Origin of the sequence: Enterobacter sp. T1-1 (assembly GCF_000710795.1) — a bacterium.
GTDB classification, from domain to species: domain Bacteria; phylum Pseudomonadota; class Gammaproteobacteria; order Enterobacterales; family Enterobacteriaceae; genus Enterobacter; species Enterobacter cloacae.
In genome coordinates this window covers 1-55,431 of record NZ_JALW01000080.1, presented here as the reverse complement: position 1 = coordinate 55,431, position 55,431 = coordinate 1, and the positions used below count along the sequence as shown (strand labels likewise).

Here is a 55,431-nt window from a genome sequence, read left to right as displayed (position 1 = left end):
CCTTCAGACATATTGTAGTACTTGTTGGTGAATTCCTCGATTGGCGGCAATTTCCCCGGCGGGAAATTATTGCGAATAGACTGAAGCGCCTTCTCGAAGGAGAGCTGGTGCGCCGCCTCTCGCGTCATCAGAAACGCCAGTGCATCTTTCACCCCGGGATCGTCTGTCACGTTGATCAGACGCTCATAGATGATTTTTGCCCGCGCCTCTGCGGCCACGTTCGAGCGCAGATCCGCCGTGGGTTCACCAATGGTATCAACGTAGGCCGCCGTCCAGGGCACACCCGCGGAGTTGGTGAGCGGGGTACCGCCGCCGTAGAGCAGGGAGGTGATATGGCTGTCGTTGCCGTTTTCGGTCATGGACCGGTACAGCTCGGCTTCGTTCTCTACCCCTTCCGCCAGCGCGCCTTTGGCCCCTTTATTCAGCATGCCGACCAGCGTCCCGATGATTTCGAGGTGGCTCAACTCTTCGGTCGCGATATCCATCAGCATATCTTTACGGCCAGGATCGTCATCACTCAGGCCCTGGGTGAAGTAGCGGCAGGCGGCCGCCAGTTCACCCTGCGGCCCGCCAAATTGTTCCAGCAGAAGATTGGCGAGGCCGGGATTCGGTTCAGCAACGCGAACCGTGTATTGCAGCTGTTTGACGTGTCGAAACATACACTCTCCTGTGGTTTATTTTTTCGCTTCGACACCTGATGCATCAGAACGCAGCAGGAACTGTTCCGTCGTTTGCGGAATATGACGAATTAGCCAGTCGGCCATCTCGCGCTCTTCGGCGAGAATGGTTTCAATGGCGGGTACAGAGGCGGTGTCGCCCGCTTTTTTGGCCGCGGCCAGAAGGGAGGTGTAGCAGGCAATTTCGAACTGTTCGAAAACATAGCCGCTGATGGAGCCTTTAACAATCTCATCGGACGGGAACATGCCGCCGATGGACTGGCCGAGCGCAGCCATTTTGCTCATCGAGTCTTTTAAAACCGAACGAGAAATATCATTACGATCGAGGATTTCCTCCAGCAATGTGATTTGCCGTTTTGTCTCATTAAGGTGCTGCTCAATACGGGCGCGAACATCAGGATAATTTTCAATACGGCTGGCCATCGATTCCAGCATTGATTCGGCTTGCTTTTCCATTGCATGGGCATCGCGTAGCCAGTCATGGTAGTGTTCTACGTGATTCATATTTCGTTCCTCATTATAGGTTCGCTTATTTGGTCTCACTTTCAGCAGCCTGATCGGCACGTGCGGCACTGTAGCCAGATAAATGGCCGACAATATTGGCGTAAATACTGATGATAATGACCCATAGTACGCTATTCTTCCACCATATTACGGAAGGGATAGCAAGAATGAACCATATTATAGCTGCCGTTAAATGGCACCGTTTAATTGTCCTGGGACTGATGCTCATTATATTTAACCTTTGTTATAGCGTCATTTTTGCGCTTTTTGGTTAATATTTCCTACGGCCAGGTCGGTGAGTTTAAGATCGGTTTCTTTTTCTTCTTCCAGTGTTTCGGCAAGAAGTTTAACGGCTTTTTTATAGCCAAGTTGTTCTGCTAATGTGGCAAGGGTACCGTAACTGGCAATTTCGTAATGTTCCACTTTTTGCGCTGCAGCAATTAATGCAGCATCACGGACTTCATTCTTTTCTGTGCTTTCGATGACCTCATTGGCCTCTTCAATTAAGCCTTCCATTGCCACACATTTCATTCGCTTAAGCTTAATACCGTCTTCCTGTTCGATAATCTGATCGATACGCTCAATCTGACCCTGCGTCTCCTCAAGGTGGGCTGTGAAGGCCGCGCTGAGCTTTTCACTGGAGGCGGCACGGGCGAGTTTGCTCAGGGCTCGGGTAAGCTGTTTTTCCGCGCTGTAGGTATCGGACAGTAGATGAATAAAAACATCCTCGATACTTTTCATATTCATATATTTTGCTCCGGTTAAAACGTTAAGGGAACTGCGAGCCTTTCGGCCCGCAGCATGCTCTCTGGTATTACTGAGACAGCTTAATAAAATCAGGAGTTATCAGATTTACGGCCTCCGCCGTGACTATTCTGACCCCCTTTCTTACCTGCTTCAGATGCGCGTTGCGGATCGTTTTTGAAATTACCGCCGCTGTGCTGGCCGCCTTTACGCCCAGCTTCTGATGCTTTTTCACGGTCTTCAGCGAAATTACCGGAACCACCACGATGCTCTGCCATATTAAACCTCATAGTCATATATTGGTTATGTCAGTACGATACAGAAATATTCCGTATCACTCGTCGTTCGAGTAATAACTTTAGACGCTGTGCGGCATGCGTCAAATGCGTTTCGCCATTCACGGTTGCGTTATTTAAAAATATTGGTGGGTTTACGCTTCGTTTGGCGAAAAAATATGGATGAGTGGGAAGGACTTGTAAAAAAATGCTCGGATTAATCCTAAGTTGCCGCTAAAAACCTGAAAGGTGAGGATAAAAATTGTAGCGCCACAATTTCGTTCAATTTTTAGCCGGGATGGCCTCCAAAATTACTCCTTTATAGCTAGAAAACAGAATAATCATTAATTATAAGGAAACTCCTGGACGACGGGCCGGGGGGAAAGGAAGGGGGCCTGGTACGGCCGCGACAGGTTCGGGCAGCACACGGTTTGACCACTGTCGTCGTAAGATCACAAATCGTAAATTCTTCCCCCCGGAAGGAACGGGTTTCTCTACACTCCAGGTAATATTCACTGGAGGCATGACACCATGGCGAACACCATCACGGCTGATGATATTCGGGAACATTTTTCGCAGGCTATGTCGGCGATGTACCAGCAGGAAGTTCCGCAGTACGGCACCTTGCTTGAGCTGGTCGCGGATGTAAACCTGGCGGTTCTGGAAAACAATCCACTCTTACATGAACAACTGGCGAATGCAGATGAGCTGGCGCGCCTGAATGTGGAGCGTCACGGGGCTATCCGCGTTGGCACCGCAAAAGAGCTTTCTACCCTGCGTCGTATGTTTGCCATCATGGGCATGTACCCGGTCAGCTACTATGATCTCTCTCAGGCGGGCGTTCCGGTTCACTCGACGGCATTTCGCCCGGTGGATGATGCGGCGCTGTGCCGTAACCCGTTTCGTATCTTTACCTCACTGCTGCGCCTTGAGTTGATTGAGAACGTTGCCCTGCGCGAGCGGGCGGCGGAGATCCTCTCTCACCGCAACATCTTTACGCCGCGCTGCCTGGCGCTCATCGAACTGCATGAAAAAGAAGGGGCGTTCACCGAGGCGCAGGCGCGGGAGTTTGTTCAGGAAGCGTTAGAAACCTTCCGCTGGCACCGTCATGCGACGGTCGATCAGGAGACCTATCTGGCGCTGCATAATGAGCATCGCCTGATTGCGGATGTGGTCTGTTTCCCGGGATGCCACATCAACCACCTTACGCCACGCACGCTGGATATTGACCGGGTGCAGGAACTGATGCCGAAGTACGGCATTGAACCCAAAATTCTGATTGAAGGGCCGCCGCGCCGCGAGGTGCCGGTGTTATTGCGTCAGACCAGCTTCAAGGCGTTGGAAGAGCCGGTGCTGTTTGCCGGGGAACATAAAGGCACCCATACCGCGCGCTTTGGTGAAATTGAACAGCGCGGGGTAGCGTTGACGCCGAAAGGTCGCGAGCTTTATGACAGTTTGCTCGCCGAGTCCGGCACCGGTAAAGACAACCTGACCCATCAGCTTCATCTGCGTGAAGTGTTCAGCGCCTTCCCGGACAGCGAGCTGATGATGCGCCGACAGGAGCTGGCGTATTTCCGCTATCGCCTGACGCCAGCGGGTGAAGCGCATCGTCATGCGTTTCGTCCGGGCGACGATCCGCAGCCGTTAATTGAACGCGGGTGGGTGGTTGCCCAGCCGATCACCTATGAAGATTTCCTGCCGGTCAGCGCCGCAGGGATTTTCCAGTCCAATCTCGGGAATGAAACCCAGGCGCGCAGCCACGGTAACGCCAGCCGGGATGCCTTCGAAGCGGCGCTGGGCTGCCCGGTCTATGACGAGTTCGCACTGTACGAGGAGGCGGAAACCCGCAGCAAACAGCGTTGCGGTTTGCTCTGAAATCGTTACTCTTCAGGGGTGTGATGGAAAAAGAAGGTAGTTATGCAATATCCCTCCGCCCCTGTGGTTGAAACGCGCTACGGCGCACTGGCTGGTTTTACGGATAATACTGTTCAGGCGTGGTACGGCATTCCCTACGCCGCACCGCCCGTTGGCAACTGGCGCTGGCGCTCACCGCGACCGCCCGAACGCTGGGATGGGGTTCGCATGGCAACGGCGTTTTCCGCCTCAAGCTGGCAAAGCAGCGAATATTGCCAGGAGCTGGGCGGCGGGGATCCCGGACAGTTTTCAGAGGATTGTCTTTATCTTAACGTGTGGTCGCCTGTTGACCGCGTTGAGCCGCTGCCGGTGATGGTCTGGCTGCACGGTGGTGGGTTCACGCTCGGCGCGGGTGGGTTACCGCCCTATAACGGCAGGGCGCTGGCGGAACGCGGCGTGGTGGTGGTCACCCTCAATTACCGTCTTGGTCATCTCGGCTTTTTCGCCCATCCTGCGCTGGAGGGGGAAGAAGATCGCGTGGTGCATAATTTTGCCCTGCTGGATCAGATCGCCGCTCTCGAATGGGTGCGGGACAATATCGCCGCCTTTGGCGGCAATCCCGAAAACGTCACGCTGTTTGGTGAATCAGCTGGCGCACGCAGCGTGTTGTCGCTGCTGGCCTCGCCGCTGGCGAAAGGGTTATTTCATAAAGCGATTGTGCAAAGTGGCTATACCTTGCCGGATACCCCGCGCGAGCAGGCCCTGCGAAAAGGGGAAGCGCTGGCCGCGCATTTTGGGCTGGAGAACGCGACAGCGGAGCAGTTGCGTGCTATTCCACCTGAGTCGTTCTGGCCGTTAACGGCACCGCTGAATATCGCCCCGGCCCCTGTTGCCGGAGATTGTGTGCTGCCGGAGCCGATGCTGGACGTCTTCTTTGCCGCCCGTCAGCAGCCTGTCCCCATCATGATTGGCTCCAACAGCGACGAGGCGAGCGTAATGGCGGTGTTTGGCATCGATCTCGCCGGACAAATTCAGAAGCTCCGCCGGGAGCGGCGCTTTGGTCTGGGGCTGATCAAGCTGCTCTATCCAGGCGTGAAAGGCGATGAAGAGCTGGGAAGGCAGGTGTGCCGGGATATGGCGTTCACCACAATGGGCTATGTGGTGATGCAGGCCCAGCAGCGCGTCGGCGCGCCGTGCTGGCGCTACTGGTTTGACTATGTGGCCGAAGCGGAGCACGCCACCTATATCAACGGTGCCTGGCACGGCAACGAGGTGCCGTATGTGTTTGATACGCTCGGAGAAGTGGAACCTTCACGGCAGTATGTGAACGCGCGTGATTTACAGTTCGCCGCCCACGTGGCCGACTACTGGGTGAGTTTTGCCCGCGATGCCGGGCATCGTGACAGCCTGCCTGGGCCGACGCACTGGCCAGCCTGCCGTAAAGGGCGTGACGTCCTGTTACGCATTGGTGTGAATAAGCATGCAGGTTTTAAGCTTGAATACCGCTTTATGCGCGCCCGTATGAGCCTCTTTAAACGGGTGATGAAGCACCACGTTAACCTCGATTAAGCAAACAGGCACGAAACGCGGCCAGGCCTTTTTCCGTACCTGGCGCTTCGCGCAGCACCAGCCGGTAGCTCGCACCGGTTTTGATGCTGGTCGCAAAAGGCCGCACCAGCCTTCCTGCGCGGATGTCCTCTTCCACCAGCGTTTCATCAGCGATGGCGACGCCCAGCCCCTGAATGGCCGCCGTAATGGCGAGATCCATCGTGTCGAAGTGTTGATTTTTGTGCATAACAACGCCCGGCTCATCCTGTTTCGCCAGCCACAGTGACCAGTCGGTTTTATCCCGTGTCGGGTGAAGAAAGGTTAATGAACCCAGTCCGGTCCCCGCCCGCAGCGGGCTGAGCACCGGAGTTAACGCCTCTTCGAACAGCAGATCGCCCGCGCTCATGTGCGTGCCAAACACGATGGCGGCGTCGTAGGATTCGGTTTTAAAGTTGACGTTATGATCGGTGGTGGTGGTCAACGCGATTTGCAGATCGGGCTGCTCGCGCTCTACCTCCAGCAGGCGCGGCACCAGCCAGCGCATGGCGCAGGTAGGCGCTTTCAGCCGGATCACCGTATGCTGGGTGCGGGCCCGATCGGCCACGTTCAGCATCTGTTCGAAAGCGGATTGTAGCTCCGGCAGCAGGGCGCTACCCTGGGAAGAGAGGCGCAACCCGCGCGCGTGGCGCTCAAACAGCGGAAAGCCAAACCACGCTTCCAGAGCGGCGATTTTACGGCTCACGGCCCCCTGAGTCAGACAAAGCTCTCTGGCGGCATGGGTGAGATTCAGGTGACGCGCGGTCACCAGGAAGGCGTCGATGGCATTGAGCGGGAGCGAACGGCGCGACATAAAATCACCTCAGCTATGCATTTTTCTCATGGCTATTATGACAACAATTCGATTGTCCCGGCAACGGCGTTGTTGTTTGAATAGTTATGCAATCCCCATGAGAAGGATAAATGATGACCCTGAAGACCGCGGTACAAACCCGTTCCAAATTACCGGATGTGGGTACCACCATTTTTACCGTAATCGGCCAGCTTTCTGCTCAGCACAACGCCATCAATCTTTCTCAGGGCGCACCGAATTTTTCCTGCGACCCGAAACTGATTGCGGGCGTAACCCGCGCAATGGAGGCAGGGCATAACCAGTATGCCGCGATGACCGGCCTGCAGCCTTTGAAAGAGCGTATCGCGGAGAAAATTGCCACCCTTTACGGCACCACGTATGACCCGGGGCGCGAGGTGCTGGTTACCGCCAGTGCCAGCCAGGGGCTCTATTCCGCCATCAGCGGGCTGGTGCATCCGGGCGATGAGGTGATCTACTTCGAACCGTCATTTGATAGCTACGCGCCGATTGTTCGCCTTCAGGGCGCCACCCCGGTCGCCATCAAACTCACGGTGCCGGATTTTGCCGTGAACTGGGATGAGGTCCGCGCGGCCATCACCCCCAAAACGCGCATGATCATCATCAATACGCCACATAATCCAAGCGGGCAGGTGTTCTCCGCGAATGACCTGCAGCAGCTGGTGGCCGTGACGCGTAATACCGATATCATTATTTTGTCTGACGAAGTGTACGAGCACGTCGTTTTTGACGATGAGCCGCACCACGGTATGGCCACACACCCTCAGTTGGCGGAGCGTAGCGTCATTATCTCTTCCTTCGGAAAAACCTATCACGTTACCGGATGGCGCGTGGGGTACTGTGTTGCACCGGCGGCACTGATGGAAGAGATTTGTAAAGTGCATCAATTTTTGATGTTTTCTGCCGATACGCCAATGCAGCATGCGTTTGCCGAACATATGACCGATCCGCAAACCTGGCTGTCGCTGGCGACGTTTTATCAGCGCAAGCGCGATCTGCTGCAAACTTTGCTGGCTGAGTCGCCGTTTAAAATGCTGCCGAGCGCGGGCTCGTTCTTCCTGCTGGCGGATTACAGCCCGTTCAGCGACGAGCCCGACAGCGAGATGGTGAAACGGCTGATCGTTGAGTGCGGTGTCGCGACCATTCCGCTGTCCGCTTTCTATACGGATGGTACGGACAATAAATTGATTCGTCTCTCTTTTGCCAAAGATGAGGCGACGTTACGGGCAGGTGCCCAGGCCCTGTGTCGGGTTAAACCACGCTAAGGAGTTTGAGATGAAATTACGCGCGTTAGTTGTCGGCATGGGACTGCTGTGTACGTTTTCGTCATTCGCGGCCACCGAACTGCGGTACGGACTGGAAGCGGAATATCCACCGTTTGAGAGCCGCAATGCCTCCGGCGAGCTGGAAGGGTTTGACGTTGAATTGGGGAATGCCATTTGCAAAGCCGCAGCGCTGAAATGCACCTGGGTGGAAACATCCTTTGATGCGTTGATTCCGGGGCTGGTGGCCAAGAAATTTGATGCCATCAACTCGGCGATGAACATCACCGAACAGCGGCGCAAAAGTATTGATTTTACCCAACCTATCTACCGCATCCCCTCGCAGTTAGTGGGCAAGGCCGGAACCGCAGTAGAGGCGACACCTGAAGGGCTGAAGGGCAAAACCATTGGCGTGTTGCAGGGTTCCATTCAGGAAACCTATGCCAAAGAGCACTGGGAAAAGCAGGGTGTCACGGTAGTGTCGTATAAAGATCAGAATATGGCGTGGGGCGATTTGCTGAATGGCCGCATCGACGCCTCGCTGGTGATGTCCGCGGCCGGGCAGGCAGGGTTCCTGAGCAAGCCGCAGGGGAAAGGGTTTGGCTTTATCGGCAAACCGGTGTCTGACGACACCATCCTCGGCAGCGGGATCGGCTTTGGGCTGCGCAAAGGGGATGAGGCCACCAAAAAGCAGCTTGATGCCGCGATTGATAAAGTTCGTGCCGACGGCACGATCGCAAAACTCGCTGATAAGTACTTCCCGGGTATCGATGTCAGCGTAAAATAACCACCTCATTTCGCCCCGGTTGTCGATGTCGCACCGGGGCATTTTTCTTCACACTTTCCAGGCTTTCTTTACACCACTTTCGGGCCGTTCTGGTCGACAGAAAATATTTCTCACTTTGCTCATATAATCACCGGCCAACAATTGGATTCTTAACCGTTTTTGTTTAGGCTGTGCGTTCTTTCTTGCCGTCATTTCGCCGAGCGCGAAACACATTCACACGACCATAAGGACGTTTTTCCAGGCATGAATCGCAGACGTTTTTTACAAGGTTCGCTGGCAATGGCAGCCCTGAGCGGCACTTCTGGCCTTGCTTCACTGTTCTCCAGAGCGGCCTATGCCGCTGACTCTGACATCGCCGATGGCCAGAGCCGTCGTTTTGACTTCTCCGTACTGCAATCCATGGCCCATGACCTGGCGAAAACCCCGTGGGGTGGTGCGCCGCGTCCGCTGCCGGAAACGCTGGCAACCATGACGCCGCAGGCCTATAACGCCATCCGGTACGATGAAAAGCAGTCCCTGTGGAACAACATTGAAGGCCGTCAGCTTGACGTGCAGTTCTTCCACATGGGGATGGGCTTCCGCCGCCGCGTGCGGATGTTCTCCCTGGACCAGTCGACCTCCCAGGCGCGTGAGATCCACTTCCGCCCGGAGCTGTTCAGCTACGGGGATACCGGGGTAGATACCAAACAGCTGGAAGGGCAGAGCGACCTCGGTTTTGCTGGCTTCCGCGCCTTCAAAGCACCTGAGCTGGCGCGTCGCGATATTGTCTCTTTCCTCGGCGCGAGCTATTTCCGTGCGGTGGATGACACTTACCAGTACGGCCTGTCGGCGCGTGGTCTGGCGGTGGACACCTTTACCGACACGCCGGAAGAGTTTCCTGATTTTACGGCCTTCTGGTTTGAAACCGTCAAACCGGGCGACACCACCTTTACCGTCTATACGCTGCTGGACAGCCCAAGCATTACCGGTGCCTATAAGTTCGTGATCCACTGCGAGAAGAGCCAGGTGATCATGGAGGTGGAAAACCATCTCTATGCGCGTAAAGACATCAAACAGCTCGGTATCGCGCCGATGACCAGTATGTTCAGCTGCGGCAATAACGAGCGCCGTATGTGCGACACCATTCATCCGCAGATCCATGACTCTGACCGTCTTGCCATGTGGCGCGGTAACGGCGAGTGGATCTGCCGTCCGCTGAACAACCCGCAGAAATTGCAGTTCAATGCCTTTGTCGATAAAAACCCGAAAGGGTTTGGTTTGCTGCAGCTTGACCGGGATTTCTCCCACTATCAGGACGTGATGGGCTGGTATAACAAACGCCCAAGCCTGTGGGTGGAGCCGCGTAACGACTGGGGTAAAGGTGCGGTTGGCCTGATGGAGATCCCAACCACGGGTGAAACGCTGGATAACGTGGTTTGCTTCTGGCAGCCGGAAAAAGCGGTCAAAGCGGGCGATGAGCTGGACTTCAAATATCGCCTGTACTGGAGTGCCATGCCGCCGGTACGTTCCCCGCTGGCCAACGTCTTCGCGACGCGTACCGGTATGGGTGGCTTCCCGGAAGGCTGGGCGCCAGGTGAACACTACCCGAAAGTGTGGGCCCGCCGCTTCGCCATCGACTTTGTCGGCGGCGATCTGAAAGCGGCCGCGCCGAAGGGGATTGAGCCGGTGATTACGCTCTCCAGCGGTGAAGCGAAGCAGGTGGAAATCCTCTACGTTGAGCCGTTTGACGGATACCGCATTCTGTTTGACTGGTACCCAACGTCCGATTCGACGGAGCCGGTGGATATGCGCCTGTTCCTGCGCTGTCAGGGCGATGCCATCAGTGAAACCTGGCTGTATCAGTATTTCCCGCCAGCGCCGGACAAACGTAATTACGTTGACGACCGGGTAATGCGTTAACGATCGATTCCCTCTCCCTGTGGGCTGAGGGATCCCCACAAATAATGCCTGCACAGACGGCCACCTCTCCCTTTGGGAGAGGGCTGGGGTGAGGGGCAATGACCGCAGCAAAATCCGAAATTATCCCGGTATCTTCCCCCTATAGCGCGCCCAGCAGGGGCGTGCGGGTGATTCGACTCTCGCCGTTAACTACTTTTTCGCCGCGCAGATGAATGCTGTCGCCATCGAAAGCCTCAATGACGGCATCGTCGGTGATTTCAACGTGGTGCTCAATCAGTACGTCGCCGCTTATCCGCGCCCGTCCCTGAATCACGACCTTATCATCAATCATGATCGGCCCCCCGCGTAGCCACGCCTGACCGCCAATCAGCACGTGGTGCTTAATCACGCAGTTGCCTTCCACCACCGCATTCTCAGCCACCTGAGAGCTGTAGCGCACGGTAGGGATGGCATCGTCGTCGAATCCGGCAATCAGGCGCGCGTTGCCGTACACTTTTGCGCAGTCGCAGACCCAGACGTTATTGATATCGTTCCCTTCAAGAATCGCCTTGTCGAACACCTCGGCACGGTGCTCGATAAACGCATAATTGACGATGGCCTCGCCGTAGATTTGCGCCTGATGCACCACGCGCGACTGGCTGACGGTCGCGTTGTCGTAGATTTTAAGGATCTGCTCCTGGTCTGGGGTTAAGCCTTTGGCGGCGATAATCATGCTGTTATGCAGCACCCGGGCATCACCAAAAATATGGCATTCCCCCCGTACGGTGGAGTTCTGAATGGTGACGTTGTCACTTATTCGCGCCCCATGGCTCACGTTTGCCCCGTCCAGCCAGCTGTTGCCGCTAATATGGGCATGGTCGCTGACGACGCACGGCAGGGTCAGACGGGCATTACCGGAGACGGTCGCACCGGCGAAGACCACGCTGTTTTCGTCGTAGATCCAGCAGTTCCCCTCCTGAGACAAGGCGCGTTCTTCTTCAATCCAGCCGCCTTTCGTCCCGGCGGCGACGTCATTAAAATCTGTCGTGGCGATAATCTGCTTTAACGTAGCCGAGTGGGGCGTTTCGCCGTTTTTCCAGTGCCAGAGCCGGGTTTCATCGCTGAGCCGATACTTTTTCATCGTGTTATCCCTGGTGAGCGTCTTCACTAAACGTAGCAAACTTTCAGCTTTGCGTTGTGCTGGCATCCGAGGCGGAAACACCTTAAAATGGCATTTCAAATACATTTTAAAATTTAAAATTAATGAATAAAAATGACGAAACCAGGCAGGTACTTAACCTGCCCGCAGGTTATTTTGGCATGGTCCTTGGCATCATCGGCATGGGGTTCGCCTGGCGATACGCCAGCACCCTCTGGCCAGTTACGCGCTGGCCGGGTGAGGGGTTGGTTGCCCTTGCGGTGGTATGTTGGTTTTTACTGACGGTGGCGTTTATTACGCGCGCGGTGCGTTTCCCGCGTAGCGTGCTGGCGGAAATGCGACACCCGGTGATGAGCAGCTTTGTCAGCCTTTTTCCGGCCACCACGATGCTGGTTGCCATTGGGTTTGTCCCCTGGTACCGCCCGGTTTCGCTGGTGTTATTTGCCGTGGGCGTGGTGGTGCAGCTTGCCTATTCCGCCTGGCAAAGCGCCGGGCTATGGCGCGGTAACCATCCTCAGGAGGCGACAACGCCGGGGTTATATCTGCCTACGGTGGCAAACAATTTTATCAGCGCGATGGCGTGTGGTGCGCTGGGGTTTAACGATGCAGGGTTAGTCTTCCTCGGCGCAGGCGTCTTTTCCTGGCTCAGCCTGGAACCGGTTATTCTCCAGCGCCTTCGCAGCGCGGGTGAACTGCCCACCGCACTGCGTACGTCGCTGGGTATTCAACTGGCCCCGGCGCTGGTTGCCTGTAGCGCCTGGATTAGCGTCAACGGTGGGGAAGCCGATACCTTTGCCAAAATGCTGTTCGGTTATGGCCTGTTGCAACTGCTGTTTATGTTGCGTCTGTTGCCGTGGTACATGTCCCAGCCGTTTAACGCATCGTTCTGGAGCTTCTCGTTTGGCGTGTCGGCACTGGCAACCACCGGTCTGCATCTGGGGCACAGCAGCGCGTCAGGCTTTTTCCACGCCATTGCCGTGCCGCTCTTTATCTTCACTAACTTCATCATTGGGATGCTGTTGGTTCGTACATTCATCCTGCTGATACAGGGCAAACTTCTGGTGCGCACTGAGAAAGCACGGCTTATGCAATCTGAGGAACAATAATGGCTGTCGACGAAAACTACTTCACCGAGAAATATGGACTCACCCGTACCCATTCAGAGGTGCTGTACAGCGCAGAGATCGTTAAGCCCGGTAAAACGCTCGATCTCGGCTGCGGCAATGGCCGCAACAGCCTCTACCTGGCCGCTAACGGTTACGATGTGACGGCGTGGGATAAAAACCCCATGAGCATCGATAACATCGAACGCATTAAAGCGGCGGAAGGGATAGCGAATCTGCAGACGGCGATCAAAGACCTGAACAGCCTGAGCTTTGACGGGGAATACGATTTCATTCTCTCCACCGTGGTGCTGATGTTCCTTGAAGCGAAAACCATCCCTGGTTTGATCGCCAATATGCAGCGCTGCACGAAACCGGGCGGTTACAACCTGATTGTGGCCGCCATGGATACTGCGGATTATCCTTGTACCGTCGGCTTCCCGTTTGCATTCAAAACCGGCGAACTGAGCCACTATTACGAAGGCTGGGATCTGCTTAAGTACAACGAAGATCCCGGCGAACTGCATCGCACCGACGAGAACGGCAACCGCATCAAATTGCGCTTCGCGACCCTGCTGGCACGTAAACCCGCTTAACGGGCGGCCAGCAGACAGAGCTGCAGGGCAGTGTGGTAAGAGGCCTCGAACGACGACAGCGGCAGAAACTCAAACCGTGAGTGGAAATTGTGCGCGCCGGTGAAGAAGTTCGGGGTTAACAACCCTTTGGCTGAAAGCGCCGCGCCGTCTGTTCCGCCGCGCATCGGGGTGGGTTTGGGGGTGATGCGAAGGGATTCCATTGCCGCAAACATCAGGTCAATGGCCCGGCGATCTTCCCCAATCGCATTGCTGATATTGCTGTAGGTATCCTCAATCTGGTACTCCACCTTTGCGGTGGGGTGTCGGGCGGCAATCAGCGCCGCGACGTCGGCAATCTGCTGCTTACGGGCGGTAAAGCTTGCCTGATCGAAGTCGCGGATATTCGCTCTCAGTATGGCCTCGTTTTGCCCGGCCTGAATGCCGTTGAACCAGATATAGCCCTCACGCCCCTCGGTGCACTCCGGGGTTTGCTGGCGGTCAAAATGGTTAATAAAATCCGTCGCCATCAGCAGCGGGTTCACCAGCACGCCTTTGGCAGACATGGGGTGCGCGGTGACGCCGGTAAAACGGATTTCTGCCGCCGCCGCGTTAAAGTTTTCATAGACAATTTCACCCAGCTCACAGCAGTCAATCGTCCAGGCAAAATCAACGTCGAAGCGCTTCAGATCCAGCGCTTTTGCCCCCTTCAGGCCAATCTCCTCATCCGGCACAAACGCAACCACGATATCCCCATGCTGATGCGCCGACGTCAGGTTTTCCAGCAGGGTCATCACCACGGTCACGGCGGCTTTATTATCTGCGCCTAATACGCTGGTTCCATCGCTGAAAATAATCTCTTCGTCGGGATAGGCCAGAATTTCCGGGTGCTCATTGACGCGAAGCCAGATATCTTTCTCTTTATTCAGACAGAGGTCTTCACCATTAAAGGTTAATATTTGTGGATGAATATCCGGTGATAATCCCACGTCAACGGTATCAATATGGGTAATAAATCCAATCCGCGGCGCGCCGGGCACATTGCCTTTTTTTACCGCGGTGACCGTGGCAAATTCATCGATGACAATGTCGTCTAAGCCCAGCTGTGTCAACTCTTTGGCCAGTTCTCGCGCCATCTCATGCTGGCCCGGAGTGGAAGGGAGAGTGCTGACTTTTGCATCGCTCTGGCTGGTGATGGCGAGATAACGGAAAAAGCGTTGCGTTAATTGTCTGGAAAGCGGCGAGCCCATAGTGTTTTCTTCCTTATTTATTTTTCGGGTGTTTGCTCCCTCACTTTAATGTTATTTATGAAATGGCAAAAGAATTAATTAGCCGTCGAATTAAAAGACAGGAATAAATGATGAAAAGCAAACTCACAACGTTAACCCTGGCACTCGCCGCGCTCACGGTCAGTTCCACCGTAGCCGCGAAAACGCTGGTGTATTGCTCCGAAGGGTCTCCGGAAAATTTTAATCCTCAGTTATATACCTCGGGTACCAGCGTGGACGCCAGCGCGGTGCCGGTCTATAACCGGTTGGTCGATTTCAAACCTGGCACCACGGAGCTGGTGCCGAGCCTTGCGGAGCGCTGGGAGGTGAGCGAAGACGGCAAGGTCTATACCTTCCATCTGCGCAAAGGGGTGAAATTCCAGAGCAATAAGTCCTTTACGCCAACGCGCGACTTTAATGCCGATGATGTGATCTTCTCGTTTATGCGCCAGAAGGATGTTAATCATCCGTACCATAACGTCTCTAACGGCAGCTATTCCAACTTTGAAAGTCTGGAGTTTGGCAGTTTAATCACCGCGATTGATAAAGTGGATGAGCATACCGTGCGCTTTACTCTGGCGCACCCGGAAGCGCCATTTGTCGCCGATCTGGCGTGGTATTTTGCCTCCATTCTTTCGGCGGAATATGCCGACGCGATGCTCAAGGCGGGCACGCCGGAGAAGGTGGACATGGAGCCCATCGGCACCGGCCCCTTTAAGCTGGCGCAATATCAGAAAGACTCCCGCATCCTGTTCACCGCCTTCCCGGACTACTGGCAGGGGAAATCGAAGCTGGATCGGCTGGTGTTTACCATTACGCCGGATGCATCGGTCCGTTTTGCCAAAATCGAGAAAAACGAATGTCAGGTGATGCCGTTCCCGAACCCGGCCGATCTGCCGCGGATGAAGGCGAACAAGGATATCAATCTCATGAGCAAGGCGGGGCTGAATACCGGCTTCCTGGCGTTCAATACCCAGAAGCCTCCGCTGGATAATGTGAAAGTGCGCCAGGCGCTGGCGATGGCCATCAACAAACCAGCCATTATTGACGCCGTGTTCCACGGCACTGGCACGGCGGCGAAGAACCTGCTGCCGCCGGGGGTATGGGGGGCCGACAGCGAGCTGAAGGATTACGAATACGATCCCGAAAAAGCCAAAGCGCTGTTAAAAGAGGCCGGTTTTGCCAACGGTATCAGCATCGATTTATGGGCGATGCCGGTGCAGCGCCCCTATAACCCGAATGCGAAACGCATGGCGGAGATGATTCAGGCGGACTGGGCGAAGGTGGGTGTGCAGACCAAAATCGTCACCTACGAATGGGGCGAGTACCTGAAGCGGGTGAAGGGCGGCGAGCATCAGGCCGCGCTGATGGGCTGGACTACGGCGACCGGCGATCCGGACAACTTCTTTGGTCCGCTCTTTACCTGCACCTCGGCGAACGGCGGTTCAAACTCGGCCAAATGGTGCTACAAGCCGTTTGATGACATCATCGCCGAGGCAAAATCGATAACCGATCATGACAAACGCGTGGCGCTGTATAAGCAGGCTCAGCAGATGATGCACGATCAGATGCCCGCGGTGATGATCGCCCATTCCACGATTTTTGAACCGGTTCGTAAGGAAGTCACGGGGTACGAAATCGACCCGTTTGGCAAACATATCTTCTGGCAGGTTGATGTCAAACCATGATTTTCCACTGCCCGTAGCATGGCGGGCAGACTTTTCGCAAATTGTGCTCCCGGCATCATTTTTTGTCACAACAAACCCGCCTGACTTTTGCTATAACTTCAAATGCATACTTGCAGATAACATGGAAAACCATCATGCGTACTCACACTTTTTTTAAAGTTGCAGTGCTTTCTGGTCTGTTGGCGCTGGCGGGGTGTTCATCCAAGGTCGCCGCGCCTGAACAATACTCCGGCTTTTTGAAAGATTACTCAGGCTTGCAGCAAACGACATCCGCAACGGGTAAACCAACCCTGCGTTGGGTCGATCCTTCTTATAACGAAGCAAATTACGACAGTATCATCTGGACGCCGATTACCTATTATCCGGCACCTAAACCGACCACCCAGATTGGTCAACGTACGCTTGATGAGCTGTTAAATTACACCAATAACAAAATGAAAACCGCGATTGGCCAACGCAAGCCAATTGTGACGACGCCGGGCAAACACAGCCTGATTTTCCGCGGGGCGATCACCGGGGTGAGCTCGCAGAAAGAAGGTCTGCAGTTCTATGAAGTGGTGCCTGTTGCGCTGGTGGTGGCAGGTACGCAGATGGCAACCGGCCATCGCACCATGGATACCCATCTCTTTTTCGAAGGTGAGTTGATTGATGCGGCGACGAACAAACCGGTAATCAAGGTTGTTCGTAAAGGTGAAGGCAAAGAGCTGAGCAACGAAAATACGCCAATGACCTTCGCGACGCTGAAGCAGGTTGTTGATGACATGGCGACGGACGCCACCATGTTTGATGTGCATAAAACAGCGAAATAATCATATACGGCCTGCACGCGCAGGCCGTTTTTTTATGCCGTACGCAGGCGTCTGAACCAGGTTTCCGGTCTGGTAAACATCACCATATTCCCGCCCAGAATCAGCAGTAACCCGATAATGCCGTTAATGTGCCAGACGTAGCCTTCATACACGGTGGAGATGGACAGCGCCACCAGCGGGAAGAGCAGCGTACTGTAGGCCGCTTTGCCCGGACCAATGCGTCCGACCAGGGTGAAGTAGGCGCCAAAGGCAATCACCGAACCAAACAGGGCCAGATAGACCAGCGCTCCCATGTAGCTCATCGTCCATTGCGGCGCGAAGCTGTCGCCTCTGAACAGCGCGATGCAGCCCATCACCAGCGTGCCGTAGAGCATCGCCCACGCATTGGAGGTCATCGTCTCTAGCCCTCTGCGCTGATGCCGCATGCTGATCATGTTGCCCAGCGAGAAGCCGTAGGTCCCGAGTGCGGAAAGGCCAATGCCCGTCAGCAGCGATACGCTCCAGCCGCTGGCCAGCAGATCGTCCCAGAAGAGGGTGATGATCCCCACCAGACCCAGGGCGGCGGCTGTCCAGAAACGCGCGGGTGGACGCTGTCCGAAGAAAATAAAACTGTTGATGGCGTTATAGAGCACCGCCATGGAAAATATCACCGACTCCAGGCCAGTGTTAATATGCGCCGCTGCCGTGTAAAAGCACCAGAAGTTGAAGCAAAACACGCAGCATCCTTGCAGCACGCAGAACAGATGATCCCGCAGCGCCAGTTTACGCAGGCGGCCAAGCGCCAGGAGCACCACCATCATCGTGGCGCTGGCCAGCGCAAAACGCCAGAAAATGGACACCGGGGCCGCCACAGGACCCTGCTGCAGGAAAATTGCAATCCAGGTGGTTCCCCAGATAACCACCACCAGTCCGTATAACAATGCGTTCATGTTGTCTCTCTTCTCAAACCACGGAAACCCACAGTATGGCGACGAGAGCGTTGACAGGCTTTCACCGTCCTGCGGCGGACTTGCAAAATCTTGCGCTTTTTTCTGTTCCGGGGTCTGGCAACGGAAGACAACAATTCTTAGACTGACATTCTGATTCACAGACGCGCTAACGGTTATGTCACACGCTTACGATACCTTTGAAACGCTCCGCCAACAGAACGCCGTGCTGCGGGAAACCGTTGCGCTCAATTCCGGTATCCAGCTGGCGGCGTGGTACAACAAGCGCGACACGATCACCGTAAAAAGCAATCATCACACCCTGAGCCTGTACGTGGCGGACGGTTATGAGAGCTATCAAAAAACGCCGGGCGGCTGGAAAAACGGCGGCGGGCCGGATCGTTTTTGTCTGATGCCGAAAGAGAGTGAGTCGACGTGGGATATTCGCGATGACCTGTCGTTTGTCCACCTCTACTGCACCGATGACCATCTGCGCGATGTGGGTGAAAAAATCTGGGACAAACGCCCGCTGTCGTTGACGCTGGATGAAAAAATCTTTGGCAGCGATGCAAAAATCACTGCGCTCTATCGTCAGTTTTTGCTCGGCTGTGACTGGCAGCAAAAAGCCAACCAGCTGACGCTCAGCACGGCCTCGACGCTGCTGCTGACCCATCTGCTGCAGAACTATTCGAATGTGCAGTGGAAGCTGCCGGTGGTCACCGGCGGGCTATCGCCGTTTGTACTGCGCAACGTGCTGGCCTTTATCGAAGAGAACCTTGCTCAACCGCTCACGCTGGCTGAACTGGCGGCGCAGGCCGCGCTCAGTGAGTACCATTTTGCCCGCATGTTCCGTCAGTCGACGGGGCTGGCACCGCACCAGTACGTGATGCAGCGCCGCATGGAGAAAGCCAAAACGCTGGTGCAGCATACGGCGACGCCGCTGACGGATATTGCACTCGCCTGTGGATTCAACTCCGCCAGCCACTTCAGCAACCGCTTTCGCAGCGTGATGGGGATGACGCCTTCACAGCTACGCGCGGCGAAAGCGTGATAAAACGGCGAAGCACACGCCTCCCAGCACCAGCCCCCAGAATGCAGAGCCAATCCCGAGCAGCGTCACGCCGCTGGCGGTCATCAGAAACGTGACAATCGCCGCGTCACGCTCCGTTTCGTTATGCAATGCCTGATACAAACTCCCGCTGATGGTGCCCAGCAGCGCCAGGCCTGCCAGCGTCTGGATCCAACTCGGCGGCAGGGCCGCCATCAGCCCGGTAAGGGATCCCCCGAATACGCCCGCCAGCAGATAAAAACCGCCTGCCGCCATCGCTGCCAGCCAGCGTTTACTGGCATCCGGATGCGCATCCGGGCTCTGGCAAATGGCTGCGGTAATGGCTGCAATGCAGATGGAGTAGACGCCGAAGGGCGAAAGCAGCAGCGCCAGCCCGCCGGTCGCGATCATCAGTGGAGATACCGCTAGTGGATAGCCCGACGCTTTCATCGTGGCGACACCGGGCGCATTTTGCGACGCCATGGTCACGAGGAAAAAGGGCAAGCCGATACTGACCAGGCTGGTGAGGTTAAACGCAGGTGCAATGAACTGGGGCATGACGAGGGAAAGGGTGAGTCGGTTTGTGACAACGTCACCGCCCGCCCAGGCCACCACGCTCCCTGTTATCAGAGTCGCCACAATGGCGTAGCGTGGCGCCAGCGCTTTGGCGACCAGCCATGCCGCAATCATGCTGCCGCACAGCAGAAAATGGCCGTCGAGGTGACTGAACGTCTGCAGGCCAAAGCGCAGCAATACGCCTGCCAGCATCGCGGCGGCAAGCGAATGGGGAATAAGCTTCATCAGGCGGGCGAAGAGTCCGGTCAGGCCGCACAGTAAGATCAGCCCATTGGCGAAAATGAAAATGCCGATGGTTTCTGCAAGCGTTATCCCGTGCAGACTGGTAGCCAGCAGCGCCGCGCCGGGGGTTGACCAGGCGGTGAGCACCGGGGCTTTATACCACCATGACAGGGCGAGCGTACTGATCCCCATGCCGAACCCCAGTGCGGTCATCCAGCCGGCGATCTGCTGTGCGCTGGCACCTGCGGCAGCAGCAGCCTGCCAGATGATGGCGGCCGAGCTGGCATAACCGACCAGAACGGCAACAAATCCGGCAAGAATGGCGGGAAAAAGAGGGGCTGACTGGCGCATAATATCTCCGTTGTGCGTTATAACGTCCGCAATAAGGTAGCACTGTGCGTTATAGCGTACAAGTGGTATGCTTACCCCCTCGGGAGGAAACATGGAAATCACACAACATCTTGCTACAACACTCAAGACGCAGCGCCAGGCGCGCGGCTGGAGCCTGTCAAAGCTGGCAGAAGAGACGGGGGTGTCAAAAGCCATGCTGGGACAGATCGAGCGTAATGAATCCAGCCCAACGGTGTCGACGCTGTGGAAAATTGCCACGGGGCTAAACGTCCCGTTCTCGGCGTTTATCACGCCGGAGGCAGACCGGCAGGCGGTGTTCGACCCGCAGCAGCAGGCGATGGTGGTGAAACCGCTGTTCCCGTGGGATGAGACGCTGAAGTTCGATCATTTCTCCATCATCCTGGCGCCCGGCGCACTGAGTGAATCCACGCCGCACGAGGCGGGAGTGATTGAACACGTGGTGGTAATAAGCGGTGAACTGGAGATGAAAATTGACGGCGAATGGCGAACCCTTTACCCCGATCAGGGCGTGCGTTTTGCCGGGGATAAACCGCATGCCTACCGCAACAGCAGCAGCCGACCGGTGCATTTTCACTCCCTGATTCATTATCCCCGCTAAAGGCTCGCAAAACTGTTTCGCTGATGCATACTTCTGACTACAATAGCCGCCATTTTGACCATAACGGATAACGACGAAGTATGCGCCTGCAATCCCATCATCTTGAACTTTTAAGCCCGGCCCGCGATGCCGCCATCGCCCGTGAAGCGATCCTTCATGGGGCTGATGCCGTCTACATTGGCGGTCCTGGCTTCGGTGCCCGCCATAACGCCAGCAACAGCCTGAGCGATATTGCCGAGCTGGTGCCGTTCGCCCACCGTTTTGGGGCGAAAGTGTTCGTGACCCTGAACACCATACTGCATGATGATGAACTGGAGCCTGCGCAACGTCTGATCACCGATCTCTACCAGACCGGCGTGGATGCCCTGATTGTTCAGGACATGGGCGTACTGGAGCTGGATATTCCGCCAATTGAACTGCACGCCAGTACCCAGTGCGATATTCGCACCGTCGAGAAGGCGAAGTTTCTCTCCGATGCGGGCTTTTCCCAGATCGTGCTGGCGCGCGAGCTGAACCTGAATCAAATCCGCGATATTCACCAGGCGACGGATGCCACCATTGAGTTCTTTATCCACGGTGCGCTGTGCGTGGCGTATTCCGGGCAGTGCAATATCTCCCACGCGCAGACTGGCCGCAGCGCCAACCGCGGAGACTGCTCTCAGGCATGCCGTCTGCCGTATACCCTGAAAGACGATCAGGGCCGCGTGGTCGCCTTCGAAAAACACCTGCTGTCCATGAAGGACAACGATCAAACCGCCAACCTGGGCGCACTGATTGATGCCGGTGTGCGTTCCTTCAAGATTGAAGGGCGCTACAAAGACATGAGCTACGTGAAGAACATTACCGCCCATTATCGTCAGATGCTGGACGCCATTATTGAAGATCGCGGTGACCTGGCGCGCGCGTCTGCCGGTCGCACCGAGCATTTCTTTATTCCGTCGACGGATAAAACCTTCCACCGCGGCAGCACGGACTACTTCGTCAATGCCCGTAAAGGCGATATTGGCGCGTTTGATTCACCGAAGTTTATCGGTTTACCGGTGGGTGAAGTGCTGAAGGTCGCCAAAGATTATCTCGACGTGTCGGTGACCGAACCGCTGGCGAACGGGGATGGTCTGAACGTGATGATCAAACGTGAAGTCGTGGGCTTCCGTGCTAATACGGTGGAAAAGACTGGTGAAAACCGCTATCGCGTCTGGCCAAACGAGATGCCTGCCGATCTCTATAAAGCACGTCCTAACGCCGCGCTGAACCGTAACCTTGACCACAACTGGCAGCAGGCGCTGCTGAAAACCTCCAGCGAGCGTCGCATTGCGGTGGATATCGAGTTAGGTGGCTGGGAAGAGCAGTTGATCCTGACCATGACCTGTGAAGACGGCATCAGCGTCACGCATACTCTCGACGGTCTGCTTGAGGTGGCGAACAATGCAGAAAAAGCCCTCAACAGCCTGAAGGATGGCGTGGCGAAGCTGGGACAGACCATTTACTATGCGCGCAACATTGCGGTAAATCTGCCGGATGCGCTGTTCGTGCCAAATAGTCTGCTGAACCAGTTCCGCCGGGAAACGGCAGAGATGCTGGATGACGCGCGACTGGCGAATTATCCCCGCGGCAGCCGTAAGGCGGAAACCGTGCCAGCGCCCGTTTACCCCGAGTCGCATTTATCGTTCCTGGCGAACGTGTATAACCATAAAGCGCGCGAGTTTTATCATCGCCACGGCGTGCAGTTAATTGATGCTGCCTATGAGGCGCACGAAGAGAAGGGTGATGTGCCGGTGATGATCACCAAACATTGTCTGCGTTTTGCCTTTAATCTTTGCCCGAAACAGGCGAAAGGCAATATTAAGAGCTGGAAAGCTACGCCAATGCAGCTGGTGAATGGCGACGAGGTGCTGACCCTCAAATTTGATTGTCGTCCGTGTGAAATGCACGTTATTGGCAAAATGAAAAACCATATTTTCAAAATGCCGCCACCGGGCCGTATTGTTGCCTCCGTGAGCCCCGACGAACTGATGAAAACCCTGCCGAAACGTAAGGGTAATTAATTAACGAAAGTGAGTACCCGGTTTGCGCGATTTTTGCCACAGGTGATGTTCGCGCAAACCCTCTGCTGATTCCTCCGCTGCGCTGCGTAATTCATCACTGTCTGCCTCGTGCCGGAGTTGATGATCAACATTCTTAACCCACAAATATTCATGGCCTTTGTGTCCTGCCATCAGCTGGCCGGAAAACAGGGCGCAGACCAGCATCATAAGCGTTAACCCCTTTTTGAACATGGACTTCCCCTTCAATAAAAATGCCACGCTAGCATGAACGTAGTTTCGTAGGGTTATTATTGGCATTTTCAAATTAGCGCAAAGAATATGTCATGTTGCGCGAACAGGATATATTTTGCGCGTAGTGAGATTTTTCTTAAAAAAGAATTATCTTTGTCATACCCTAAAATTTGGTATCAAAATATGGCAGAGGTTTAAGGATTAATCTTATATAATAAGATTTCTCTGACAAAGGAATGGATCTGATTCAATGAAAAAAGTCATGTCAATAGCGCTTCTGGTGGTTGCCGTTGGGGCTGTTGTAGGTATGAACGTTAACTGGAGTGGCGAACCGGATTATATTCAGTCAGCGGAAGCTCGGGTCGGTTCTTATTTAACCAGCGACTACGGACGCGTGGCATGTAATAGCAAGCAAATTGATGACGAGCGTTGGGAATTAGGGTGTACCAATCCGTCGAAAAGTAAAACATTTCAGTTTGCTGTTTTTTCAGCAGATAAAGCACCGTATGGCGTCTCGCGTCCATTCTATCTGGAAGCGATTAACGATGATGCAAAACAGAGCGCGGAACAGGGCCTGATGCGCTACCTGCAAATTAATACCAAAGCGGGTTAATGGCTCTGTTTAGCTTTTGTTGAGTTCAGGCATGTTAGGTTGTTATTGATCCGCTGCCCGGCATGGAGTGTCGGGACGTAGACATGAAAATACAAATCTATCCATGCAAGCATTTACCGCCAGATTATGGCGGTTTTTTTTTGCCTGCGAACCGGCCATCAGCGTGGCGGGCGGGCAAACTGTTTACGGTACTGGGCAGGGGAAAGCGCGAACTGCTGGCGGAAATGGTGACGCAGGGTCGCTGCCTGTCCAAATCCGGTTTGTTCAGCAATGCTGTCGATGCTGAGACGGCTGCTCTCAAGATAATCTTTTGCCCGCAGGAGTCGTTCATTTAGCAGCCAGCGCGCAGGCGTGGTGCCTGTGGCAGCCTGAAAGCGGCGCAGAAAGGTGCGCTGGCTCATGCCGACGCGACGCGCCAGCGAATCCACGCTGTGAGAAACGCTCAGGTGATTGTGCAGGAAGTCGAACAACTGTCCCAGACGCTGGCTCTCCCGCAGCTGTGCCACCGGGCGACTCAACTGCTGCGGCTGGGAGCCATCCCGGTGGGGAGGGATCACCAGACGGCGCGCGACGCTGTTGGCGGTTTCCATACCGTAATCCCGTCGCACCACGTGCAAACAGAGATCGATGCCTGCCGCGCTTCCCGCAGAGGTCAGAATATCGCCTTCATCCTGATACAACACATCCTCGACCACGCCGATCGCCGGATAACGGGCTTTCAGCGCCTCAATATAGCGCCAGTGGGTGGTGGCTTTACGCCCGTTCAGCAGACCCGACGCGGCCAGAACAAACACCCCGGAACAGATAGAAAGCAGCTGGCAACCGCGCGCATTGGCCCGGCGTAAGGCCTCGCAGAGCGCCGCGGGAACAGGCGCATCCATCCCTCGCCAGCCCGGCACAACGATCAGGTCTGCCGATTCCAGCAGATCAAGCCCCCCGTCGGTCAGGATGCGGATCCCACCGGTTGCCCGAAGCTCACCGTCATCAATGCCCGCCACCGCAAAACGATACCATTCGTCGCCCAGCTCGGGACGTGGCAAACCGAAGATTTCCACCGCCACGCCAAATTCAAAGGTACACAAACCGTCATAGGCCAGTACCACCACCTGCGGGCGGGAAACCTGTCTTAAGTTTGTCATCTTTTTGCTGTTTTCTGGCATAAGCGGACGCATTCACGTGATCAATTTCTGGATAGAGTAGTGTTAACACAAACGCCAAAGATGAGGAAGGATCATGAGTTATGTTACTGAATTTCCGGCTGCCGAGCCGCAGGAAGCCGTTACCCATTTTCTGCGTCGCCTGAGCGTCGAAACGGACTGTGCCGATGTGCACCATGCGCTGACGAATAACGAGCAGGACTTTGTGTTGCTGCATGTTGTCGGGAAACCTGAGCAGTTTGCCCGTCGTCATGTGCCCGGCGCGATACATATGCCCTGGAGCCAGATCACCGAGGCGCGCATGGCGCAGTGGCCGGCCGATACGCTGTTCGTGGTGTACTGCGCGGGGCCGCACTGTAACGGCGCGGACAGAGCCGCGCTGAAGCTGGCGCGTCTCGGACTGCCCGTGAAAATCATGATTGGCGGCATCACCGGCTGGGAGGACGAACAGTACGCGTTCGCCAGTAGCGAAACCGCTGCCGTGCTGTGAACATGAATAAATTTCAACTGTCGTGAAATTTTCTCGTTTGCCGGGATACAGCAGGTATGTCATCTTTTTTGGACATTTAGACATCCAGAAGTCTAAAACTTCAAGAGATGAATTATCACTGCTGGCAATTATCGCCGGCAGACAGAGGAGATTTCCATGCAGCGACAGCACGCACCATACCGCGCCGATGTAGTCGGCAGTTTTTTACGCCCGGATGCCATCAAACTGGCTCGCCAGCAGTTTGCCCGCGGTGAGATTGATGCCGGGCAGCTTCGCGCGGTGGAAGATGACGCGATCCGCCAGGTGGTCGAACAGCAGTGCGCCTGCGGCCTGCACGTGGTCACCGACGGTGAGTTCCGTCGCGCCTGGTGGCACTTCGATTTCTTCGATGGTCTGCAGGGGGTTGAGCGTTACGATTCACAGCAGGGCATTCAGTTCAACGGCGTGCAGACCAAAGCGCACGGCGTGCGCGTCACCGGCAAGCTGGGCTTTGGCGATCATCCGATGCTGGAAGACTTCCGCTATCTGAAAAGCATCAGCGGCAACGCGCAGCCAAAAATGACCATTCCCAGCCCGAGCGTGCTGCACTTCCGTGGCGGTCGCAAAGACATCGATGCGACGGTCTATCCTGATCTGAATGACTATTTTGACGATCTGGCCACCACCTGGCGCGACGCCATCCGGGCATTTTATGATGCAGGCTGTCGCTATCTGCAACTGGATGATACCGTCTGGGCCTACCTCTGTTCGGATGACCAGCGTCGTCAGATCCGCGAGCGCGGGGAAGATGCCGATGAGCTGGCGCGTACCTATGCCCGCGTGCTGAACAAGGCGCTGGAAGGAAAACCAGACGATTTGACCATCGGTCTGCATGTCTGTCGCGGTAACTTCCGCTCCACCTGGATTTCCGAAGGCGGTTATGAGCCGGTGGCCCAGGTGCTGTTCGGCACGGTGAACGTCGATGCCTTCTTCCTGGAGTACGACAATGACCGTAGCGGTGATTTCGCACCGCTGCGCTTTGTCCGCCCGGGCAAGCAGCAGGTGGTACTTGGGCTGATCACCACCAAAAATGGCGAGCTGGAAAACCCTGAAGGGGTGAAGGCGCGCCTGGAGGAGGCGGCCAGATACGTGGCAAAAGAGCAGATCTGCCTCAGCCCGCAGTGCGGTTTTGCCTCCACCGAAGAGGGCAACACCCTGAGTGAAGCCCAGCAGTGGGACAAAGTGCGTCTGGTCACGCAGATCGCCAGCGAAGTCTGGTAATCCCGTCGTCACAGCGCTGCATTATAAAAGTGCAGCGCTGTACCATTCTGAGTCGTTCTCTTTACATCCCGCGTTACACATCCTGCAATAGCACGTTATTCATCCTGGCATCCTTTTTGCTCCTGTTTCGCTGAGACATTTTTCCGCGTCCATGCCGTAACGGACGTCTTCGCACAGCGTTCTTTTTCAGGAGTGAAAATATGCACCGTCGTACATTATTAAAAGCCTTCGCGTTGTCTGCGTCAGTCGTTGCTATGGGGATGAGTTTTGGCGCACAGGCGGCCGATACCATCAAAGTGGGGATTATGCATTCGCTCTCCGGCACGATGGCGATCTCAGAAACGCCCCTGAAAGATGTCGCCCTGATGACGATTGACGAGATCAACGCCAAAGGCGGGGTGCTGGGTAAAAAACTGGAGCCAGTGGTGGTTGACCCGGCCTCTAACTGGCCGCTGTTTGCTGAAAAAGCGCGTCAGCTGCTGAGCCAGGATAAAGTGGCCGTGGTGTTTGGCTGCTGGACCTCGGTGTCACGTAAATCCGTACTGCCGGTATTTGAGGAACTGAACGGTCTGCTGTTCTATCCGGTGCAATACGAAGGCGAAGAGATGTCGCCGAACGTCTTCTATACCGGTGCGGCGCCAAACCAGCAGGCCATTCCGGCGGTGGAATACCTGATGAGCGAAGACGGCGGTAGCGCTAAACGCTTCTTCCTGTTGGGCACGGATTACGTCTACCCGCGAACCACCAACAAGATCCTGCGCGCCTTCCTGCACTCCAAAGGCGTGGAAGACAAAGATATCGAAGAGGTCTACACCCCGTTCGGACACAGTGACTACCAGACCATCGTCGCCAACATCAAGAAATTCTCCGCAGGCGGTAAAACCGCGGTGGTCTCCACCATCAACGGCGATTCTAACGTCCCGTTCTACAAAGAACTGGCTAACCAGGGGCTGAAAGCAACCGATGTCCCGGTGGTGGCGTTCTCCGTTGGCGAAGAGGAGCTGCGCGGGATTGACACCAAACCGCTGGTCGGCAACCTGGCCGCGTGGAACTACTTCGAGTCCGTCGATAACCCGACCAACCAGGCCTTCGTGGCGGACTATAAAGCCTATGCCAAAGCCCATAAGCTGCCTAACGCCGATACCGTAGTCACCAACGACCCGATGGAAGCCACCTATGTTGGGATCCACATGTGGGCGCAGGCGGTAGAGAAAGCAGGCACCACCGACGTGGATAAAGTGCGCGCGGCCATGGCCGGACAGTCCTTTAAGGCACCCTCCGGCTTTACGCTCACCATGGATGCCACCAACCATCACCTGCATAAGCCGGTCATGATCGGTGAAATCGAAGGTAACGGCCAGTTTAACGTGGTCTGGCAGACGGAAGAGCCGGTACGCGCCCAGCCGTGGAGCCCGTTCATCGCCGGGAATGATAAAAAGCCCGATCAGCCGATGAAGACCGCCAGCAACTAAGCCATTACTGCAGGGAGAAAAGTCATGAACGCCATGCGCATGATGATCGCTATTGTATGGCTTACCGGGCTGCTGCCAGGGATGGCGCAGGCATCGGATGCCGATCAATTTGTTGCCGCCAGCCGCAGCCAGCAGGCGGAGATGCTGACCCGCTGGGCTCTCGCGCCGGATGCCGCAAGACTGCCGTTACTGCAGGCGCTGCAAAACGAAAATCTGTTTGCCGACAGCCAGAAACATGCCTTTGCGCGACGCAATGGCGAGATGGTGGCGCTGGGAGATTCCCCTGTTGCAGAAGGGCAAACCAAAGCCGTACGCCTGACCAACCGTCTGCGGGTGCTGGCCGCCACGGCCAACGCTACGCATCAGCTTATCAGTGACAACGTCACGCAGCGGCGTGCCGCCGCGCGCCAGTTACAGCGGGATGCGCAGCCGGAAATGATCGGCCTCCTGCAAACGCGGGTAAGCAGTGAAACGGACGATGTGGCGCGCCAGTCGCTGCTGCTGGCGCTGGCTAATCTCCAGCTCGCCAGCCCACAGGCTGACGTGCGTCTTCAGGCTATTGAACGGCTCGGGCAATCTGACGACCCGGACGTGCCATCCCGACTCATGCCATATACCCAGACGCAAACCGAACCGGATGCCCGCGTGCGTGCCGCCGCCGGGGAGAGCCTGAGCCAAATCCAGCACCGTCTGATGTGGGGCGATCTCCTCGGGCAGGCGTTTATGGGGCTGTCGCTGGGCTCGGTCCTGCTGCTGGCGGCGCTGGGGCTGGCGATCACCTATGGGCTGCTGGGTGTCATCAACATGGCGCACGGCGAGATGCTGATGCTTGGGGCGTACGCCACGTGGATGGTTCAGCAGATCATGGCCAGCGTCACGCCTCAGTGGCTGGCGCTGTATCCGGTCGTCGCGCTGCCTGTCGCCTTCTGCCTGACCGCAGGCATCGGGATGATCCTTGAACGCACCGTGATCCGCCATCTCTACGGTCGTCCGCTGGAGACATTACTAGCCACCTGGGGTATCAGCCTGATGCTGATTCAGCTGGTACGCATGACGTTTGGCGCACAAAACCTGGAGGTGGCAAACCCGGCCTGGCTGTCAGGCGGGGTGCAGGTGTTTGCCAACCTGACGCTACCGTGGAACCGCATTGTGGTATTGGGCTTTGTGCTGATGGTGCTGTTCTTCACCTGGCTGGTCCTGAATAAAACCCGTCTCGGCCTGAACGTGCGTGCGGTAACGCAAAACCGCAGCATGGCGGCCTGTTGCGGGGTGCCGACCGGGCGTGTCGATATGCTGGCGTTTGGTCTGGGCTCCGGCATCGCCGGTTTAGGCGGCGTGGCGCTCTCCCAGCTGGGCAACGTCGGGCCGGAACTGGGCCAGGGTTACATTATCGACTCCTTCCTGGTGGTGGTTCTTGGTGGCGTCGGACAGCTGGCGGGGAGCGTGGCGGCGGCGTTTGGCCTTGGGATCTTCAACAAAATTCTTGAGCCGCAGATGGGGGCCGTGCTGGGCAAAATCGTCATTCTGGTGGCCATTATTCTGTTTATTCAGAAACGTCCGCAGGGATTGTTTGCGCTGAAAGGGAGGGTCACTGACTGATGAGCCAGCCACTTACCTTAAAACTGGCGCGAAAAGCGCCACGCACAACGCAGATTGCAGGCAGCCTGCTGGTGGCGTGTTTGCTTATATTGCCGTTCTTTGCGATGTTGCCCGCCACCCATCCGCTGGCGCTGTCGACCTGGATGCTGACGCTGCTCGGCAAAATCCTGTGCTACGCCATCGTTGCGGTGGCGCTCGATCTGGTATGGGGATATGCCGGTATGCTCTCGCTGGGCCACGGGATCTTCTTCGCCCTGGGCGGATACGCCATGGGGATGTACCTGATGCGCGAGGCCGCAGGCGATGGGCTGCCCGCATTTATGTCGTTTCTCTCCTGGAGTGAACTGCCGTGGTTCTGGTGGGGAACCCAGCACTTTGCCTGGGCGCTGGTACTGATTGTGATGGTGCCAGGGCTGCTGGCGCTGGTGTTTGGCTGGTTTGCCTTTCGCTCAAAAATCAAAGGCGTTTATTTCTCGATCATGACGCAGGCCCTGACGTACGCGGGAATGTTGCTGTTCTTTCGCAACGAAACCGGGTTTGGTGGCAATAACGGTTTTACCGGTTTTACCACGTTGCTGGGGTTCTCCATCACCGCGACCACGACACGTATCGCGCTGTTTCTGGCGACCGTCATGTTGCTGCTCCTCACGCTTGGCATCGGCTTTGCCCTCGCCAGAAGCAAGTTTGGCCGTATTCTCACCGCCGTGCGCGACGCTGAAAACCGCCTGACGTTTTGCGGCTACGATCCGAAGGGATTTAAGCTGCTGGTATGGACGCTTTCCGCCATGCTGTGTGGCCTGGCGGGAGCGCTCTATGTGCCGCAGGTCGGGATTATTAACCCCGGTGAAATGTCGCCGACCAACTCCATTGAGTCCGCCATCTGGGTGGCGCTGGGCGGCCGCGGCACGCTGGTTGGCCCGGTCATTGGCGCGGCGCTGGTGAACGGCGCGAAGAGTTTCTTCACCGTCGCAATGCCGGAATACTGGCAGCTGTTTCTCGGGCTGATTTTTATCGCGGTTACGCTGTTTTTACCGCGCGGCGTCTACGGCCTGTTTCGTAAGGGAGAGAAATAATGCAGCCAGCCGAAGGATTATTCACTCGCCAGTTGCCCGGGGATCGCTATCGCGAGCAGACGGACCCGGTGCTGCAGCTGGATAAGATCAACGTTAACTTCGATGGGTTTCAGGCGCTGACGGATCTCACGCTGAACATCGGCGTGGGCGAGTTGCGCTGCGTGATTGGCCCAAACGGCGCGGGAAAAACCACGCTGATGGACGTGATCACCGGCAAAACGCGGCCAAAAAGCGGTAAAGCCGTTTATGACCAGTCGGTAGATCTGACCCAGCTTGAGCCAGCCGCCATTGCGCGCCAGGGGATTGGCCGCAAGTTTCAGAAACCGACGGTATTTGAGGCGCTGACGGTATGGGAAAACCTTGAGATCGCCATGAAAACCGACAAGTCCGTCTGGGCAAGCCTGCGGGCCAAAATCAACGGCGAACAGCGCGATCGTATTGATGAGATGCTGGTCCTGCTGCGGCTCGCCGGTGAACGCGACCGCCGCGCCGGACTGCTTTCGCACGGACAAAAACAGTTCCTCGAGATCGGAATGCTGCTGGTCCAGGATCCGCATCTGCTGTTGCTGGACGAACCCGCCGCCGGGATGACGGACGCGGAGACCGAGTACACCGCCGAGCTTTTCCGGACCCTGGCAGGCAAGCACTCATTGATGGTGGTTGAACATGACATGGGGTTTGTTGAAACCATTGCCGATCGCGTGACCGTACTGCATCAGGGACAGGTGCTGGCAGAAGGCTCGCTGCGCGAGGTACAGGCCAACGAGCAGGTAATTGAAGTCTATCTGGGACGCTAAGGAGCCTTGATGTTACAGGTTAACGAACTGAATCAATATTACGGTGGAAGCCATATTCTGCGCGGCGTGAGCTTTGAGGCCATCACCGGCGAAGTGACCTGCCTGCTGGGGCGCAATGGCGTGGGTAAAACCACGCTGCTGAAGTGTCTGATGGGGCTGATCCCGGCGAAAACGGGTGAGGTTATCTGGCAGGGGAAAAAGATCACCCACAGCAAGCCGCACCAGCGGGTGCAGTCTGGCGTGGCGTATGTACCGCAGGGACGTGAGATTTTCCCGCGCTTAACCGTGGAAGAGAATCTGCTCATGGGGCTCTCGCGCTTCTCAGCCCGGGAAGCAAAACATGTCCCGGAGGAAATCTGGCAGCTTTTCCCGGTATTAAAAGAGATGAAGCATCGACGCGGAGGCGATCTCTCTGGCGGACAACAGCAGCAGCTGGCGATAGGTCGCGCCCTGGCGAGCCGTCCGCAGCTGCTGATCCTCGATGAACCTACCGAAGGCATTCAGCCCTCGGTAATCAAAGAGATTGGCCACGTGATCCGCCAGCTTGCAGACCGGGGGGACATGGCGATCCTGCTTGTGGAGCAGTTTTATGACTTTGCGGCAGCGCTGGCAGACAGCTATCTGCTCATGTCTCGCGGCACCATTATCCAGCGAGGACGGGGAGAAAACATGGAGCAGGAGGGCGTTCGCGGACAGGTTGCGATCTGAAATGTTATAATATAACATCCTCATTCTTATAAAAACGGAGTGAGGATACTGTTGTGGCTGCACATATTGGAAAATTTGCGATGACTCTGGGGGCGCTGCTGGTCAGCGGCCAGCTGTTTGCCCACTCACACGGTCACCAGATGACCGAAGCGGAGCAAAAGGCGGCAAACGGCGTGTTTGCGGACAAAGACGTTAAGGACCGGAAACTGTCCGACTGGGACGGCACCTGGCAGTCCGTTTATCCCTTCCTGCTGGATGGCTCGCTGGATCCGGTCTTCAGAAAGAAGGCGCAGAAGGACAATAAAACGTTCGACGAGATCAAAGCCTATTACCGCACGGGGTACGCCACCGATGTGGAAGCTATCGGCATCGAAAATAACGTCATGGAATTCCATAAAGGTAAAGAGGTCAGCCGCTGTCAGTATGATTACAGCGGCTACAAAATTCTGACCTACGCGTCAGGCAAAAAAGGTGTTCGTTATCTGTTTGAGTGTAAGGACGCGGGCAGCAAGGCACCGAAGTTTGTTCAGTTCAGCGACCACACCATTGCGCCAAAAGCCTCATCCCACTTCCACATCTTTATGGGCAATACCTCCCACGAGGCACTGCTGAAAGAGATGGATAACTGGCCGACCTATTATCCAAACGAGATGTACAAAGAGCAGGTGGTGGAGGAGATGCTGCACCACTAGGCTGTTGCTGTTGCCGGGTGGCGGCTACGCCTTACCCGGCCTGCGATCAGGGTTTTGTAGGTCGGGTAAGCGCAGCGCTACCCGACACGCAATCTTCACGCTTCACGCTCATTCCGCGCAGGATCATCAGCCAGGCAATGACGATAGCCGCCATCATAATCATAAACAGCGACCAGTGCGGCAAATGGGTCAGGATGATGCCGGTGATCATCGGGTTGGCCGCCGCGCCGAGCCAGCCCAGCGCCTGAGCGGAGAAGTAGCTTGCTTTCATACCCGGCGGGGCGATGTTGTCGATCAGCATATATTCACCCGGTGCATAAATAATCTCACCCAGCGTAAAGATGGCGGCGGCGATGCCCCAGTAAATCAGGTTTTCTCCGGAGATCATAAAGCCACCCAACCCCACGATAAAAAACAGGGTGGCGGCTGTCATCAACGGGCGAATATTACTGGCAGAGATCTTGCGTCCGAGTGCGTACTGCAGCGTCACCACCACGGCGGCATTGACGGGCAGAACCACGGCGACCACCTTTTCGGCGAAATCACTGTCTGCATGTGCAGCCAGAACATACTGCGAAATACAGCTCGCGAACGACCCGCCGACGTATGACGCGAGCAGGCCAGAGAGCGTATACCAGAACAGCGCGCGGTCTTTCAGCAAAACCGACGGCTGCCACGTTGTCTTCTGCTCCGCGGCATCTAACGCAATGCTTTTTTGCACAAAGAAGTGGATAAACCCCAGCGGCAGAGCGGCACAGAACGCGGCCAGCCAGAACGGCAGCTGCAGGCTGTACATTACCAGAAACGTGCCAAGAGGCGGCCCGATCGTCCAGCCGATGTTCAAAAAACTGTAGTTCAGCGAAAAAACGCGGGCTTTTTCACTGGAGGTCTGCACGTCGGAGAACCAGGCTTTCAGCACCGTCGAGAACACAGAATAGGCACAGTTGATTAACGAAAAGAACAGCACCACCAGGGTGACGTTATTGACCAGCGGGATCGCCACAAAACCGGCGATAAACGCCACAATCGCGATCAGCATGTAGCGCTTTTTATCGAACTTATCGGCCAGAATGCCAAATCCCAGGCTGAATATCACGCCGATGGTCAAGGCAATGGTCAGGGCATAACCAATATTCTCGACGCTCATGTTAAACACGCGCGTGAGATAAATAGTCATAAACGGCAGCGTAGCGCCACGACCGATGGTTAATAACAATGACGATGCCAGCAGCGCTGCGGTTGAGCGCCTGAGAGATGGTTTCATATTCCTGCCCGACAAATGCTTATGCTTTTTATAGTGTGTCCTAAAAGGAGTATCACGACATAAGAAGCTTGTATAGCGCCCAATTTATCCGTAAGTGCTTCAACTGCCTGCCAGAATTAATGATCTTCTCGCGACGCACTTTTTTCTGTTACCTTGAAGTGTTAACAAATTATTAATAAATCAGGGGCAGGGTATGACGCGTAAAGACGGATTGCTGGCACTGCTGGTGGTCATCGTATGGGGACTTAATTTTGTGGTCATCAAAGTGGGGTTGCATAACATGCCTCCGCTGATGTTGGCCGGTTTGCGCTTTATGCTGGTCGCCTTCCCGGCACTGTTTTTTGTTGCCCGCCCGAAAATCCCGCTAACGCTGCTGCTGGGTTATGGCCTGACCATCAGCTTTGGCCAGTTTGCGTTTCTGTTCTGCGCCATTAAGTTTGGTATGCCTGCCGGTCTTGCCTCGCTGGTGCTGCAGGCGCAGGCGTTCTTCACCATCATTCTTGGTGCGTTTGTTTTTGGCGAGCGTTTACAGGGCAAACAGCTGGCGGGGATCACTCTGGCCGTGTTTGGCGTGCTGGTGCTGATTGAGGCCAGCCTGAATGGTCAACACGTGGCGTTGCTGGGCTTTATGCTGACGCTGGCAGCGGGGCTGAGCTGGGCCTGCGGCAATATTTTCAACAAGCTGATCATGCAGCATGAAACACGCCCGCAGGTCATGTCGCTGGTGGTCTGGAGCGCGCTGATCCCGATTGTGCCGTTTATGGTGGCCTCGCTGATTTTTGATGGCCCGGCGGTGATGCTGACGAGTCTGGTTGAAATCGATCTCACCACTATTCTTTCACTGGTCTACCTGGCGTTTGTCGCCACCATTATCGGGTACGGGATCTGGGGTTCTCTGCTGGGGCGCTATGAAACCTGGCGCGTGGCGCCGTTATCGCTGCTGGTGCCGGTTGTCGGGCTGGCGAGCGCTGCGATTTTGCTGGACGAAAAGCTGAGTGCATTACAGCTGCTCGGCGCGGTGCTGATCATGGCCGGGCTGTATATCAACGTGTTTGGCTTACGCGTGCGTCGGGCGGCGCGAGTGCGGAATTAGGGCAGAAAAAAGCCCCGCATCGGCGGGGCAAAACGAATCAGAAGCCGTGCTGATTATAATAAGGCACGCCTAATTCGTCGGATTTGTCGCTACCAGACCCCATGTGGTTGAAATCATAAGGGGACTGGCTATGTGCTGACGGCAAAATCATCGTGTCATGATTATTTTGCTGCGTTGCACGAGGGGGTTGCTCCGCGAAGGTCTGGCTGGAAAAGAGCACCAGCAAGGCGAGGGCGGCGGAGGCGGTAACGTTCATGATTTCCTCGGTTACGTCTTTACAGGCGATGATTAACTACAATGTTTTAGCGGATAAAGGTATCGGGATTCACCCGGCACGCTGGTGATACGATACTTATGAGGCGGCACGTCGAAGTAGTTCTTAAACGTACGCGTCAGGGTCTGTTGCGATTCAAACCCGTATCGCTCCGCCAGATAAAGGATCGGTTCATTGCTTTCTTTCAGTTTTTGGGCAATTTCCGTCAGCTTGCGGCTGCGAATATATTGACCTAATGAATGACCGGTCTCTTTTTTAAACATCCGTTGCAGGTGCCATTTGGAGTAACCTGAACGCTCTGACACTTTTTCAAGGGAGAGCGGCGATTCCAGGTTATCTTCGATCCAGTCCAAAATGCTATGAATAGTGATAGCGTCAGTATTGCGTCTGGACATCGTCATACCTCTTTTTCTGTTTACGGCAGTATTTTCTTAAGCAAAAGCTCAAGCGTTGCCACTTCCTCTGCCGTTAAGTTTTTTGTTAGTTCCTGATGCAGTGTTTGTCCTACTAATTGATGACATTGTTCACACATATCCGCACCGTCGCTGGTGAGTGTCACCAGGACGCCGCGCTTGTCATTCGGGTTAGGGCTTCGTTCTATCCATCCTTTACAGACGAGACGATCCAGCATGCGGGTCAGCGCGCCCAGATCGACAGAGAGCACCTTTTTTAACTCAACCGGGGTGATACACACCTGACAGCGAATGGAGCACAGCACTTTGAACTGCGTTGCGGTGATATCCAGCGGCGACAGGTAGTCATTCAGCAGGCGGTCTTTTTTCTGATTAACCAGATGAATAAGACGACCCAGCGGAACAACGTCGTTGAAGATATCACTGGTGCTTTTCACAATGGTTGCCCTGGCAAGTAGTTTAATCACGGCAGATATTATTGCTCAGGCAAGTATAAGTCAACTGAATGGATCTGCGGATGCCACGAATTGCTAAAACGTTTCATGAACTTTTATTGAGGTCTTTCAAATCATACAGATAACGCAGGGTTATCGTTCCTTCATGAAAATAATCGTTACGTTGCGTGAATGGCTCAATGTCACACTTTCACCCTATAATTGCGGTGATAAACATGGATAAGGACAACGACGCACTATGTTGGATTTGATAAAAGCAATTGGTCTTGGGCTGGTGGTATTACTGCCGTTGGCCAACCCCTTAACGACGGTAGCGCTTTTCCTCGGGCTGGCAGGGAATATGAACAGCGCAGAGCGCAATCATCAGTCGATGATGGCCTCAGTGTATGTGTTCGCCATCATGATGGTGGCTTACTACGCCGGTCAGCTGGTGATGAATACCTTCGGGATCTCCATCCCGGGTCTGCGTATCGCCGGGGGGCTGATTGTGGCCTTTATCGGTTTCCGCATGCTGTTTCCGGCGCAAAAAGCGCATGAATCGCCTGAAGCGAAGAGCAAATCCGAAGAGCTGGAGACCGAACCGAGTGCGAATATCGCCTTTGTACCGTTAGCCATGCCGAGCACGGCAGGGCCAGGGACCATTGCGATGATCATCAGTTCTGCCTCAACGGTACGTGACGGCACTACGTTTCCGGACTGGGTTGTGACCGTTGCGCCACCGCTGATATTTGCACTGATCGGCATTATTGTGTGGGCATCATTGCGCAGTTCCGGGGCAATTATGCGCTGGGTCGGCAAAGGCGGTATCGAGGCGATTTCCCGTCTGATGGGGTTCTTGCTGGTATGTATGGGCGTGCAGTTTATTATTAACGGCGTGCTGGAGATTATTAAGACTTACCACTGAGGTCATTGCCGGGTGGCGGGGCTGACGTTATTACGGGTTTGTAGGCCGGGTAAGCGCAGCGCCACCCGGCACAAACAGACGTCACCCGTGCTGCCCCTGTTCCTCCAGCGCCACCGGCCATTTACGGAAGATCAGCACCGACCAGATAAGCGCCACCAGTGCCGGAATGGCCCCCAGATAGCCAATCGCCGACATGGACACGTGCAGAATCACCTGATTGCCCACCAGCGCACCCGCGCCAATGCCCAGGTTAAAAATGCCCGAGAACAGCGACATCGCCACGTCTGTGGCATCCGGCGCGAGGGCCAGCACTTTCACCTGCATCCCGAGACCGATAATCATGATCGCTACGCCCCAGAACAGGCTGAGGATTGCCAGCTGGCTTTCACTGCCCGCGGCGGGCATCAGCAGCAGCAGACACGCCAGCAGCAAACCGATGGCGCTGCTCACCAGCGCTGAAGCGTGCTGATTGCCAAGCTTGCCGAAAAGAATACTGCCAATAATGCCCGCCCCGCCCAGGAGCAGCAGGAGAAGGGTGGCAAAATTGCCGCTAAAGCCGGCCACCACCTGAACGAACGGCTCGATATAGCTGTAAGCCGTATAGTGGGCGGTGACCACAATAACGGTAAGCAGATAAATGCTCAGCAGCGCCGGGCGACGCATCAACAGCGGCAGGCTTTTCAGCGAGCCGGAATGCTCGCTTGGCAGCTTCGGCAGCAGTTTCACCAGACACACCAGGGTAACCAGCGCTCCCATGCCAATGGCGAAGAACGTGGTACGCCAGCCGAAGTATTGGCCCACGATACGGCCAATCGGCAGGCCCAGCACCATCGCCAGCGCGGTCCCGGTGGCAATCAGGCTCAGCGCCTGGGCGCGTTTCCCCGCTGGTGCCAGTCGGATAGCCAGCGACGCGGTAATCGACCAGAAAACGGCATGCGCAAAGGCGATCCCGACGCGGCTTAACACCAGCACCGTAAAATTCCACGCCAGGAACGACAGCACGTGGCTGGCGATAAACAACGCAAACAGCCCGATCAGTAGCTTACGCCGCTCCATCTGGCTGGTAAGCAGCATAAACGGCAGCGACATCAACGCCACCACCCAGGCGTAAATGGTCAACATAATGCCCACCTGCGCCGTTTCCATCTGGAAACTCTCTGCGATGTCAGACAACAGCCCAACCGGAACAAATTCTGTGGTGTTGAAAATAAACGCGGCAATAGCCAGCGTGACCACGCGTAGCCACGCAACCCTGCGGGAAACTGTGTTCGTTGTCATAGGGATGTCGGAGATTCGTTGCAAAAGAAGAGGAGACGATCTTAAAGCCTTGCACGGCGAAAACTCAACCATTATGTGATGCAGATCTCAATATTTACCTTATGAAAGCGGTAGCCGGAGGCAGGGTTTTCATTGAATATAAAAGAACACTCCAACAAAAACAGGCGGTAAGACAGTGCAGGAGATTGATTTTTATCTGGTCGATGCGTTTAGCAATGTGTCATTTGGCGGAAATCCGGCTGCCGTTTGCCCGCTCAAGGCGTGGCTGCCGGACGAAACGTTACTGAAAATGGCGCAACAGCATAATCAGTCGGAAACCGCATTTTTCGTCTGTACGAAAGGGGGCATTGAGCTACGCTGGTTTACCACACTGACCGAAGTTAATCTTTGCGGTCACGCCACGCTTGCTGCGGCGTACGTTCTGTTCAATGAGCTGGGCTATCCTGACTCGCGGATCCACTTCGAAACGGCCTCTGGCCGCCTGACGGTGAGCCGGGAGGGGGAGTGGCTGACGCTGGATTTCCCGGCATGTCCCACGCATGAAGAGACGCCCCCGCCGGAGATGCTCGCGGCGCTCGGTATCCGCCGCTACGTTGAAGCCCGCAAAGGCCGCGCATGGGTGGTGGTGCTGGAAGATCGCCAGCAGGTTGAAGCACTCGCACCGACAATTTCAGCCATGACGCCTGGCGAACATAAGGTTGCCGTTACGGCGCGAGGCGACGGGGATTACGATTTCGTCAGCCGCTTTTTCTCCCCCGGCGTTGCCGTCTGGGAAGATCCGGTGACCGGCTCTGCACATACCATGCTCATTCCTTACTGGAGCGAAAAATTGGGTAAAACGACGATGTTTGCCCGTCAGGTTTCCGCGCGGGGCGGCGACGTCCGGTGCGAGCTAAAAGGCTCGCGCGTGCTGATGAGCGGACAGGCGTCATGCTATTTGAAAGGCACAGTTTTTCTGCGCTAGATACCTATAACAACAGAGGAAAAGACAATGCAGGAAATTGATTTTTATCTGGTGGATGCCTTCAGCGACAGGGCGTTTGGCGGCAATGCAGCGGCGGTATGCCCGCTGGAGGAGTGGCTTTCGGATGAGACGCTGCTCAAAATGGCGCAACAGCATAACCAGTCTGAGACGGCGTTTTTCGTACGCACCGACACCGGGTTCGAGCTGCGCTGGTTTACCACGCTGCATGAAATCAACCTCTGCGGCCACGCGACGCTGGCAGCGTCCCACGTGATTTTCGAATACCTCGATTATCCGCATACCGAAATCACCTTCACCACGCGCTTCGTGGGTGAGTTGACGGTGAAACGCAGCGGCGACTGGCTGACGCTCAATTTCCCTGCGTGGTCGACCGAGGTGGTTGACAATCCCCCGCCGGGCCTGTTCAGCGCGCTGGGGATAGCCCAGGCTAAAGAGGTCCGCGTCGGACGGGATTACATGGTGGTACTGGAGAGCCAGCAACAGGTGGAGGCCTTAACCCCGGATATTGCAGCGATGGCGCCGCTCGGGAAAATGGTCTGCGTGACGGCACCAGGAGAGGAGTATGACTTCGTCAGCCGCTTCTTCTGCCCGGGCGAAGGGGTACCGGAAGATCCGGTCACCGGATCGACGCACAGCATGCTGATACCGTACTGGAGCGAGAAGCTGGGCAAAACGTCGATGAACGCCCGCCAGGTTTCATACCGTGGCGGGGATCTGCGCTGCGAACTGAAGGGCGACCGTGTGCTGATTGGCGGCCAGGCGACGCTCTATCTGAAAGGGCGTATCTTCCTGCGCTAGCTGAGCGAGGCGCCGCCGCATATCACCATCTCCTGGCCCGTGATGGCGGCGGCTTCATCGCTGAGCAAGAAATTCACCAGTCCCGCGACCTCTTCTGGCGTGATAAGACGGCCGATGGGCGGACAGGTAGGCGGTGAACTTTCTCGCCCCGGTGCGCTAAGCATCGGCGTTTGGGTGGCGCCCGGCGCGACCACGTTTGCGGTGATCCCACGCGGGGCCAGTTCCGCCGCCCAGCTTCTGACCATCCCTGTCATCGCCGCCTTGGTGGCAACATACTGTGAACGACCTGCCGCCCCGCGGGAGGTTCTGCTGCCAATCGCCACAAATCGTCCACCGGCGGTCATAGCGGGCGCGAAATGGTTAAACAGGGCTTCGCAGGCCTGGACGTGCAGTTGCCACAGTGACGCGCCAACCCTGCTTTCCAGTTGCCCCAGTGGGGCGGCGGCCATCATCCCGGCGGCGTGGATCACCGCCTGCGGTGTCGCGATGGCGTGCAGGGCGCTGTTCAGCGCCTCAGGGTCGGTGATATCCACGCGTAACCCCGTAAAGCCAGGGGTATCCGGCATCACGGCGCGGCGGCTGAGTCCGGTGACCTGCCAGCCTTCCGCCAGTAAACGCTTAACGATGGCCTCACCAATTCCGGAGCTTGCTCCGGTCACGACGGCGTGACGCATGTCAGACCTCCAGCATTGAACGAGGAACTTTAAACACCGCTTTGCGCACGGTCATCGGCGCGCCGCTGGCGCATAGCGCCTGGTGTGGTTCTCCGGGAGAAAAGACCGCAAAGTCACCCGCGCCAAGACGGATCCGGACACTGTGTGCCGATGAGCTGGCAATGAACAGGTCCGCTTTACGCTCTTCGTCATCCGGCTTGCCAACAGGGCGCGCGCCGGCATAGATGAGTTCTTCTCCCGCCAGCACAACCTGAATATCCGCCCACTGGTGATGGTACTCCGTATGCCGCTCCGCGCGCGGCTGCGTCTGCGCCGGACCAATCTGGCAAAACCAGGGGGCATTGTCCGGCTGCCAGCGGCCGTCATCGCGTTCGCTAAGCGCCTGCAGCGTGCAGTCCGGGCGGGACAGCAGGGCATACAACATTGGAGGTAACCCTGCCAGCGGCAGGGCGTCGAGATGTCCGATAATCATGCTGACTCCTTGACCCATTCGGGCGTCACCCGCACGTATTTTATGGCCTGACGAAAGTAGGTGTAGGCGATATGCAGGCTGCCATCCGGGCTCTGTTTAATGCTCGGATAGGAAAACTCACGGTTCAGTTTCTCCAGAGAGTTGTTAGTCATGCAGTAGCCATCTCCCTCGTCCAGATGCCGTTGCCACGGCCAGCTTTTGCCTCCGTCCGGCGAAATGGCGACGGTCATTGGCGCACGCGGGGCACCCCAGAAGGCGGTTCGACCGTGGGTTACAACCGGCTCTTTACGGCCATCGCCATCGTCAATTTCATCGTACAGCGAGGTGCGACGCTCCTGCGCCCCGGCGGCGCTCATGAGGTTAAACACCAGCACCAGCTCGCCACTGGCAAGCGTTGTCACCTGGATAGAGGAGTTGTTGTTAGGTAATACCGTGGGTTCCGGCACGGACCAGCTTTCGCCGTTGTCCGTTGACTGGCTGTAATAAATGTTATCCGCCCAGCGGCTGCGGAACAGGGCAACCAGGGTGCCATTGCGCAGCGGGGTGATATTCATATGGACGCAGCCCAGGCTGTCCGGCACCTCGACATCACGCCAGGTTTTGCCCCCGTCTTCGGAGATTTTCACCGCGCTGATGTCATCGTTACCGACCCATTTCTCACCCGGCCGGGTGCGGCAGTAAAACACCGGCAGCAGCCAGTTACCGTTCTCCAGCACGACAATCGGCTGACGAATAAAGGTGCCGGGTTTATCGAGCAGGGTCGCGATGCCCCCCCAGGTTTTACCCAGATCCCGGGACTGGCGATAGCGCACAATAGCGGTGTCCTGGTTGCCGGACATTTGCGCGGTCCACAGCAGCCACAGCACGTTATCGGGTGCCAGGAACAGAACCGGGTTCTGTTCGGAGCGCGTGGCATCATCCGACAGTTTTTCTGCCTCACTCCACTGCTGGCTTCCCGGTGACAGGCGCGAACCCCACACAGAGATATCCGCAATACCCTCCTGGGTACCGCCAAACCAGACGCACATCAGCGAACCATCCGGCAGCGGCAGCAGATTTGCCGCGTGGTTTTGTGGGCAGGCGGAAGGCAGCATGGCCGCCTCCACGCGCGTATCCTGTTGTGGGCGAATAATCCCGTCGCGGGTTACGGTTACAGACATATCAGACTCCATTGTTTTCAACGGGGGTTGGCGCTTTACCCTGTGCCTTTCCCGGAATGAGACGGTCGATGACCATGATGACCGCAGGGGTCAGCAGGGCGATGTACATATTGTTAATGCCAAACGGATCGCCCAGCAGATACCAGACAGAGGTCACGACGCAGGCGCCGATCAGCCCAGCATTGGCTCCGCGGGTACTGCGGAAGAACGGGGCGTAGAATGCGATGACCGCCACGACGGAAATCGACAGACGAATGGCGCGGGTAAAGAACGACAGCTTCAGCACTTCAGGCACCAGCAGAACAAAAATCAGCGGCAGGAAACCAATCAGCAGGGAGATCCAGCGGGTAGCTTTAAACTCCTGCTCGGGCGTCGGGTTGCGCATCGGCACGTAGAAATCTTTGACCACCAGGGAGGCAATGGCGAGCGCCACGGTACTGACGCTGACGAAGATGGACGCCACCAGAGAGGTGGTGACCAGACCGGCCAGCCACGGGTTCATATCCTGCAGGAAAATCGGCATCGCATACAGGCTGTCGATCTCCGGATGCAGGTATTTTGCCGCCACGCCAATCACCGCAATGGCCAGCGCGATCGGCAGGCAGAAGAAGAACGCGACCCAGGTGGAGCGTTTAGCCGATTTAACATCTTTAGTGGAGGAGATGGCCTGGATCACAAACTGGGTGCAGAAGATGGAGCCAATGGTGCCGATAAGCCACGCGAAAATGGTCGACGCGCCGATGTTGCCATCCCAGGTCCAGTAGAAGTCCGGCATGTTTTCGATCATCGGCGTGAAACCGCCGGTTTTGGATAACGCAAAACCCATGATGGCCAGAATGCCGAAGTATTTCAGCGCACTGTGCAGCACGGTAACCCACGCCACGCCTTTCATGCCGCCGAAGGCGAAATAGAAGGTGCTGACGATAGCCGTAATAAAGGCGGCAACGGGCAGATTGACTTTCAGTACGGTAGAAATGGCTGCTGCGCCGCTGACGTAATTCCCCACATTAACCAGCAGCAGGGCGTAGATCATGATGAGGGAGATAATGTTTTTGGTGCTGTTACCGTACTTTTCAGCAATCGCACCCGAGATGGTGATTTTCCCGGTGTTGTATATGCGTTTTACCAGCAACAGGCCAAAAAGCGGGAAACCAATTGCGGCCCCGATGACGGACCATGACGCAGCAAACCCGTCCTCGAACGCCGCCTGCGCGGTGCCGATGGTGGATTTAGCGCCGATATACTCAGACATCAGCAGGATCCCGACAATAAACGCCGGCATCGCGCGGGAGCCTTCCATAAAGTCCCCGGAGTTTTTACTGCGGATCCGGAAGGTCAGCCAGGTGGTGAACAGGATGTAGGCAATGACTATGCCCACAATGATCAGGGTATCTTCAGCGGTAAAATTATTCATCTTTGCCTCTCTTCAGGGCGAGTGAATCCTGGGCACCTCAGGTACCCGGTATTCTTATTGACGAAACCAACGCCGTTTAGCTAAGTGACGTTGTCACTATCTGGCGAATCTGTTGGCATTGCTGCTCGCTAAACGCCACGGCATAGCGACTCTCTCCGACATCCTCGCCCATGATTTGCAGGGCCTTTTTAACAGCGGCAGGGGAAAACGCCACGCTGTACAGCTCGGTGCGGAGCCGGGTGACGCGCTCCTGCGCCTGCCGGGAACCTTCAACATCACCCGCGTTAAAGCGTGACCAGATGGCGTTGATCGCCGCTGGCGCCACGTTTGCCAGCCCGGAAATACAGGCTGAACATCCCTCGACGAAGCCCTGATGGATCAGTGAATCTGGTCCGTTCAGCACGTCGAACCCGTCAATGTCGCTTACCGCGTTGAGGAAACCGCGCAGGCTTTCATAGCTCCCGGCACTGTCTTTAATACCTGAAATGTTGGGGTGTTCGGCCAGCGCCCGTACCGTGGCGGGCTCAAGGGTGTTGCCGGTCCGCGCCGGAATGTTGTACAGAAAGACCGGTACGGTTAGCGCGTCAGCGACGGCGGTGTAGTGTGCGATGAGCTCAGACTGTTTCAGCGGTACGAAGTAAGGGGTGATGACGGAAACCGCATCGACACCCAGCGCGGCGATCTGTTTTCCCAGCCGGATGGTGTCGCGGGTGGAGATTTCGCCAATATGCGCCACGACGGGCGCGCGTCCGGCGACGGTTTCCACGCAGGTCCGGGTGATCGCGATTTTTTCCGCTTCGTTCAGGACAAAGAACTCACCGTTGGTTCCGCCGCAAAAAATGCCGTTTCCGGCGTCCAGCTGCCGGGCGACCTGCCGCGTTAAGCCGGGAAGGTTGAGTTTGCCTTCCGCGTCAAAGGGGGTGACGATGGCCGTCAGCACGCCCTTGATGTTGTTACGCATTTCTTACTCCTTGACTATGCATGTTCAGGAAACAGTGTCCGGTAAATCGCCTGCACCTCGTCGTGATTCACCTGACAGGGGGCATTGTTCATTAACCGTTTAACGTTCAGGGCGGCATCGCTCAGGGAAGCGATGTCTTCGCGCGGCACGCCCAGGGACTCAAGGTTGTCCGGCAGGTTGAGCCGACGAACCAGCGCGGCAAAGTACTCCACCAGCGCGTGAGATTTTTCGTCATCGGACAGGCTGCTGTCCGCGCCTGGCACGAGATCCCACACCTGCGCAAATTTTGTCACGCAGTGGGGACGAACCACCCTCATGCAGGGCGCCAGAAGAATGGCGTTGGCCACGCCGTGCGGCAGGTGATATTTCCCGCCAAGCGGATAAGACAGGGCGTGAACCAGGTGTGTGCCGGCATGCGCAATCGCGACCCCGCCGTAATAAGAGGCCCACAGCATTTCCAGCTTTGCCAGCAGGTTGCCCGGCTCAGCGCAGGCCGTTTCGATGTTCTTCAGCAGCTTAGCGAGCCCGGTCAACGCCGCGTTATCGCTGACCGGGTTGGCGACCGTGGCGGTGAAGCACTCAATCAGATGGCACAGGGCATCGATTCCGGTGGAGGAGGCAATATGCGCGGGCATGCTGGTGGTCAGTTCCGGCAGCAGGGCGACGTAATCGGGCAGCAGGACCGGAGAGATAATACCGACCTTCGTGTTTTGCTCCGGTATCGCCAGGATAGCGTTCGGCGTGGCTTCTGACCCGGTTCCGGCGGTGGCGGGGATCAGAAGTGAGGAGATGCGTGCCACCGGTTTTACCCCTGCCAGCAGGCTGTCCAGCCCCGGTGACAGCGGGTGACAAAGCACGGAGAGCAGTTTCGCCACATCCAGTACGCTGCCGCCGCCGATCCCGACCACGACATCAAACGATCCGCTGTTTAACCCCGCGAGCAACTGGCTGACATCGTGGTGGGAGGGTTCAGGCGGCACCGTGTCAATCACCGTGACGCGGCGGTTGCCCTCTTCAAGAATTGAACGGATCTGTTTTGCCGCCTCCAGACGCGCAATGTTGCCGTCCGTAACCAGCAAGAGCTGCGCGTTATCGGTGAGTAATGGCCTGATGGCGGCGAGCGCATTTGCGCCGCTAATAATGGTGCTGTTGAGGGTAACCACGCTTTTCTCCTGTCTTTGTATCCATGATTAAATTCGCTCAATTAAGACGCTTCATGGTCATCGTGTGGCTAAATTTATAATTTATTCGCAAACTGATTAACTTGATCTTGCTCACATATAATCAATCATGATTGAATATAATCATTAACAGGAAAAACGAGCCCGGAGTGGGAATGAAAGAAAACAACCTGTTCAGAGACGTCGTTGTCGTTGCAGATGACTTTACCGGGGCAAACGATGCGGGTGTCAGCCTGGCGCTGAGCGGTAAGAAGGTCAGCGTGGCATTCCACACCCCCTTTACCCAGCCGGTGGATGCACTGGTTATTAATACCGATTCCCGTGCGCTGCGGGCAGCAGATGCGGCCGAAAAAGTGGCCGTACTGGGGGCGGATATTGCGGCTGCGCGCTGGCTCATCAAAAAGATTGATTCCACGCTGCGCGGCAATGTAGGGGCAGAAACAGGCGTCCTTAAGGCAGTAAGCGGCAAACGGCAGGTGATTGTGGCGCCAGCGTATCCCGCGGCAGGGCGGATCACACGCCACGGCAGGTGTCTGGTGAACGGCATTCCGGTGGATGAAACCGAATTCGCCAGCGATCCGAAAACGCCCGTCCCGTCTGCCACGATTGCTGACCTGTTTACCGACGTGAGTTGTCAATCCGTAACGGTAAACACGCTGGCAGCCGAACTGGCGCAGGGAACGGAGTGGCTCATCGTCGATGCCCAGTGTGACGAGGATCTGGATGCCATTATTGCCGCCGCGCTGACCTGCCCGCAGACACCGCTGCTGGTCGGGTCGGCCGGGTTATGTGATGCGCTGGCACGCCATCTCGCCCCCGTGAAGCGTCAGCAACTGCTGGCGGTGGTGGGATCAATGAGTGAGATCGCTCAGCGTCAGATTGCGCTGGCCGCTGCAGAGCCTGCGGTTTCGTCGGTATTTATTGATGTTAATGATGTGCTGAAGGGGGAGACGGCGAACGCACTCATGCGCATCACGCAGGCCCTGAAGGCGGGCCGTCACTGCATCGTTCATACCTGCCCGGACCATGAGGCGCGACATCAGGTTGAACGGCTTTGCGCGCAGTATCAAATGACCCGGACCGAACTGGGTGAAACGATCTGCGCCTTCCTGGGGAAGATTACCCGAGAGGCACTGACGGCATGTCCGCCGGATGCGTTGTATGTCTCAGGCGGCGATGTGGCAATGGCCGTCGCCAGCGCGCTTGATGCGCAAGGATTTGAAATTACAGGGCGCGTCGCAGGATGCGTCCCTTACGGCAAATTTCTGGGTTGTGCCTGGCACCAGCCGGTAATGACCAAAGCAGGGGGCTTCGGAAAAGAAGAGACGCTGCTTGAGGTGTTGCATTTTATCGAGGAGAGACTGAGTGACTAACATTATTGCTGTAACCATGGGTGACCCGGCGGGCATTGGCCCGGAGATCATTATCAAATCCCTCACCGGGAGCGAATTAACGGGAGCCCCGGTTGTCGTGGTGGGCTGTGCCCGCACGCTCAGGCGGGTGCTGGATGATGGGATCGTGGGGCAGGCTGACATCCATATCATCAGGCAGGTTAGCGAGGCCCGTTTCGCACCCAACGTGATTAACGTGCTGGACGAACCGCTGGCCGACCCTGATGCCCTGAAGCCCGGCGTGGTCCAGGCTCAGGCGGGGGATTTAGCCTATCGCTGCGTGAAGCGCGCGACGGAACTGGCGATGGCGGGGGACGTAAAAGCGGTTGCCACGGCGCCACTGAATAAAGAAGCGCTGCATCTTGCCGGACATCACTACCCCGGGCATACCGAGCTGCTGGCCCATCTGACGCACAGCAAAGACTACGCTATGGTGCTGTACACCGATCGGCTGAAGGTCATTCATATCACGACCCATATTGCGCTGCGTAAATTCCTTGATACGCTCAATCAGGATCGGGTAAAAACCGTCATCGGCATTGCGGATACCTTCCTGAAACGGGTGGGCTTTAGCGCACCTCGTATTGCGGTCGCGGGCGTGAACCCGCATGCGGGAGAAAATGGCCTGTTTGGCGATGAAGAGATCACGATTGTTGGCCCGGCCGTTGCAGCGATGAAGGCGCAGGGGGTCAACGTCACCGGACCGTGCCCGCCGGATACGGTATTTATGCAATGCCACGAAGGAATGTATGACATGGTCGTTGCGATGTATCACGATCAGGGGCATATTCCGCTAAAATTGCTCGGCTTTTACGACGGGGTGAATATCACCGCCGGATTGCCGTTTATCCGCACCTCTGCAGACCACGGAACCGCGTTCGATATTGCATGGACCGGTAAAGCCAGGTCGGAGAGCATGACGGTGTCTATTCAGTTGGCTATGCAAATTACACGGGAATAATATGAAGGGATATAACCGGTTAGAGCAGATAATGGATTACCTCAAAGGGCACAACCTGGTCACGGTGGATCAACTGGTGGCGATCACCGATGCCTCACCCGCGACGATCCGCCGCGACCTGATTAAGCTTGACCAGGAGGGCGTCATCAGCCGAACCCACGGCGGCGTTACTCTTAACCGGTTTATTCCTTCCCAGCCGACCACGTCCGAAAAAATGCAGCGCAGTCTGGCAGAAAAACATGCCATCGCCAGCGCGGCCGCGAGCTTTGTGAAAGCGGGGGATGCCATTGTGCTGGACGCCGGTACCACAATGATTGAACTCGCGCGTCAGCTCACGCATCTGCCGCTTCGCGTCATCACCAGCGATCTGCACATTGCGCTGTTTCTGTCTGAGTTTAAACAGATTGAAGTGACGATCATTGGCGGCCGTATCGATGATTCGAGCCAGTCTTGTATTGGTGAGCACGGGCGTCGGCTGTTGCAGAATGTCTGGCCTGATGTGGCGTTCGTCAGCTGTAATGGCTGGGATATTACCCGCGGTATCACGTCGCCTACGGAAGAGAAGGCCGCGCTGAAGCGGGATTTAATAGCCAATGCAAAACGCCGGGTGCTGCTGGCAGACAGCTCTAAGTACGGTGCCTGGTCGCTGTTTAATGTGGCGCACCTGAACACCCTGACGGATATCGTCACCGACAGCAGGCTGGATGAGGCGGCCCGGACCCAGCTGGAACAGCTTGAGACCCGCCTGACGCTGGCGTCATGACATAAGTTAAAACTATGAAGTCCGAACAGATGGCAGACGCTATGTTGAAGCCTGGCCTCACAAAAAAAGCAAGGAGCCTGCCATGTATTCCATTACCTCTGAATCTGCCCGTCATCCGGACATCCTCAAGCTGATCGCGGCGCTTGACCGTTATCAGGGCGAACTCTATCCCGCTGAAAGCAATCATCTGCTCGATCTGGCTGCGCTGCCTGAAGCCTCGCTTATCCTGATGATCATTCGCGACCCGCAGCTGCAGGCCGTGGGATGTGGCGCCGTGGTGCTTAATGGCGACGGTACCGGCGAGATGAAACGGGTCTATATCGATCCGACCCATCGCGGGCAACATCTGGGCGAGAAGCTGCTTGCTGCCCTTGAGGATGAAGTCCTGAGTCGTCACTGCCACACCGTGCGCCTGGAGACAGGGATCAAGCAACACGCCGCCATTCGCCTGTATGAACAGTGCGGATATGAACGCCGTCCGGCGTTTGCGCCGTATGTCGACGATCCGCTGAGCCTTTTTATGGAGAAGGCTCTGGTTGTCGACGTTCGTTTAGCAGCGCTATAAACGCTTCGAGCTGGCGGGTCATCGCCCCACGACGCCACACCAGCCAGGTGGTCAGCCAGCGCCAGTTCTCCGCCAGCGGCCACGCCTCTACCTGATGATGCCCCGGCATGCTCTCCAGCATGGAGCGGGGCATTAGCGCAATACCCGCCCCTGCAATCACGCAGGCGAGCATACCGTGATACGACTCCATCTCATGGATCCGCCCGGGCGTGGCGCGGTCTGCGTGAAACCAGCTTTCCAGATGACGTCGATACGAACAGTTTGCGCGAAACGCGTAGACGTCGCTGCCGCTTACCTGCGCGGCGCGCGTCACCTCCGCATGTCCGGCGGGGGTGACCAGCATCATCTCTTCCCGGTAAACCGGCATGCCTTCCAGCTCCGGGTGTGAAAGTGGCCCGTCGACAAACGCCGCGCTTAAGGTGCCTTCCAGAACGCCGTCAATCATCGTTCCGGACGGGCCGGTAGAGAGCGCGAACTGAATGCGCGGATAGCGCTGGTTAAACGCCGCCAGACTTTCCGGGATCCGCACGGCGGCAGTGCTTTCCAGGGCGCCAAGGGCAAATAACCCCTGCGGCTCATCACCGGCGACGACCATGCGCGCCTCGTCAACCAGCGCCAGGATCTGCTTGCTGTAGCGCAGAAAGTTGTGCCCGGCGGGAGATAAGCGCAAACGCTGGCTCTCCCGGATAAACAACTCAACGCCGAGATCGGCCTCAAGCTGGCGGATGCGGGTGGTGAGGTTAGACGGAACGCGATGCACCTTCTGCGCCGCCTGGGTAATGCTGCCGGTCAGGGCAACGGCGTTAAACATTTCAAGCTGAGTTAAATCCATAGCATTCTCGATTCGTGAATAAGGTGGTTAGTATTATTCATTTTTAAGAAATAGCAGAGTGGGCCACAATCAATCAACCGATATTACGTGGAGAACATCATGACTTATTCATCTGCTACGCATGCCCTCTCTGTTAACCCGGCGACAGGCGAGACGCTGGCCGCATATCCCTGGGCCACTTCCGAAGAGGTCGAACAGGCAATCACCCTGGCTGATGCCGGTTTTCGCCAGTGGCGAGGAGAAAGCGTCTCTCACCGGGCACAAAAGCTGCGCGACCTGGGGGCAGCACTGCGCCAGCGTGGGGAAGAGATGGCGCAAATGATCTCCCGGGAAATGGGCAAGCCGATTGTGCAGGCGCGGGCGGAAGTGGCCAAATCTGCGGGTCTGTGCGACTGGTATGCGGAACATGGCCCGGCGATGCTGCGTGCGGAGCCCACGCTGGTGGAAAACCAAAACGCGGTCATTGAATACCGTCCGCTGGGGCCGATTCTTGCGGTGATGCCGTGGAACTTCCCGCTCTGGCAGGTACTGCGCGGTGCGGTGCCGATCCTGCTGGCAGGTAACAGCTATCTGCTCAAACACGCACCGAACGTCCTGGGTTCTGCAGAGCTGATTGGGCAAATCTTTGCTGACGCCGGTATTGCGCAAGGCGTCTTTGGCTGGGTGAATGCCACCAATGATGGCGTGAGCCAGGCGATCAACGATCGTCGTATCGCAGCGGTAACCGTCACCGGTAGCGTGCGTGCAGGCGCGGCGATAGGGGCTCAGGCGGGAGCGGCGCTGAAAAAATGCGTTCTGGAGCTGGGCGGCTCCGATCCGTTTATCGTGCTGAATGATGCCGATCTGGATCTGGCCGTTCGCGCGGCCGTCACGGGACGTTATCAGAACACCGGGCAGGTTTGCGCGGCGGCAAAGCGCTTTATTATCGAAGAGGGTATTGCCGATGACTTTACCCGGCGTTTTGTTGCGGCGGTTACGGCGCTGAAGATGGGAGCACCGGATCGGGAAGAGAATGATATTGGCCCGATGGCGCGTTTCGATCTGCGTGACGAACTGCATCAGCAGGTGCAGGCCACGCTCGCGGAAGGGGCCACCCTGCTGCTGGGCGGCGAGAAAATCAGCGGGGAGGGCAACTATTACGCGCCAACCGTGCTGAGCCATGTCACCCCGACAATGACCGCCTTCCGTCAGGAGCTGTTTGGTCCGGTTGCGGCGATTACGGTGGCGAAGGATGCGGAACATGCCCTGCAGCTTGCCAACGACAGCGACTTTGGTCTCTCTGCCACGGTGTTTACCGCCGACGAGACGCTGGCCGGGAGATTCTCTCGCGAGCTGGAGTGCGGCGGGGTGTTTATCAATGGCTTTAGCGCCAGTGACGCACGCGTGGCCTTTGGCGGCGTGAAGAAAAGTGGTTTTGGCCGTGAGCTTTCCCACTTTGGTTTGCACGAGTTTTGTAACGTGCAGACGGTGTGGAAGAACAGAGTGTAACCGCCATCCTTACAGAGGCCCTGACGACGAGGGCCTCTGTCATTTCTCTGCAATGGTTCTGTCATTTTCGTTTCGTAGACTCGCACGCGTCTAACGTCTTGTTACTGAAGAAAATTATGAACCTAACGCAAATTTATCGTCGTATTGCGCAGCGCATTATCCCCCGCCAGTTTGGCCTGCTGACCGGTATCTTTTGTATTATCGGCCTCTTTTCCGCCCTGCAACTCTCCTCGTCGTTCCTGCTCAATGCCTCCCTTAAGGAAGCGCAACGCAACGAGCAGCAAAACCTGCTGGCGTACCAGCAGCAGAGCAAGCTGGATCTGGCTCGCGTTTCCCTGCTGGCCGCAAGCGATCTGCTTAACCGCTCCGGCGTCTGGTTTATGCAGGATAAAGAGACCGGCTCCGAGGGCAGCTGGCACAGCCTGATGGACGACGCGCAAAAGGCGCTGGCCGTTTCGCAGCAGGCCTGGAATGCCTGGCTGGCGCTTAATCCGCCAAAAGATGACGCCCTGGTGAACAGCTATAAGCTTTTTTACGGCGCGATAAAAGAGCAGGCGGAAGGGCTGGTGAAAACCAACACCATCGATGCGTTTTTTGCCGTGCCGGCGCAGGCGTTTCAGACCGACTTTAATGACAACTATGCCCGCTATCAGCAAGCAAGCGAGAAGCAGGCGCTCAAAGGGCGTCAGTCGTTGATAGCGCAGCTCTCCGGTCTGCAAACGCTGTTTCTGCTTGCGCCTGTTCTGTTGCTCGCTATTGCGGTTGCCGTCTGGTTCGGGATGTCCCGGTGGGTGATTACCCCGTTGCGGCGCTTGATTGCGCATATCAACCGGCTGGCCGCGGGCGATCTCTCCGGGACCCCTCCTGGCGTGACGCGTTTTAACCGTGAAATTGCCCAGCTCAGCGACAGTATTGCCACCATGCAGAACGGGCTACAGCAGCTGGTGACCCAGGTCAGCGATGCGACCACCGCCATGGTGGAAAACATTGGCGCACTGGCGCAGGGCAATCAAAAGCTGTATCACCAGTCGGCACGTCAGGCCAAAGAGCTGGAAGACGTGACGGCGCATATCGCGACTCTGGAAACCCACGTAGAAGGCAACACGGGCTATGCGAAGCTTGCCAGCTCGCGGGCGGATGAGGCGCGCCAGGCCGCGGCGGGAGGGGATCAGATGATGTCGACCGTCAATGCGTCGATGCAGGCGATCGTCGACCGATCCTCAGAGATGCGGGGGATCGTGGCGATGATCGACAGCGTCGCCTTTCAGACCAACATTCTGGCGCTGAATGCAGCAATTGAAGCGGCTCACGCGGGAAACCAGGGGCGCGGGTTCGCCGTTGTCGCTCGTGAAGTGGGGCTGCTGGCGAGGAAGAGCAGCCATTCGACGCAGACCATCCAGGAGCTTATCAACCGTTCCCTTCAGGGGATCGAAGACGGGTCACGGGCCGTTAACCGTCTGGAAGATAACCTGCAGCAGGTGACGGGGCTGGTGGGAACATTAAGCAGTTTGCTGAATGAGATCTCCGCGGCCACGCTGAGTCAGGGGGAGAGTATTCATCAGATGACGCGCCAGCTTCAGGCGCTGAATCAGGTGTCGCGGCAGACCGACAGCCTTGTCTCTGACGCGTCCGATGCCTCTGAGCGCCTGCACAAACAGTCGGATCTTTTATTGCAGGCGGTTTCGCGTTTTCGTCTCAGTGCCTGACGCAACACATAAGCGTCTGTTATACTCGCAGCCCGTTTTAGCCTGAGGGCAAGGAGCAAAGAGAGTGGCTGCGGTCATCCATAATGAGATGCTGGACGAGATTCTGGCGCAGGTTCGTCCGTTACTTGGAAAAGGAAAGGTTGCCGACTATATTCCGGCCCTTGCCTCGGTCAGCGGGAATAAGCTGGGAATTGCAATTTGTACGATAGACGGTCAGCGTTACCTGGCCGGTGACGCCACGGAACGTTTTTCCATCCAGTCTATTTCGAAAGTGCTGAGTCTGGTTGCGGCCATGCGACAGTACGAGGAAGAGGAGATCTGGCAACGGGTGGGTAAAGATCCCTCCGGGCAGCCGTTTAACTCTCTGCTTCAGCTTGAGATTGAACAGGGTAAACCGCGTAACCCCTTTATCAACGCCGGGGCGCTGGTGGTCTGCGATATGCTGCAAAGCCGTCTTAGCGCGCCACGCCAGCGCATGCTTGAAATTGTTCGCCAGCTCTCAGGCGTTGACGATATTGCTTATGATTCAGTGGTCGCCCGTTCAGAGTTCGAGCACTCTGCGCGTAACGCCGCCATTGCCTGGTTGATGAAATCGTTCGGCAATTTCCATAATGATGTGGCGACCGTACTGCAAAACTATTTCCACTACTGCGCGCTGAAAATGAGCTGCGTGGAGCTGGCGCAGACCTTCCTGTTCCTTGCCCACCAGGGGCACGCACCGCATCTCGATCAGGAGGTGGTTTCACCTATGCAGGCGCGTCAGGTCAATGCCCTGATGGCGACAAGCGGGATGTATCAGAACGCGGGCGAATTTGCCTGGCGCGTCGGTCTTCCGGCCAAGTCGGGCGTCGGGGGTGGGGTGGTTGCCATTGTACCGCATGAGATGGCTATTGCTGTCTGGAGCCCGGAGCTGGATGAAACGGGTAATTCACTGGCCGGTGTGGCGGTTCTGGAGAAACTGACCCAACGCCTGGGACGTTCCGTTTACTGATGTCTGACCTGGATCCTCTTTTTTCTCGTCTGGCGCGATCGACCTTTCGGTCGCGCTTTCGCTTAGGCACAAAAGAACGACAGTACTGCTGGGACAAAGGTGCCGATACCATTGACCAGCATGCTGCCGACTTTATTGCGAAGCGTCTTGCCCCCGCGCACCCCGTCAACGACGGTAAACAGACCCCCATGCGCGGCCATCCGGTGTTTATTGCCCAGCACGCGACCGCCACCTGCTGTCGCGGCTGTCTGGCGAAATGGCACAACATTCCGCAAGGTGTTCAGCTCACCGCGCAGCAACAGCACTATATCGTCGGCGTGATCCACCACTGGCTGGTGTTGCAGATGAACGCCTGATGTTGATGGGTGCTGATCCTGTTGTAATTGTGTTATAGATGCACGCTATGAGATCCCCCGCGTGGTGACGGGTCAGTTAGTTGCCATAAGTTATTATATGGAATGATATTTAATGCGTTCAGACCCCGCTGCCTTCACGCTTTTTCGCCCTGAATCGCCGCTGCGTAATGCGGCGGG

General features: G+C 56.4%; 57 protein-coding genes (1 of these 57 only partly in view). 33 read left to right on the top strand and 24 right to left on the bottom strand.

Translation table 11 applies throughout. From position 1 onward, the window contains the following. The 5 genes from AK59_RS0121555 to AK59_RS0121540 all read right to left on the bottom strand — a co-directional run. On the bottom strand, positions 1-659 hold the 5' portion of the coding sequence (locus tag AK59_RS0121555; protein WP_020688584.1) for a manganese catalase family protein. Its footprint begins 214 nt before the window's first position; the window shows 659 of its 873 coding nt (coding positions 1-659); it begins with the start codon at positions 657-659; its stop codon lies off the left edge, out of view. Between the two features lie 15 nt (positions 660-674). Then, on the bottom strand, positions 675-1,181 hold the full coding sequence (locus tag AK59_RS0121550; RefSeq protein ID WP_013096663.1) for a ferritin-like domain-containing protein: 507 nt from the start codon (positions 1,179-1,181) through the stop codon (positions 675-677). A gap of 25 nt (positions 1,182-1,206) precedes the next feature. Then, positions 1,207-1,410 carry a hypothetical protein gene (locus tag AK59_RS01000000123930; RefSeq protein WP_013096662.1) on the bottom strand — a complete coding sequence of 68 codons (204 nt, stop codon included), beginning with the start codon at positions 1,408-1,410 and terminating at the stop codon, positions 1,207-1,209. Between the two features lie 23 nt (positions 1,411-1,433). Beyond that, positions 1,434-1,928: a YciE/YciF ferroxidase family protein gene (locus AK59_RS0121545; protein WP_014831873.1), complete on the bottom strand. Its 495-nt coding sequence runs from the start codon at positions 1,926-1,928 to the stop codon at positions 1,434-1,436. Between the two features lie 89 nt (positions 1,929-2,017). Next, a complete protein-coding gene (locus AK59_RS0121540; protein ID WP_004150795.1) occupies positions 2,018-2,203 on the bottom strand; it encodes a general stress protein in 186 nt (61 codons plus the stop codon). Between the two features lie 528 nt (positions 2,204-2,731). Between AK59_RS0121540 and hglS the strand changes: the two genes are divergently transcribed. Both hglS and AK59_RS0121530 read left to right on the top strand, forming a co-directional pair. Next, positions 2,732-4,075, top strand: a complete 1,344-nt coding sequence (hglS, locus tag AK59_RS0121535) for a 2-oxoadipate dioxygenase/decarboxylase HglS (protein ID WP_020688588.1) — start codon at positions 2,732-2,734, stop codon at positions 4,073-4,075. Positions 4,076-4,117: 42 nt separating this feature from the next. Further along, on the top strand, positions 4,118-5,623 hold the full coding sequence (locus AK59_RS0121530; RefSeq protein WP_029883801.1) for a carboxylesterase/lipase family protein: 1,506 nt from the start codon (positions 4,118-4,120) through the stop codon (positions 5,621-5,623). On the opposite strand, the gene AK59_RS0121525 is transcribed toward AK59_RS0121530, so the two are convergent. Beyond that, positions 5,610-6,452 (bottom strand): LysR family transcriptional regulator, encoded by an 843-nt coding sequence (locus AK59_RS0121525; RefSeq protein WP_029883800.1) that lies wholly within the window; start codon positions 6,450-6,452, stop codon positions 5,610-5,612. The genes AK59_RS0121530 and AK59_RS0121525 overlap by 14 nt on opposite strands. Positions 6,453-6,565: 113 nt before the next feature. On the opposite strand from AK59_RS0121525, the gene AK59_RS0121520 reads away from it, so the two are divergent. The 3 genes from AK59_RS0121520 (at position 6,566) to AK59_RS0121510 (ending at position 10,418) form a co-directional block, all read left to right on the top strand. Further along, the gene (locus AK59_RS0121520) at positions 6,566-7,735 is read left to right on the top strand and encodes a pyridoxal phosphate-dependent aminotransferase (RefSeq protein WP_029883799.1); all 1,170 of its coding nucleotides are present in this window, start codon (positions 6,566-6,568) and stop codon (positions 7,733-7,735) included. A 10-nt stretch (positions 7,736-7,745) separates the two neighbouring features. Next, positions 7,746-8,519, top strand: coding sequence for an ABC transporter substrate-binding protein (locus AK59_RS0121515; protein WP_014831878.1), 774 nt, complete (start codon positions 7,746-7,748; stop codon positions 8,517-8,519). Positions 8,520-8,762: 243 nt separating this feature from the next. Next, positions 8,763-10,418 (top strand): glucan biosynthesis protein D, encoded by a 1,656-nt coding sequence (locus AK59_RS0121510; RefSeq protein ID WP_013096654.1) that lies wholly within the window; start codon positions 8,763-8,765, stop codon positions 10,416-10,418. A gap of 139 nt (positions 10,419-10,557) precedes the next feature. On the opposite strand, the gene ydcK is transcribed toward AK59_RS0121510, so the two are convergent. After that, positions 10,558-11,538 (bottom strand): YdcK family protein, encoded by a 981-nt coding sequence (ydcK, locus tag AK59_RS0121505; RefSeq protein WP_029883798.1) that lies wholly within the window; start codon positions 11,536-11,538, stop codon positions 10,558-10,560. A gap of 122 nt (positions 11,539-11,660) precedes the next feature. Between ydcK and tehA the strand changes: the two genes are divergently transcribed. Further along, positions 11,661-12,662 carry a dicarboxylate transporter/tellurite-resistance protein TehA gene (gene tehA, locus AK59_RS0121500; protein WP_029883797.1) on the top strand — a complete coding sequence of 334 codons (1,002 nt, stop codon included), beginning with the start codon at positions 11,661-11,663 and terminating at the stop codon, positions 12,660-12,662. After that, positions 12,662-13,255 (top strand): tellurite resistance methyltransferase TehB, encoded by a 594-nt coding sequence (tehB, locus tag AK59_RS0121495; RefSeq protein WP_013096650.1) that lies wholly within the window; start codon positions 12,662-12,664, stop codon positions 13,253-13,255. Before tehA ends, tehB begins: the two co-directional genes overlap by 1 nt. On the opposite strand, the gene pepT is transcribed toward tehB, so the two are convergent. After that, on the bottom strand, positions 13,252-14,481 hold the full coding sequence (pepT, locus tag AK59_RS0121490; protein WP_029883796.1) for a peptidase T: 1,230 nt from the start codon (positions 14,479-14,481) through the stop codon (positions 13,252-13,254). The genes tehB and pepT overlap by 4 nt on opposite strands. A 110-nt stretch (positions 14,482-14,591) precedes the next feature. Here pepT and AK59_RS0121485 point away from each other — a divergent pair, with 110 nt between their 5' ends. Together AK59_RS0121485 and AK59_RS0121480 are read left to right on the top strand one after the other, a co-directional pair. After that, on the top strand, positions 14,592-16,187 hold the full coding sequence (locus tag AK59_RS0121485; RefSeq protein WP_029883795.1) for an ABC transporter substrate-binding protein: 1,596 nt from the start codon (positions 14,592-14,594) through the stop codon (positions 16,185-16,187). Between the two features lie 134 nt (positions 16,188-16,321). Next, complete coding sequence (locus AK59_RS0121480) at positions 16,322-16,996, top strand: DUF3313 domain-containing protein (protein WP_029883794.1); 675 nt, start codon at positions 16,322-16,324, stop codon at positions 16,994-16,996. Positions 16,997-17,028: 32 nt separating this feature from the next. Here the strand turns inward: AK59_RS0121480 and AK59_RS0121475 are convergent, their stop codons facing one another. Further along, positions 17,029-17,925: a DMT family transporter gene (locus AK59_RS0121475; RefSeq protein ID WP_029883793.1), complete on the bottom strand. Its 897-nt coding sequence runs from the start codon at positions 17,923-17,925 to the stop codon at positions 17,029-17,031. A gap of 175 nt (positions 17,926-18,100) precedes the next feature. On the opposite strand from AK59_RS0121475, the gene AK59_RS0121470 reads away from it, so the two are divergent. Continuing rightward, positions 18,101-18,973, top strand: a complete 873-nt coding sequence (locus AK59_RS0121470; protein WP_013096645.1) for a helix-turn-helix domain-containing protein — start codon at positions 18,101-18,103, stop codon at positions 18,971-18,973. Here the strand turns inward: AK59_RS0121470 and AK59_RS0121465 are convergent. Continuing rightward, a complete protein-coding gene (locus AK59_RS0121465; RefSeq protein WP_072007046.1) occupies positions 18,953-20,212 on the bottom strand; it encodes a benzoate/H(+) symporter BenE family transporter in 1,260 nt (419 codons plus the stop codon). The two genes, AK59_RS0121470 and AK59_RS0121465, sit on opposite strands and share 21 nt — an antisense overlap. On the opposite strand from AK59_RS0121465, the gene AK59_RS0121460 reads away from it, so the two are divergent. Both AK59_RS0121460 and AK59_RS0121455 read left to right on the top strand, forming a co-directional pair. Beyond that, complete coding sequence (locus AK59_RS0121460; RefSeq protein WP_013096643.1) at positions 20,211-20,738, top strand: helix-turn-helix domain-containing protein; 528 nt, start codon at positions 20,211-20,213, stop codon at positions 20,736-20,738. The genes AK59_RS0121465 and AK59_RS0121460 overlap by 2 nt on opposite strands. Positions 20,739-20,818: 80 nt before the next feature. Beyond that, positions 20,819-22,783, top strand: coding sequence for a peptidase U32 family protein (locus tag AK59_RS0121455; RefSeq protein WP_029883791.1), 1,965 nt, complete (start codon positions 20,819-20,821; stop codon positions 22,781-22,783). Here the strand turns inward: AK59_RS0121455 and AK59_RS0121450 are convergent, their stop codons facing one another. Then, positions 22,784-23,014, bottom strand: coding sequence for a DUF2554 family protein (locus AK59_RS0121450; RefSeq protein ID WP_013096641.1), 231 nt, complete (start codon positions 23,012-23,014; stop codon positions 22,784-22,786). It lies immediately after the preceding gene. A gap of 250 nt (positions 23,015-23,264) precedes the next feature. Between AK59_RS0121450 and AK59_RS0121445 the strand changes: the two genes are divergently transcribed. After that, the gene (locus AK59_RS0121445; RefSeq protein WP_023619540.1) at positions 23,265-23,627 is read left to right on the top strand and encodes a hypothetical protein; all 363 of its coding nucleotides are present in this window, start codon (positions 23,265-23,267) and stop codon (positions 23,625-23,627) included. Positions 23,628-23,785: 158 nt separating this feature from the next. On the opposite strand, the gene ftrA is transcribed toward AK59_RS0121445, so the two are convergent. Further along, the gene (gene ftrA / locus AK59_RS0121440) at positions 23,786-24,787 is read right to left on the bottom strand and encodes a transcriptional regulator FtrA (protein WP_029883790.1); all 1,002 of its coding nucleotides are present in this window, start codon (positions 24,785-24,787) and stop codon (positions 23,786-23,788) included. A 73-nt stretch (positions 24,788-24,860) separates the two neighbouring features. On the opposite strand from ftrA, the gene AK59_RS0121435 reads away from it, so the two are divergent. The 8 genes from AK59_RS0121435 to zinT all read left to right on the top strand — a co-directional run bounded on the left by AK59_RS0121435 (position 24,861) and on the right by zinT (position 32,875). Next, a complete protein-coding gene (locus tag AK59_RS0121435; RefSeq protein ID WP_020688607.1) occupies positions 24,861-25,274 on the top strand; it encodes a rhodanese-like domain-containing protein in 414 nt (137 codons plus the stop codon). Between the two features lie 156 nt (positions 25,275-25,430). Continuing rightward, complete coding sequence (locus AK59_RS0121430; protein WP_020688608.1) at positions 25,431-26,534, top strand: cobalamin-independent methionine synthase II family protein; 1,104 nt, start codon at positions 25,431-25,433, stop codon at positions 26,532-26,534. 200 nt (positions 26,535-26,734) lie between these two features. Next, complete coding sequence (urtA, locus tag AK59_RS0121425) at positions 26,735-28,006, top strand: urea ABC transporter substrate-binding protein (RefSeq protein ID WP_013096636.1); 1,272 nt, start codon at positions 26,735-26,737, stop codon at positions 28,004-28,006. 24 nt (positions 28,007-28,030) lie between these two features. Beyond that, positions 28,031-29,605, top strand: a complete 1,575-nt coding sequence (gene urtB / locus AK59_RS0121420; protein ID WP_029883789.1) for an urea ABC transporter permease subunit UrtB — start codon at positions 28,031-28,033, stop codon at positions 29,603-29,605. Further along, positions 29,605-30,678 carry an urea ABC transporter permease subunit UrtC gene (urtC, locus tag AK59_RS0121415; protein WP_029883788.1) on the top strand — a complete coding sequence of 358 codons (1,074 nt, stop codon included), beginning with the start codon at positions 29,605-29,607 and terminating at the stop codon, positions 30,676-30,678. The genes urtB and urtC overlap by 1 nt, the downstream gene beginning before the upstream one ends. Further along, positions 30,678-31,475 carry an urea ABC transporter ATP-binding protein UrtD gene (gene urtD, locus AK59_RS0121410; RefSeq protein WP_020688611.1) on the top strand — a complete coding sequence of 266 codons (798 nt, stop codon included), beginning with the start codon at positions 30,678-30,680 and terminating at the stop codon, positions 31,473-31,475. The genes urtC and urtD overlap by 1 nt, the downstream gene beginning before the upstream one ends. A 9-nt stretch (positions 31,476-31,484) precedes the next feature. Next, positions 31,485-32,183, top strand: coding sequence for an urea ABC transporter ATP-binding subunit UrtE (urtE, locus tag AK59_RS0121405; protein WP_020688612.1), 699 nt, complete (start codon positions 31,485-31,487; stop codon positions 32,181-32,183). 53 nt (positions 32,184-32,236) lie between these two features. Continuing rightward, positions 32,237-32,875 (top strand): metal-binding protein ZinT, encoded by a 639-nt coding sequence (gene zinT / locus AK59_RS0121400; RefSeq protein WP_013096631.1) that lies wholly within the window; start codon positions 32,237-32,239, stop codon positions 32,873-32,875. A 46-nt stretch (positions 32,876-32,921) separates the two neighbouring features. On the opposite strand, the gene ydeE is transcribed toward zinT, so the two are convergent. Further along, entirely contained in the window at positions 32,922-34,139 is a 1,218-nt protein-coding gene (ydeE, locus tag AK59_RS0121395) for an efflux MFS transporter YdeE (protein ID WP_029883787.1), read from the bottom strand. A gap of 193 nt (positions 34,140-34,332) precedes the next feature. Between ydeE and eamA the strand changes: the two genes are divergently transcribed. Continuing rightward, positions 34,333-35,232: an O-acetylserine/cysteine exporter gene (gene eamA / locus AK59_RS0121390; protein WP_013096629.1), complete on the top strand. Its 900-nt coding sequence runs from the start codon at positions 34,333-34,335 to the stop codon at positions 35,230-35,232. 37 nt (positions 35,233-35,269) lie between these two features. Here the strand turns inward: eamA and marB are convergent, their stop codons facing one another. Genes marB through marR form a run of 3 tightly spaced genes read right to left on the bottom strand, consistent with a single transcriptional unit; the run spans position 35,270 to position 36,356 of the window. Continuing rightward, positions 35,270-35,488, bottom strand: coding sequence for a multiple antibiotic resistance protein MarB (marB, locus tag AK59_RS0121385; protein ID WP_013096628.1), 219 nt, complete (start codon positions 35,486-35,488; stop codon positions 35,270-35,272). A gap of 32 nt (positions 35,489-35,520) precedes the next feature. Next, positions 35,521-35,901, bottom strand: a complete 381-nt coding sequence (gene marA / locus AK59_RS0121380; RefSeq protein ID WP_008502237.1) for an MDR efflux pump AcrAB transcriptional activator MarA — start codon at positions 35,899-35,901, stop codon at positions 35,521-35,523. 20 nt (positions 35,902-35,921) lie between these two features. Next, on the bottom strand, positions 35,922-36,356 hold the full coding sequence (gene marR / locus AK59_RS0121375) for a multiple antibiotic resistance transcriptional regulator MarR (RefSeq protein ID WP_013096627.1): 435 nt from the start codon (positions 36,354-36,356) through the stop codon (positions 35,922-35,924). Positions 36,357-36,612: 256 nt separating this feature from the next. Between marR and AK59_RS0121370 the strand changes: the two genes are divergently transcribed. Next, on the top strand, positions 36,613-37,278 hold the full coding sequence (locus tag AK59_RS0121370) for a MarC family NAAT transporter (protein WP_013096626.1): 666 nt from the start codon (positions 36,613-36,615) through the stop codon (positions 37,276-37,278). 81 nt (positions 37,279-37,359) lie between these two features. On the opposite strand, the gene AK59_RS0121365 is transcribed toward AK59_RS0121370, so the two are convergent. After that, positions 37,360-38,556: a sugar transporter gene (locus AK59_RS0121365; protein WP_029883786.1), complete on the bottom strand. Its 1,197-nt coding sequence runs from the start codon at positions 38,554-38,556 to the stop codon at positions 37,360-37,362. Between the two features lie 175 nt (positions 38,557-38,731). Between AK59_RS0121365 and AK59_RS0121360 the strand changes: the two genes are divergently transcribed. After that, positions 38,732-39,520 (top strand): PhzF family phenazine biosynthesis protein, encoded by a 789-nt coding sequence (locus tag AK59_RS0121360; RefSeq protein WP_029883785.1) that lies wholly within the window; start codon positions 38,732-38,734, stop codon positions 39,518-39,520. 27 nt (positions 39,521-39,547) lie between these two features. Further along, positions 39,548-40,339, top strand: coding sequence for a PhzF family phenazine biosynthesis protein (locus AK59_RS0121355; RefSeq protein ID WP_020688618.1), 792 nt, complete (start codon positions 39,548-39,550; stop codon positions 40,337-40,339). Here the strand turns inward: AK59_RS0121355 and AK59_RS0121350 are convergent. The 6 genes from AK59_RS0121350 to AK59_RS0121325 all read right to left on the bottom strand — a co-directional run bounded on the left by AK59_RS0121350 (position 40,336) and on the right by AK59_RS0121325 (position 46,183). Further along, positions 40,336-41,013 carry an SDR family NAD(P)-dependent oxidoreductase gene (locus tag AK59_RS0121350; RefSeq protein WP_029883784.1) on the bottom strand — a complete coding sequence of 226 codons (678 nt, stop codon included), beginning with the start codon at positions 41,011-41,013 and terminating at the stop codon, positions 40,336-40,338. The genes AK59_RS0121355 and AK59_RS0121350 overlap by 4 nt on opposite strands. Position 41,014: 1 nt before the next feature. After that, positions 41,015-41,485 carry a YhcH/YjgK/YiaL family protein gene (locus AK59_RS0121345; protein WP_029883783.1) on the bottom strand — a complete coding sequence of 157 codons (471 nt, stop codon included), beginning with the start codon at positions 41,483-41,485 and terminating at the stop codon, positions 41,015-41,017. Continuing rightward, positions 41,482-42,645 (bottom strand): sialidase family protein, encoded by a 1,164-nt coding sequence (locus AK59_RS0121340; protein WP_029883782.1) that lies wholly within the window; start codon positions 42,643-42,645, stop codon positions 41,482-41,484. The genes AK59_RS0121345 and AK59_RS0121340 overlap by 4 nt, the downstream gene beginning before the upstream one ends. Before the next feature lies 1 nt (position 42,646). After that, entirely contained in the window at positions 42,647-44,059 is a 1,413-nt protein-coding gene (locus tag AK59_RS0121335) for a sodium:solute symporter family protein (protein ID WP_013096620.1), read from the bottom strand. 76 nt (positions 44,060-44,135) lie between these two features. Continuing rightward, on the bottom strand, positions 44,136-45,020 hold the full coding sequence (locus tag AK59_RS0121330) for a dihydrodipicolinate synthase family protein (protein ID WP_029883781.1): 885 nt from the start codon (positions 45,018-45,020) through the stop codon (positions 44,136-44,138). Between the two features lie 14 nt (positions 45,021-45,034). Then, positions 45,035-46,183 carry an iron-containing alcohol dehydrogenase gene (locus tag AK59_RS0121325; RefSeq protein WP_029883780.1) on the bottom strand — a complete coding sequence of 383 codons (1,149 nt, stop codon included), beginning with the start codon at positions 46,181-46,183 and terminating at the stop codon, positions 45,035-45,037. A gap of 173 nt (positions 46,184-46,356) precedes the next feature. Here AK59_RS0121325 and dtnK point away from each other — a divergent pair, with 173 nt between their 5' ends. The 4 genes from dtnK (at position 46,357) to AK59_RS0121305 (ending at position 49,881) form a co-directional block, all read left to right on the top strand. Then, positions 46,357-47,574 carry a D-threonate kinase gene (dtnK, locus tag AK59_RS0121320; protein ID WP_029883779.1) on the top strand — a complete coding sequence of 406 codons (1,218 nt, stop codon included), beginning with the start codon at positions 46,357-46,359 and terminating at the stop codon, positions 47,572-47,574. Next, positions 47,567-48,553 carry a D-threonate 4-phosphate dehydrogenase gene (locus AK59_RS0121315; RefSeq protein ID WP_029883778.1) on the top strand — a complete coding sequence of 329 codons (987 nt, stop codon included), beginning with the start codon at positions 47,567-47,569 and terminating at the stop codon, positions 48,551-48,553. Before dtnK ends, AK59_RS0121315 begins: the two co-directional genes overlap by 8 nt. A gap of 1 nt (position 48,554) precedes the next feature. Beyond that, positions 48,555-49,316 (top strand): DeoR/GlpR family DNA-binding transcription regulator, encoded by a 762-nt coding sequence (locus AK59_RS0121310; protein ID WP_029883777.1) that lies wholly within the window; start codon positions 48,555-48,557, stop codon positions 49,314-49,316. Positions 49,317-49,398: 82 nt separating this feature from the next. Next, entirely contained in the window at positions 49,399-49,881 is a 483-nt protein-coding gene (locus AK59_RS0121305) for a GNAT family N-acetyltransferase (RefSeq protein WP_029883776.1), read from the top strand. Here AK59_RS0121305 and ptrR read toward each other — a convergent pair. After that, on the bottom strand, positions 49,835-50,713 hold the full coding sequence (gene ptrR, locus AK59_RS0121300; RefSeq protein WP_013096613.1) for a putrescine utilization regulator PtrR: 879 nt from the start codon (positions 50,711-50,713) through the stop codon (positions 49,835-49,837). The genes AK59_RS0121305 and ptrR overlap by 47 nt on opposite strands. A 99-nt stretch (positions 50,714-50,812) precedes the next feature. Between ptrR and sad the strand changes: the two genes are divergently transcribed. From sad to AK59_RS0121280, 4 genes are all read left to right on the top strand, one after another. Then, on the top strand, positions 50,813-52,201 hold the full coding sequence (gene sad, locus AK59_RS0121295; protein WP_029883775.1) for a succinate-semialdehyde dehydrogenase: 1,389 nt from the start codon (positions 50,813-50,815) through the stop codon (positions 52,199-52,201). A gap of 116 nt (positions 52,202-52,317) precedes the next feature. Beyond that, positions 52,318-53,907 carry a methyl-accepting chemotaxis protein gene (locus tag AK59_RS0121290; RefSeq protein ID WP_029883774.1) on the top strand — a complete coding sequence of 530 codons (1,590 nt, stop codon included), beginning with the start codon at positions 52,318-52,320 and terminating at the stop codon, positions 53,905-53,907. 64 nt (positions 53,908-53,971) lie between these two features. Next, complete coding sequence (glsB, locus tag AK59_RS0121285; RefSeq protein WP_029883773.1) at positions 53,972-54,898, top strand: glutaminase B; 927 nt, start codon at positions 53,972-53,974, stop codon at positions 54,896-54,898. Further along, entirely contained in the window at positions 54,898-55,254 is a 357-nt protein-coding gene (locus AK59_RS0121280) for a DUF4186 domain-containing protein (RefSeq protein WP_013096609.1), read from the top strand. Before glsB ends, AK59_RS0121280 begins: the two co-directional genes overlap by 1 nt. Positions 55,255-55,431 lie beyond the last annotated feature (177 nt).

What these genes read in the sequence shown, in the direction of transcription:
- AK59_RS0121550 (WP_013096663.1), bottom strand. Translation starts at nt 1,181, where the DNA reads ATGAATCACGTAGAACACTACCATGACTGGCTACGCGATGCCCATGCA.
- AK59_RS01000000123930 (WP_013096662.1), bottom strand. Translation starts at nt 1,410, where the DNA reads ATGAGCATCAGTCCCAGGACAATTAAACGGTGCCATTTAACGGCAGCT.
- AK59_RS0121545 (WP_014831873.1), bottom strand. Translation starts at nt 1,928, where the DNA reads ATGAATATGAAAAGTATCGAGGATGTTTTTATTCATCTACTGTCCGAT.
- AK59_RS0121540 (WP_004150795.1), bottom strand. Translation starts at nt 2,203, where the DNA reads ATGGCAGAGCATCGTGGTGGTTCCGGTAATTTCGCTGAAGACCGTGAA.
- hglS (WP_020688588.1), top strand. Translation starts at nt 2,732, where the DNA reads ATGGCGAACACCATCACGGCTGATGATATTCGGGAACATTTTTCGCAG.
- AK59_RS0121530 (WP_029883801.1), top strand. Translation starts at nt 4,118, where the DNA reads ATGCAATATCCCTCCGCCCCTGTGGTTGAAACGCGCTACGGCGCACTG.
- AK59_RS0121525 (WP_029883800.1), bottom strand. Translation starts at nt 6,452, where the DNA reads ATGTCGCGCCGTTCGCTCCCGCTCAATGCCATCGACGCCTTCCTGGTG.
- AK59_RS0121520 (WP_029883799.1), top strand. Translation starts at nt 6,566, where the DNA reads ATGACCCTGAAGACCGCGGTACAAACCCGTTCCAAATTACCGGATGTG.
- AK59_RS0121515 (WP_014831878.1), top strand. Translation starts at nt 7,746, where the DNA reads ATGAAATTACGCGCGTTAGTTGTCGGCATGGGACTGCTGTGTACGTTT.
- AK59_RS0121510 (WP_013096654.1), top strand. Translation starts at nt 8,763, where the DNA reads ATGAATCGCAGACGTTTTTTACAAGGTTCGCTGGCAATGGCAGCCCTG.
- ydcK (WP_029883798.1), bottom strand. Translation starts at nt 11,538, where the DNA reads ATGAAAAAGTATCGGCTCAGCGATGAAACCCGGCTCTGGCACTGGAAA.
- tehA (WP_029883797.1), top strand. Translation starts at nt 11,661, where the DNA reads ATGAATAAAAATGACGAAACCAGGCAGGTACTTAACCTGCCCGCAGGT.
- tehB (WP_013096650.1), top strand. Translation starts at nt 12,662, where the DNA reads ATGGCTGTCGACGAAAACTACTTCACCGAGAAATATGGACTCACCCGT.
- pepT (WP_029883796.1), bottom strand. Translation starts at nt 14,481, where the DNA reads ATGGGCTCGCCGCTTTCCAGACAATTAACGCAACGCTTTTTCCGTTAT.
- AK59_RS0121485 (WP_029883795.1), top strand. Translation starts at nt 14,592, where the DNA reads ATGAAAAGCAAACTCACAACGTTAACCCTGGCACTCGCCGCGCTCACG.
- AK59_RS0121480 (WP_029883794.1), top strand. Translation starts at nt 16,322, where the DNA reads ATGCGTACTCACACTTTTTTTAAAGTTGCAGTGCTTTCTGGTCTGTTG.
- AK59_RS0121475 (WP_029883793.1), bottom strand. Translation starts at nt 17,925, where the DNA reads ATGAACGCATTGTTATACGGACTGGTGGTGGTTATCTGGGGAACCACC.
- AK59_RS0121470 (WP_013096645.1), top strand. Translation starts at nt 18,101, where the DNA reads ATGTCACACGCTTACGATACCTTTGAAACGCTCCGCCAACAGAACGCC.
- AK59_RS0121460 (WP_013096643.1), top strand. Translation starts at nt 20,211, where the DNA reads ATGGAAATCACACAACATCTTGCTACAACACTCAAGACGCAGCGCCAG.
- AK59_RS0121465 (WP_072007046.1), bottom strand. Translation starts at nt 20,212, where the DNA reads ATGTTTCCTCCCGAGGGGGTAAGCATACCACTTGTACGCTATAACGCA.
- AK59_RS0121455 (WP_029883791.1), top strand. Translation starts at nt 20,819, where the DNA reads ATGCGCCTGCAATCCCATCATCTTGAACTTTTAAGCCCGGCCCGCGAT.
- AK59_RS0121450 (WP_013096641.1), bottom strand. Translation starts at nt 23,014, where the DNA reads ATGTTCAAAAAGGGGTTAACGCTTATGATGCTGGTCTGCGCCCTGTTT.
- AK59_RS0121445 (WP_023619540.1), top strand. Translation starts at nt 23,265, where the DNA reads ATGAAAAAAGTCATGTCAATAGCGCTTCTGGTGGTTGCCGTTGGGGCT.
- ftrA (WP_029883790.1), bottom strand. Translation starts at nt 24,787, where the DNA reads ATGCCAGAAAACAGCAAAAAGATGACAAACTTAAGACAGGTTTCCCGC.
- AK59_RS0121435 (WP_020688607.1), top strand. Translation starts at nt 24,861, where the DNA reads ATGAGTTATGTTACTGAATTTCCGGCTGCCGAGCCGCAGGAAGCCGTT.
- AK59_RS0121430 (WP_020688608.1), top strand. Translation starts at nt 25,431, where the DNA reads ATGCAGCGACAGCACGCACCATACCGCGCCGATGTAGTCGGCAGTTTT.
- urtA (WP_013096636.1), top strand. Translation starts at nt 26,735, where the DNA reads ATGCACCGTCGTACATTATTAAAAGCCTTCGCGTTGTCTGCGTCAGTC.
- urtB (WP_029883789.1), top strand. Translation starts at nt 28,031, where the DNA reads ATGAACGCCATGCGCATGATGATCGCTATTGTATGGCTTACCGGGCTG.
- urtC (WP_029883788.1), top strand. Translation starts at nt 29,605, where the DNA reads ATGAGCCAGCCACTTACCTTAAAACTGGCGCGAAAAGCGCCACGCACA.
- urtD (WP_020688611.1), top strand. Translation starts at nt 30,678, where the DNA reads ATGCAGCCAGCCGAAGGATTATTCACTCGCCAGTTGCCCGGGGATCGC.
- urtE (WP_020688612.1), top strand. Translation starts at nt 31,485, where the DNA reads ATGTTACAGGTTAACGAACTGAATCAATATTACGGTGGAAGCCATATT.
- ydeE (WP_029883787.1), bottom strand. Translation starts at nt 34,139, where the DNA reads ATGAAACCATCTCTCAGGCGCTCAACCGCAGCGCTGCTGGCATCGTCA.
- eamA (WP_013096629.1), top strand. Translation starts at nt 34,333, where the DNA reads ATGACGCGTAAAGACGGATTGCTGGCACTGCTGGTGGTCATCGTATGG.
- marB (WP_013096628.1), bottom strand. Translation starts at nt 35,488, where the DNA reads ATGAACGTTACCGCCTCCGCCGCCCTCGCCTTGCTGGTGCTCTTTTCC.
- marA (WP_008502237.1), bottom strand. Translation starts at nt 35,901, where the DNA reads ATGTCCAGACGCAATACTGACGCTATCACTATTCATAGCATTTTGGAC.
- AK59_RS0121370 (WP_013096626.1), top strand. Translation starts at nt 36,613, where the DNA reads ATGTTGGATTTGATAAAAGCAATTGGTCTTGGGCTGGTGGTATTACTG.
- AK59_RS0121365 (WP_029883786.1), bottom strand. Translation starts at nt 38,556, where the DNA reads ATGACAACGAACACAGTTTCCCGCAGGGTTGCGTGGCTACGCGTGGTC.
- AK59_RS0121355 (WP_020688618.1), top strand. Translation starts at nt 39,548, where the DNA reads ATGCAGGAAATTGATTTTTATCTGGTGGATGCCTTCAGCGACAGGGCG.
- AK59_RS0121350 (WP_029883784.1), bottom strand. Translation starts at nt 41,013, where the DNA reads ATGCGTCACGCCGTCGTGACCGGAGCAAGCTCCGGAATTGGTGAGGCC.
- AK59_RS0121345 (WP_029883783.1), bottom strand. Translation starts at nt 41,485, where the DNA reads ATGATTATCGGACATCTCGACGCCCTGCCGCTGGCAGGGTTACCTCCA.
- AK59_RS0121340 (WP_029883782.1), bottom strand. Translation starts at nt 42,645, where the DNA reads ATGTCTGTAACCGTAACCCGCGACGGGATTATTCGCCCACAACAGGAT.
- AK59_RS0121335 (WP_013096620.1), bottom strand. Translation starts at nt 44,059, where the DNA reads ATGAATAATTTTACCGCTGAAGATACCCTGATCATTGTGGGCATAGTC.
- AK59_RS0121330 (WP_029883781.1), bottom strand. Translation starts at nt 45,020, where the DNA reads ATGCGTAACAACATCAAGGGCGTGCTGACGGCCATCGTCACCCCCTTT.
- dtnK (WP_029883779.1), top strand. Translation starts at nt 46,357, where the DNA reads ATGAAAGAAAACAACCTGTTCAGAGACGTCGTTGTCGTTGCAGATGAC.
- AK59_RS0121310 (WP_029883777.1), top strand. Translation starts at nt 48,555, where the DNA reads ATGAAGGGATATAACCGGTTAGAGCAGATAATGGATTACCTCAAAGGG.
- AK59_RS0121305 (WP_029883776.1), top strand. Translation starts at nt 49,399, where the DNA reads ATGTATTCCATTACCTCTGAATCTGCCCGTCATCCGGACATCCTCAAG.
- ptrR (WP_013096613.1), bottom strand. Translation starts at nt 50,713, where the DNA reads ATGGATTTAACTCAGCTTGAAATGTTTAACGCCGTTGCCCTGACCGGC.
- sad (WP_029883775.1), top strand. Translation starts at nt 50,813, where the DNA reads ATGACTTATTCATCTGCTACGCATGCCCTCTCTGTTAACCCGGCGACA.
- AK59_RS0121290 (WP_029883774.1), top strand. Translation starts at nt 52,318, where the DNA reads ATGAACCTAACGCAAATTTATCGTCGTATTGCGCAGCGCATTATCCCC.
- AK59_RS0121280 (WP_013096609.1), top strand. Translation starts at nt 54,898, where the DNA reads ATGTCTGACCTGGATCCTCTTTTTTCTCGTCTGGCGCGATCGACCTTT.